Here is a 55044-nt window from a genome sequence, read left to right as displayed (position 1 = left end):
GTCACCGTGCCGCTCGACTACGCCAAGCCGTACGGCAGGCAGATCAAGCTCGCCGTCGACCGCATCGGCAACACGGGCACGAAGGACGAGCGGCAGGGCGCGCTCATCTACAACCCCGGCGGCCCCGGCGGCTCCGGACTCCGCTTCCCGGCCCGGGTCACCAGCAAGAACCCGATTTGGGCCAACGCGGCCAAGGCGTACGACTTCGTGGGCTTCGACCCGCGCGGCGTCGGCAGGTCCACGCCGATCTCCTGCGTCGACCCGCAGGAGTTCGTCAAGGCGCCCAAGATGGACCCGGTGCCCGACTCCGAGGCCGACAAGCTCGCCCAGCGCAAGCTGGCCCGCGAGTACGCCGAGGGGTGCGAGGAGCGCAGCGGCTGGATGCTGCCGCACATGACCACGCCGAACACCGCGCGCGACCTCGACGTCATCCGCGCCGCCCTCGGCGAGAAGAAGCTCAACTACCTAGGCGTCTCCTACGGCACCTACCTCGGCGCCGTCTACGGCACGCTCTTCCCCGGCCACGTGCGCCGCATGGTCGTCGACAGCGTCGTCAACCCCTCCCGCGAGAAAATCTGGTACCAGGCCAACCTGGACCAGGACGTCGCCTTCGAGGGCCGCTGGAAGGACTGGCAGGACTGGGTCGCGAAGAACGACGCGACCTACCACCTCGGTGACACCCGCGCCGAGGTCCAGCAGCAGTGGCTGAAGCTGCGCGCCACCGCCAAGAAGAGCCCCATCGGCGGGGTCGTCGGCCCGGCCGAGCTGATCTCCTTCTTCCAGGGCGCCCCGTACTACGACTCCTCGTGGGCGCCGGTCGCCTCGGTCTTCAGCAAGTACGTCGCCGGGGACACCCAGGCGCTCGTCGACGCCGCAGCCCCCGATCTGTCGGACACCGCGGGCAACGCCGCCTCCGAGAACGGCAACGCCGTGTACACGGCCGTGGAGTGCGCCGACGCCAAGTGGCCCACCAGCTGGCGGAAGTGGGACCGCGACAACACGCGGCTCCACCAGGAATATCCGTTCCTGACCTGGGCCAACGCCTGGATGAACCTCCCGTGCGCCACCTGGCCGGTCAAGCAGCAGACGCCGCTGAACGTGAAGACCGGCAAGGGCCTGCCGCCGGTGCTGATCGTGCAGTCCGAGCGTGACGCGGCCACCCCGTACGAGGGTGCCGTCGAACTGCACCAGCGGTTCAAGGGCTCACGCCTGATCACCGAGAAGGACGCCGGCTCCCACGGCGTCACCGGCCTGACCAACCCGTGCGTGAACACCCGGGTCGACGCGTACCTGCTCACCGGCAAGCTGGACGGCGCGGACGTGACCTGCGCGCCGCACGCCACGCCGAAGCCGTAGCGGCACGGCGGACGGTGACGTGGGGCGGCCGGAGATCCGGCCGCCCCACGCTCATGCCGCGAACCAGGCGTCCTCCGCCGCGTAGTCGAACAGCTCGGGATACGCCCGCGCCAGCACGGGGAAAGCGTCCCGCCAGTCGCGGCCGGACAGGCGCCGGGTCAGCCACTCCACCGTCTCCGGCAGGCTCCGCGCGTAGGACACCACCGGCCGGTAGCCCAGCTCCCGTTCCGCGGCGGACATGTCGCACACCACCGGGTACGGAACGGACCAGGGCGTCCGGCCCACCGACGCCGACGGCTCCGGCCCGTCGAGCGGCACCGTCTCGGCCTCGGCCCCCATCACCGCGTCGACGGCCGCGCCGATCTCGGCCACCGTGGGGGCTTGCGGATCACAGGCGTTGAGCACCCGGGAACCGGGACGGGCCGCGGCCAGCCGCACCAGCTCGGCGACGTTCCGGGCGGCCGCCGGGTGGAACCGGCTGCTACCGCCGTACGCCAGCACCCTCCTGCGCCGGCCGTCGAGGTTCCGCTTCACGAAGTACAGCTCGCGGGGGAGCGGGCTGTGCGGTCCGTGTACCGCGCCCGCGCGCAGCAGGGTCGTCGGCAACCGGTCGCCCGCCGCGAGCAGTTCACGCTCCACCGCCGCCTTGCGCGTGCTGTAGGTGGCGTCCGAGGCGGGCACCGTCGGCTGGTGCTCGGGGATCGGCACCGGATACTCGGGGAACCCGCCGGGCTCGCCCATGGTGTCGAAGCCGCGGCCCATGCCGTCCTCGTACACCGACGCCGTGGACACGACCACCGCCGAGCCGATGCGGCCGGCCAGGGCCGTCAACTGCCGTGCGTGCCGGGCCTCGTAGGCCACGATGTCGACCACCAGGTCGCAGCCGTCGCCGATCAGCGCGTCCAGGGCCGCGTCGTCCTCGCGGTCCAGCCGCTCGGCCCGGACCTCCCCTGGCCAGTCCGGGTCCCGGCCGCCGCCACGCGAGGCGGCCGTCACCGCCCAGCCGTCCCGGGCCAGTGCCGCCACCGCCGGCCGGCCGATCTGCCCGCCGGCCCCGATCACCACCGCACGTCTCATGCCGCGACCGTAGGGCGCCGTGGACCGGCCGGGAAGCGGGTTCTGCCCACGGCAGAGGTCAACCCCGCGGGGCCCGCCGGAGCTTGCGCTGCCTGGCCGCGGTCTCCTCGGCCTTCACGTCGGCCGCGTACCGGTCCACGTACTCCTGCTCGGACAGCGACAGGATCGCGTACATGATCTCGTCGGTGATGGCGCGCAGGACGGCCTTCTCGTTCTCCATGCCCTCGTAGCGGGAGAAGTCGAGGGGCTCGCCGAAGCGGATCGCGACCGGGTGGATGTTGGGGATGACCTTGCCGGGCGGCTGGGCCTCGAACGTGCCGATCATCGCGCAGGGCACGACCGGGACACCGGCCTTGAGGGCCATCACCGCGACACCGACCTTGCCCTTGTAGAGGCGGCCGTCGTGCGAGCGGGTGCCCTCGGGGTAGATGCCGAGCAACTCGTCCTTGCTCAGCACGCCGAGACCCTCGCGGATGGCCGCCTGGCCCGCGTCCTTGCCGGACCGGTCGACCGGGATCTGCCCCGCGCTGCGGAAGAAGAAGGCCGTCAGGCGGCCTTTGACGCCCGGGCCGGTGAAGTACTCGGCCTTCGCGAGGAAGGTGATGCGCCGCTTGAGGATCGCGGGCATCAGGAAGTGGTCCGAGAATGACAGGTGATTGCCGGCGATGATCGCGGCGCCCTCCGCCGGCACGTGCTCCAGGCCCTCGATCCGAGGCCGGAAGACCAGTCTCAGCAGCGGACCCAGCAGCACGTATTTCAGCAGGTAGTAGAACAAAGCGGGCGCTCCTCGACTCTGGCGGTGGGCTCAACCGCCGCGTTCCAGCAGGTCAACCGGCATGTCGTGGGGTGCCAGTGTAGGTGCAGGGGCAGTCACCGGGCACCTCGTCGGCAGGACCGCCCGGATCCTTCACGCTTTGACTGATGGTCAGTCAGGCGGGCTGGGGCCGGTGGTGCACCTGCGGCCGGGAGCATCGCGGGACCAGCGTGCTGCTCCGCACGGGAACCGGCAAGCCGGACGCAGGGCATGGGCGGGGTAGCGGGGGTACCTGTCCGGCCACTGATTCTTGCGGCCCAGCCGAGTAGTCTGCGAACCATGCGGATCTCTGTTTCCTCGGACATGGACGAGCCGGTCGCCCGCTCCCTCGTGGCAGCGCTGCGCGACCGGGGGCACGAGGTGCGCCCGCACGGCGCGCTGCGCCCCGGCGACGACCCGCAGTGGGCGGTGTGCTCCGAGGCCGCGGCCCGCGAGGTCGCCGACGGGACGGCCGACCAGGCCGTGGTGTGCTGCTGGACCGGCACGGGCGCCTCCATCGCCGCCAACAAGGTCCCCGGCGTCCGGGCGGCCCTGTGCACGGACGCCTACACGGCCGACGGGGCCCGCCGCTGGAACGACGCGAACGTGCTCGCGCTCAGTCTGCGGCTGACGTCCGAGCCGCTGCTGAAGGAGATCCTCGACGCCTGGTTCGGGGCAGTGCCCAGCACGGACGCCGAGGACCGGCAGAACGTGGACCGGGTGCGCCTGCTCGACCACGGCAAGACCCGGATGTGACGGTCACAGCCGGACGATGACCAGCGCCGCGTCGTCCGTGGTGCCGCCGGACGGCAGCAGCTCCAGCAGGACGGTGTCGGCGAGCGTCTCGGGGTCCTGGTCGCGGTGGCGGCGCAGGGCGCCGGCGAGCCGGGCCAGCCCCGCGTCGATGTCCTCACGGCGTCGCTCGATCAGCCCGTCGGTGTACAGCACCAGCGTCGTGCCCGGCGTGAACCCGGTCTCCGCCTGGGGCCGCGGGATCGGATCGGGCCGGGCGTCGAGCGGTGTGTCGGTGGCCCGGTCGAGGAAGCGCGTGCGCCCGTCGGGGTGGACCAGCACGGGCGGGGGGTGGCCGGCGCTGCTGTAGGTGATGGTGCGCCGGTCGAAGTCGATGAAGGTCGTCACCGCCGTCGCCGACTCGGCGCCGTCGACCACATGCGCGTAGCGCCCGAGCACGTCCAGCGCCTGGGCCGGGCCCGCGGCGACCCGGGAGGCCGCGCTGAGCGCGCTGCGCAGCTGCCCCATGACGCCGGCCGCCGCCAGCCCGTGCCCGACCACGTCGCCCACGGACACGCCGATCCGGTGCCCGCCGACCAGGTCGACCAGGTCGTACCAGTCCCCGCAGATGTTGAGCGCGCCCACGGCCGGGCGGTAGCGGACGGCGGCCCGGTGGTGGCGGCTGACCTGGCGCCGGGCGGGCAGCATCGCCTCCTGCAGCGCCAGCGCCACCTCCCGCTCCCGGGAGTGCGCCTGCCGCAACCGCTCGTTGAGCTCCTGGAGCTCACGGGCGCGGGTGTACAGCTCCGCCTCCAGCACCCGCGCGCGGCCGTTCCGGCCCCCGGCGCGGCCCCGGGCGCGGATCAGCTCCGTGACCTCCTCGACGCGGTGCACGATCAGCACCACCTTCCCGTCGGGGCCCAGCACCGGCGCGTTCACCGGGCTCCAGTAGCGCTCCTCCCACTCCCCGGGGCGGCCCGGGTCCTCGACGTCGTAGCGCTGCAGCGCCATGGCGTCGCGCTCGCCGGTGGCCAGGACCCGGTACAGCGACGCCTCCAGGTTGCGCATGCCGGTCGCGGCCGGGTCGTTGGGGTTGTCGGGGAAGACGTCGAAGACATGACGGCCGACCAGCTGCTCGCGCAAGCGGCCGGAGCCCCGGACGAACTCCTCGTTGACGTCCGCGTACACCAGCTCGGGCGTCAGGAGCGCCACCATGCCGGGCAGGGACTGGAACACCGCCGCGTAGTCGATCGCCGCATCCGTCATGGCCGCCGCCTCACCGCTGCCTGAATCACACCAGTCTCGCACGGTATGGGAGGACGTCACCCGGGCATCATTCCGGGACGGGCCTCAGCGGCTGCTCGGCCCAGATGATCTTTCCGTCGGGGATGAAGCGCGTGCCCCACCGCTGGGTGAGCTGGGAGACCAGCAGCAGCCCGCGCCCGCCCTCGTCCGTCGTGCGGGGATGGCGCAGATGGGGCGCGGTGGCGCCGCTGTCGAAGACCTCGCACACCAGGGCGCGCTCCCGGACGAGCCGGAGCCTGATGGGCCCGGTGGTGTACCGGATGGCGTTGGTGACCAGCTCGCTGACCACCAGTTCCGTGGTGAAGACCAGCTCGTCCAGGCCCCAGTGCGCCAGTTGCCGGGTGGTCGTGCGGCGGGCCTCGGCGACCACGGCCGGGTCGGGGGGCAGTTCCCAGGCCGCCACCTGCCCGGTGCCGAGACGTTTCGTCCGGGCCATCAGCAGGGCCACGTCGTCGTACGGACGGGCCGGCACCAGGGCGTCGACCACGGTCCGGCAGTACGTGTCGAGCGGTCCCGCCTGTTCCAGCGCCCGGCGCAGCCGCTCCCGGCCGGCGTCGACGGCCCAGGTCTCGCCGCGGGCCAGCAGCCCGTCGGTGTGCAGGGCCAGCGTGCTGCCCTCCGGGAGGGTCAGCTCGACCGCCTCGAAGGGCGGGCCGCCCACGCCGAGCGCCGGGCCCTGCGGGAGATCGACGAACGTGACCGAACCGTCGGGCCGCACGACCGCCGGGGCCGGCTGGCCCGCCGTGGCCATCGCACAGCCGCCGTCGACCGGGTCGTACACGGCGTACAGGCATCCGGCGCCCACCGATCGCCCGCCGCCGGCGCCCGCCGCCCCGGGTTCGGCCCCCTCCTCCCGCGCCGACCGCGCCACCAGGTCGTCCAGGTGCGCCAGCACCTCCTCGGGCGGCAGATCCAGCGCGGCCAGGGTCCGCACGGCGGTCCGCAGCTGCCCCATGGCCGCCGCGGCGTCGATGCCGTGCCCGGGCACCTCGCCCACGACGAGCGCGACCCGCGCCCCGGACAGCGGGATGAGGTCGTACCAGTCGCCGCCCAGCCCGGTCAGCTCGTCCGCCGGCCGGTAGCACGCGGCCACCTCGACGGCGTCCTGCTCGGGCAGCCGGTGGGGGAGCAGACTGCGCTGCAGGACGAGCGCGGCGTCGCGCTCGCGCGTGTAGCGGTGGGCGTTGTCCAGGCAGACGGCCGCGCGGGCGACGAGGTCCTCCGCAAGGCGCAAATCCTCCGCGTCGAAGGGCTCCCGGTGGGTGCGCCGGTAGAAGCCGGTGACGCCCAGGGTGGTGCCGCGCGACCGGATCGGCACGGTCATCACGCTGTGCAGGCCCAGTTCCCGGAAGGAGGCCCGGCGGCCGCCCGGAGCGTTGGTCGTCCAGTCCCGGGCCGAAGGGTCGAGTCGCTCCGCGCGCCAGGACCGGCCCGAGGTCAGGCACCGCACCGGCGGCGAGTCGGCCGGATAGGTCGCCACGTCACCGACCGGGACGACCACCGCCGGCGGGTCGTCGTCCGCAAAGCGGTGGCCCGCGCGGCGCAGCGCCACCGGCTCCGCCGTGTCCGGCAGCGGCCCGGGCGCCAGCTCGCCGCCGCCCAGCACCGTCTCCAGCAGGTCCACGGAGACGAAGTCGGCCAGTCCCGGCACCGCCACGTCGGCCAGCTCCTGCGCGGTGCGCATCAGGTCCAGGCTCCGGCCGATGTTCTCGCCGGCCCGGTCGAGCAGCGCCAGCCGCTGTCGCGCGCGGTGCCGCTCGGTCATGTCCACGACCGTGTAGTAGACGCCTATGGGGTTGCCCCGCTCGTCCTCCAGGCGCGTGAAGGACAGCATGTGCGCCGTCTCGCGCAGCGGCGCCGACCGCACATGCCCCACGTGTTCGTAGCCGACGATCGGCTCGCCCGTCTCCAGTACCTGCCGCATCTGCGCCTCGACCGCCTGCGCGTCCAGGCCCGGCTGCACGTCCGCGAACCGCAGACCGAGCCGGCGCGGGGCCGGTCCGCCGCCGAACTGCTCCAGGGCGGGGTTGGACCACACGAACCGCAGGTCGGTGTCCACGATCGCGATCCCGACCGGCGCGTCGGCGACCATCCGCTCCAGCACCGCACGGCTCATGTCCCAGCCGGGTGCGTCGGCCAGCTCCGACAGCAGCACCAGCCAGCGGGAGCCGCCGTGCGCCTCCTCGGCCGGGACGATCCGGGCCGCGACCCGCACCGGCCGACCCTCCTTGTGGCGGGCCGTCAGCAACCCGCGCCAGCCGCCGTGCCTGCGGCACCGCTCGACCAGGTCCGGCACCCGCTGCGCGTCCTCGGCGACCAGCAGGTCGGCGAGTTTCCGGCCCACCGCCTCGCCGGCCCGGTACGCCAGCAGGCGCCGGGCGTCGTCGGTCCAGCCCGTCACCACGCCCTGCGGATCGAGCAGCAGGGGCGCCGCGTCGGCCACGTCGAACCGCTGCCGGGCAGTGCCGTACTCCTCGTCTGCGCCCACGGCCGACCTCTCTGTCGCTGAGAGTGGTCTACCACCTCTTGCCCCCATCTTCACCCTTCCGGGGAAAGGGGGCGGCTTGTGCAGGGCCGGTCGGGGAGGCGTGGGCCGGGCAGCCGCCCGCCCGGCCCGCGGTCTGCGGCCCGCCTAACCGAGGACCTTCTCCACGGCCCCGAGCGCCCCCTGGAGCTCCTCGCCGGTGATGGTCAGCGGCGGTGCCAGGCGGATCGTCGAGCCGTGGGTGTCCTTCACCAGGACCCCCTCGCCCATGAGGCGCTCACTGATCTCGCGCCCGGTGCCGAGCGCGGGGTCGATGTCGACGCCCGCCCACAGGCCGCGCGCGCGGAAGCCGACCACGCCCCTGCCCACCAGTCGGGCCAGGCCCTCGCGCAGGATCACGCCCAGGTCGGCCGCCCGGCGCTGGAACTCGCCGGTCTCCAGCAGTCCGACCACCGCCGTGCCGACCGCGGCCGCCAGCGGGTTGCCGCCGAAGGTCGAGCCGTGCTCGCCCGGGTGCAGCACCCCGAGCACCTCCCGGCGCCCGACCACCGCCGACACCGGCACGATGCCGCCGCCCAGCGCCTTGCCCAGCAGCACCACGTCCGGCACCACCGACTCGTGCTCGACCGCCAGCGTGCTGCCCGTCCGGCCGAGCCCGGACTGGATCTCGTCCGCCACGAACAGACAGCCCTTGCGGCGGGTCAGCTCGCGCACGCCGGCCAGATAGCCGTCGTCCGGGACGATCACCCCGGCCTCGCCCTGGATCGGCTCGATCAGCACCGCCGCCGTCGTCTCGTCGACCGCCGCCTCCAGCGCGGCCAGGTCGTTGTACGGCACGATCCGGAAGCCCGGGGTGAAGGGCCCGAAGCCGGTCCGCGCGGTCTCGTCCGTGGAGAAGCTGACGATCGTCGTCGTCCGGCCGTGGAAGTTGTCCGCGGCCACCACGATCGTGGCCCGGTCCGCCGGCACGCCCTTGACGTCGTAGGCCCACTTGCGAGCCACCTTCACACCGCTCTCCACCGCCTCCGCGCCGGTGTTCATCGGCAGCACCATGTCCTGCCCGGTGAGCGCGGCCAGCCGCTCGGCGAACTCCGCGAGCCGGTCGTTGTGGAAGGCCCGCGAGGTCAGGGTCAGCCGGTCCAGCTGACGGTGGGCCGCCTCGACCAGCGCCGGGTGCCGGTGGCCGAAGTTGAGGGCGGAGTAGCCGGCCAGCATGTCGAGGTAGCGGCGGCCCTCCACGTCCTCCACCCAGGTGCCCTCGGCGCGGGCGACGACCACGGGCAGCGGGTGGTAGTTGTGCGCGAGGACCGGTTCCTCCGCGCGGATGAGCTCCTCGGAGCCGCGGCCGCCCCGCGGGCCGGGGGTGTCCTGGGGGCCACGGGTGGTGACGGGTGCGGTCATGAGCGGATCTCCCGGATCTCCTGGGTGCAGCACTTGATGCCGCCCCCGGCCTTGTGGAACTCGGACAGGTCGACGGGGACGGGGACGTAGCCGCGGTCGGCCAGCTGCCCGGCCAGGCCCGTCGCCCCGGGTGAGATGAAGACGTGGCGCCCGTCGGAGACGGAGTTGAGCCCGAACGCCATCGCGTCCTCGCGGGTGGCGAGCAGCGCGTCCGGGTACAGCCGGGCCAGCACCTCGCGGCTGCCCGGCGAGAACGCCTCGGGGTAGTAGGCGATGTTCCCGTCGTGCTCGTCGTCGAGGACGAAAAGGGCCGTGTCCAGGTGGTAGAAGTACGGATCCACCAGCGTCAGGCCGATCACCGGCACCCCGAAGTACTCCTGGACCTCGCTGTGCGCCTGCCGGGTCGTGCGGAAGCCCGTCCCGGCGAGGATCCAGCGCCCGGCCGGGACCAGATCGCCCTCGCCCTCGCAGACCGACTCGGGGTGGTAGACCTCGTAGCCCTCCGTCTTGAACCACGCCTCGTAGGGCACGGACTCGGGCCGGCGCTCGGGCGCGTGGAAGAGCGAGCCGAAGACGCGGCCGTCGACCACGACCGCCGCGTTCGCGGCGAAGACCATGTCGGGCAGGCCGGGAACGGGTTTCACGCTGTCCACGGTATGGCCGTGGGCACGGTAGGTGTCGACCAGCGCCTGCCACTGGTCCAGGGCCCGGAGCACGTCGACGGGTTCGTCGGGGCGCATCCAGGGGTTGATCGCGTACTGCACGGCGAAGTGTCTGGGTTCGCAGACGAGGTAGCGCCGCCGGCGCGGCACACGGGAGTCGGGCACGAAGGGGTCCCTCCGCTTCCTCACGGTGTGTGACTGATGGTTGACACAACGGTAGGAAGCGACAGGGGGAGCCGACAAGAAACAAAGCTTGCGCGTCCACGCAGGAACGCTGCGTCTTCCGGTCGGCCGGCGCACGTCCGCTGCGCCACTCGGGCGCTACTGGGGCGCCGGGTGGCTGGCCCCGGCCTCCGGACTATCCGGCAGCAGATGGGACAGCACCATCACGCTGATCGTCTTCCGGATGAACGGTTCCTGCCGGATCCGCTCCAGCACCTCCTCGAAGTGCTCCACGTCCCGCGCCCGCACGTGCAGCAGCGCGTCCGCGCCGCCGGTCACCGTCATCGCCGCGGCGATCTCCGGGTAGTCGCGCACCACCTCGGCCAGCCGCCGCGGCGGAGCGGCGCCCTCGCAGTACACCTCGACGTAGGCCTCCGTGCGCCAGCCCAGCGCCGACGGCTTCACCGTCGCCGTGAACCCGGTGATCACGCCCGTCTCCCGCAGCCGGTCGACCCGCCGCTTGACCGCCGTGGCCGACAGCCCGATCGCCGTGCCGATCTCCGCGAACGACGTCCGGGCGTTCGCCATCAAGGCGGTGACGATCTTCCGGTCGAGCTCGTCGAACGCCGTGGACGGCCTGCTGTTCATGCGGGCACTGTATCCACGTGTCCGGACAGCGGGGATCGCCCCTACACTCCGACTTCATGCTGCGCGCCCTGGCTGTCGACGACGAACGCCCCTCGCTCGAGGAACTGCTCTACCTGCTGCAGGCCGATCCCCGCATCGGCAGCGCGGAGGGCGCCGGCGACGCGACCGAGGCACTGCGCCGCATCAACCGCGCCCTGGAGTCCGGCCCGGGCGGGCCCGAGGCCATCGACGTCGTCTTCCTCGACATCCAGATGCCAGGCCTCGACGGCCTCGACCTGGCCCGGCTGCTCACCGGCTTCGCCCGCCCGCCGCTCGTCGTGTTCGTCACCGCCCACGAGGATTTCGCCGTCCAGGCCTTCGACCTCAAGGCCGTCGACTACGTCCTCAAGCCCGTCCGCAAGGAACGCCTCGCCGAAGCCGTCCGCCGGGCCGCCGAGCTGCGCGGCGCCACGCCCCGCATCCCCGTGAGCGAACCCGACCCGGACCACATACCCGTCGAGCTCGGCGGCGTGACCCGCTTCGTCGCCGTCGAGGACATCACCCACGTCGAGGCCCAGGGCGACTACGCCCGCCTGCACACCGACAAGGGCAGCCACCTGGTCCGCATCCCGCTGTCCACCCTGGAGGAGCGCTGGCGCTCGCGCGGCTTCGTCCGCATCCACCGCCGCCACCTCGTCGCCCTGCGCCACATCGGCGAACTCCGCCTCGACGCCGGCACCGTGAGCGTCCTCGTCGGCTCCGAGGAACTCCAGGTCAGTCGGCGTCACACCCGCGAACTGCGCGAGCTGCTCATGAGGAGGACGTGACGGTGCCCCAGGACCACACCGAACGCCGCGTCGTCGTCACCGGCCCGCCCCGGCGGATCCGCAGGACGTCGAGTTACTACCGCCCGCGCACCGAGATCGACGAGCAGACCACCCTCGGCCACACCTACGTCCGCTCCCTGATGCGCACCCAGCTGCGCGCCGCCCTCATCGTCTTCGCGGTCCTCGGCCTGCTCGTCGGCCCGCTGCCGCTGCTCTTCGCCGCCCTGCCCGACGCCCGCCGCCTGGAGTGGGCCGTCCTCGGCTTCGGCCTCTACCTCCCGCTGGTCCTGCTCGCCCGCTGGTACGTCCGCCGCGCCGAGCGCAACGAGCGCGACTTCGTCCGCCTCGTCGAGGACCGCTGACGCCACGCCCATGAACTCCAGCTACGCCGTCCCCGCCGTCGCCCTGGTCGTCGTCGCCACGGTCCTTGTCGGCGCCTTCGGCCTGCGCATCTCCCGCACCACCTCGGACTTCTACGTCGCCTCCCGCACCGTCGGCCCGCGTCTGAACGCCGCCGCCATCAGCGGCGAGTACCTCTCCGCCGCCTCCTTCCTCGGCATAGCCGGCCTGGTCCTGGTCCAGGGCCCCGACATGCTCTGGTACCCGGTCGGCTACACCGCCGGCTACCTCGTCCTGCTGCTCTTCGTCGCCGCCCCGCTGCGCCGCTCCGGCGCCTACACGCTCCCCGACTTCGCCGAGGCCCGCCTCGCCTCCCAGGCCGTACGGCGGCTTGCGGGCGCCTTCGTCGTCGGCGTCGGCTGGCTCTACCTGCTGCCCCAGCTGCAGGGCGCCGGGCTCACCCTGACCGTGCTGACCGGGGCGCCCGACTGGCTGGGCGGCGTGATCGTCGCCGTCGTCGTCACGGCGACCGTGGCCGCCGGCGGCATGCGCAGCATCACCTTCGTCCAGGCCTTCCAGTACTGGCTGAAGCTCACCGCCCTCCTCGTCCCCGCCCTCTTCCTGGTCCTCGCCTGGCAGGGCGACGGCGCCCCGCGCCACGCCTTCGACGAACCGGCCACCTTCCGCGAGCAGCGGGTCGTCCGCGTCGACGACAGCGTCGACCTGAAACTGGACCGGCCCCTGACCGTCACGGTCTCCGGCACCGTCGACGGCCGCACCCACACCGGCACCCGCCTCGACCTCCCCGCCGGCACCCACCACATCGAACGCGGCACCCGGCTCACCTTCGCCGAGGGCGCCACCGTCCCCGCGGCCGAGCGCACGCAGGGCGGTGACCTCTCCCCGTCGCAGGCCGAGAGCCGCGCCGAACGCCCCCTGTACGCCACCTACGGGCTGATCCTCGCCACGTTCCTCGGCACCATGGGCCTGCCCCACGTCGTGGTCCGCTTCTACACCAGTCCGCACGGCGTGGCCGCCCGCCGCACCACCGTCGCCGTCCTCGGCCTGATCGGCGCCTTCTACCTCCTGCCCCCCGTCTACGGCGCCCTGGGCCGCCTCTACGCTCCCGAACTGACCCTCACCGGGGACCCGGACGCCGCCGTGCTCCTGCTGCCCGACCGGATGATCGGGGGAGTGGGCGGCGATCTCCTGGGAGCCCTGGTCGCGGGCGGCGCCTTCGCCGCGTTCCTGTCCACGGCCTCGGGCCTGACCATGGCCGTCGCGGGCGTCCTCACCCAGGACGTGCTGCCGTCCCGGGGCGTGCGGCACTTCCGGCTCGGGACCGTCCTGGCCATGGCCGTGCCCCTCGCGGCGAGCGTTCTGGTCGGCGGGCTCCCGGTCGCCGACGCCGTCGGCCTCGCCTTCGCGGTGTCCGCGTCCTCGTTCTGCCCGCTCCTGGTCCTCGGCATCTGGTGGCGGCGGCTGACCCCGCCCGGCGCCGCCGCCGGGATGCTGGTCGGGGGCGGCTCCGCCCTGCTCGCGGTCGCCGCGACCATGGCGGGATACCCGGGCCGGGGCGCCGCCCTGCACGCCCTGCTCGCCTGGCCCGCCCTGTGGTCGGTGCCGCTGGGCTTCCTCACCATGATCCTGGTGTCCCTCGCCACCCCCGGCCGTGTCCCGCCGGGCACGGCCGCGGTCCTGGCCCGCTTCCACCTGCCCGAGGAACTGCGGACGGAGGTGACGGCATGAGCGACTTCCTGGCCGGGCTGTGCGTCGCCGTGCTCCCGGTCCTGGCCCTCGGCGTCTGGCTCGGCCGGCGCACCGCCCGGGCCAAGAGCCTCGCCGGCCTCGGCACCCCCGTCGAGCACGCCACCTTCGAGACTCTGCACACCGCCTCCCTCGCCGCGCCCCCGCTGCGGTCCGGCCTCACGGAGGAGACCGCCCGCAAGTCCGCCCGCAAACTGCGCTCCCTGCTCGGCACCGACGCCCTCTGCCTCACCGACCGGGAACAGGTCCTGGTCTGGGACGGCGACGGCGCCCACCACCGCACCGAGATCATGGAACGCCTCGCGGGCCCCCTGGACACCGGCCGAGGCGAGGCCTTCCGGCTCACCTGCGACAGCCTGGACTGCTCGGTGCGCTGGGCGGTCGTCGCCCCGCTCACCGTCGACGACCGGGTGCACGGCGCCCTGGTCGCCTGTGCGCCCCGCGAGTCCGCCGTCCTGGTCCGGGCCGCCGGGGAGGTCGCCCGCTGGGTGTCGGTGCAGCTGGAACTGGCGGACCTCGACCAGTCGCGCACCCGCCTCATCGAGGCCGAGATCAAGGCGCTGCGCGCCCAGATCTCCCCGCACTTCATCTTCAACTCGCTCGCGGTGATCGCGAGCTTCGTGCGCACCGACCCCGAGCGCGCCCGCGAGCTGCTCCTGGAGTTCGCCGACTTCACCCGCTACTCGTTCCGCCGGCACGGCGACTTCACCACCCTCGCCGACGAGCTGCACGCCATCGACCACTACCTGGCCCTGGTGCGCGCCCGCTTCGGCGACCGGCTCTCCGTCACCCTCCAGATAGCGCCGGAGGTGCTGCCGGTCGCCCTGCCCTTCCTGTGCCTGCAGCCGCTCGTCGAGAACGCCGTCAAGCACGGCCTGGAGGGCAAGGCCGTCCCCTCGGGCAAGTGCCACATCCAGATCACCGCGCAGGACGCGGGAGCCGAGGCCCTGGTCGTCATCGAGGACGACGGCGCGGGCATGGACCCCGGACTGCTGCGCCGTATCCTCGCCCGCGAGGCCAGCCCCTCCGGCGGCATCGGCCTGTCCAACGTCGACGACCGGCTACGCCAGGTCTACGGCGACGACCACGGCCTGGTCATCGAGACCGCCGTCGGTGCCGGCATGAAGATCACCGTCCGCCTGCCGAAGTACCAGCCGGGGGTGCACTCGGCGGGCCGGCTGACCCGCGAGTGAGCCGTCAGGTGCTGCGTGTGGTGACCACCATGCCCAGGGTGATCAGGCCCAGGACGACCCAGCCGAACCACAGCCAGCCGTTGCTGCCGAGCGCCACCGTGTAGGCCGTCACCACGACGAGGCCGCCCACGGTGAGCACCCCCATGGTCTTCGTCCCGCTGGAGCCGTTCGTGGAACCGTTCGTGGAACCTGGCATCGCGGCACCCTCCTCGTGGTCCGGTCCCTCCATGGTGCCCGGCGGGCGCCCGGCGCGCACGGGCCGTACACGAGCCGGTTTCAGCGCCCCTGCGTGTTCAGCGAGGCCAGGTAGGCGTTGTACGCCTCCAGTTCCTTGTCGCCGTCCCGCTCGGCGGCCCGGTCCGTGCGCCTGGCCTGACGCTGCTCCGAGGCGTACCACTGGAACAGCAGCGCGATCAGGACCAGCACGGACGGGATCTCGCTGAACGCCCAGGCGATGCCGCCCGCCGCGTTCTGGTCCGACAGCGCCTCGATGCCGAGCGAGGCGGGCGGGTTCTCGAACGTCGCCACCATCGGCTGGGACGCCATCATCAGCGCGATCCCGAAGAAGGCGTGGAAGGGCATGCCCGCGAACAGCTCCAGCATCCGCATCAGGTAGCCCGGCCGGTGCGGGCCCGGGTCCACGCCCATGATCGGCCAGAAGAACACCAGGCCGACGGCGAGGAAGTGCACCATCATCGCGATGTGCCCGGCCTTGGAGCCCATCAGCGTGTCGAACAGCGGGGTGAAGTACAGCCCGTACAGGCTCGCGATGAACAGCGGGATCGTGAACGCCGGGTGCGTGACGATCCGCATGTACCGGCTGTGCAGGAACATCAGCAGCAGCTCGCGCGGTCCCTTGCGGCCCCGCCCCGCCGTCGGCAGCGCCCGCAGCGCCAGGGTGATCGGCGCCCCGAGCAGGATGAGGATGGGCGAGACCATGCTGATCACCATGTGCTGCACCATGTGCACGCTGAACATGACCATGCCGTAGTCGTTCAGCTGGGTGCACATCATGAGCATGATGCTCAGCACCCCCAGGGCGTAGGCGACGGTCCGGCCGACGGGCCACTTGTCCCCGCGCCGCGTCAGCCGCACGACGCCCCAGCCGTACAGCGCCAGCCCCACCAGGCAGGCGAGGAGGAAGAACGGGTCCGCCGACCACTGAAGACCTCGCCCCAGCGTGAACGGCGGCAGATCCATGGTCATGCCGTGCCCGCTGTGATCCATTCCGCCGGCTCCTGTTTCGTGGGGGTGTGCAGCAAGTTGTCCGCCCACAAGAGTAGAACCGCCCCCGGTGACTGTTACGACCGGGGGCGTGCGACACCTCAGGGGCGCGGGGAACTGCGCGACAAGCCACGAACGGCCCGCACCCGCCGACTACGGCAGCCTCAGAGAACGGTCTCCGCCTCCTCGTACCGCTCGTCCGGCACGGTCTTCAGCGTCTGGACGGCGTCGGCGAGCGGCACCATCACGATGTCGGTCCCGCGCAGCGCCGTCATCTGCCCGAACTCGCCCCGGTGCACCGCCTCCACCGCGTGCCACCCGAACCGCGTGGCCAGCACCCGGTCATACGCGGTCGGCGTACCGCCCCGCTGCACATGCCCGAGGATCACCGGCCGCGCTTCCTTGCCCAGCCGCCCCTCCAGCTCCACGGACAGCTGGCGCGCGATGCCCGCGAACCGCTCGTGCCCGTAGATGTCCTTGCCGCCCTCGTCGAACTCCATGGTCCCGGCGCGTGGCTTGGCCCCCTCGGCCGCCACCACGATCGCGAAGCGCTTGCCCGCCTCGAACCGTTCGCCCACCCGCCGGGTCAGCTCCTCTATGTCGAAGGGGCGCTCGGGCACCACGATGGCGTGCGCGCCGGCCGCCATGCCGGAGTGCAGCGCGATCCAGCCGGTGTGCCGGCCCATGACCTCGACCACGAGGACCCGCTGGTGCGACTCGGCCGTGGTCTTCAGGCGGTCCAGCGCCTCGGTCGCCACCCCGACGGCGGTGTCGAAGCCGAAGGTGACGTCGGTGACCGCGATGTCGTTGTCGATCGTCTTCGGCACACCCACGACGGGCAGACCACTGTCCGACATCAGCCGCGCGGCCTTGAGCGTGCCCTCACCGCCGATGGGGATGATCGCGTCGAGGCCGAGCTCCTCGACATGGCCCCTGGCCCGCTCCACACCGTCCCGCAGATGGGAGGGCTGGACCCGGGAGGAGCCGAGAATCGTGCCGCCGCGGGCGAGAATGCCGCCCACCGCGTCGAGGTCGAGCTTGAGGTAGTCGCACTCCAGGAGGCCCTTCCAGCCGTCCCGGAAGCCGATGACCTCGTCGCCGTGGTCGACGACGGCGCGGTGCACGACGGACCGGATGACGGCGTTCAGGCCGGGGCAGTCGCCGCCGGACGTGAGGACACCAATGCGCATAGCCCGAGAAACCTTATCGACGTGGGCCGGGACCGGACCGCGTTGTCCGGCTGGAATCCCCGCCACCCTAGCGGCTTCGAGGGGCCGGACCGAAGCACGCGTCCGCCTGCTGGACGACCCCGCTCACCTGTGCGGACGGGCCGTCATACGGGCTGTCCACCAGCAGGTTGACGCGTGCCCCGGGCGCGCCGCGGCGCTGAGCCTACGCGGGCTGCTGAGCAGCGGCGATGCGCTCGTTGCGCAGCGCCTCGTACCAGCGGTCGTCGGTCGGCGGCAGCGCGTTGACGTCGAGGGCCAGCTTCAGCAGCAGGTCCGCGATCAGCGGGTTGCGCGCGAGCACCGGACCGTGCATGTACGTGCCGAAGACGGTGTCGTTGTACGCGCCCTCGGTGCCGTCGCCCGTGCCGTTGCCGTTGCCGAACCGCACCCGGGCGAGCGGGCGGGCGGTGGGGCCGAGGTGGGTGACGCCCTGGTGGTTCTCGAAGCCGGTCAGCGGCGGCAGCCCGAGGCGCTCGTCGACGTCGCCCAGCACGTCACCGACGCACCGCGCGCCCTCGCCGCGCACCGACACCACGTCCAGCAGCCCGAGGCCGGGCTCGCGCTGGCCGAGGTCGTTGATGAACTCGTGGCCGAGGATCTGGTAGCCGGCGCACACCGAGAACACGATGGCGCCGTTCTCCACGGCCCGGGTCAGTCCGCTGTCCCGGCGCAGCCGCTCGGCCGCGAGGCGCTGCGGCCGGTCCTCGCCGCCGCCGATCAGGTAGATGTCGCCGGAGGTCGGGATCGGCTGGTCGCTGCGCACGTCCAGCCGGGCCACGTCCAGGCCGCGCTGCCGCGCCCGGCGCTCCACCACGAGGACGTTGCCCTGGTCGCCGTAGGTGCTGAGCAGGTCGGGATAGATCCAGACGATGCGCAGTTGGTTGTCGCTCACAAAAGTCCCCTGACGTCTCGTGCTCAGTTGCCGACGCGGCGGCGCAGGTCCTGGAACGCCGTGTAGTTGGCGATGACCTCGATCCGGCCCGGCGGGCACGCGGCCACGGCCTGGTCGAGGTTCTCGTGGACCTGGAAGTGCTGGTCGGCCACCTCCAGGCGCACCGCCAGGTCCAGCCTCCGGTCGCCGATGACGCAGATCGGGTGGCCGGACAGGCGCGTGTAGTCGACGTCCCACAGCCAGGAGGTGTCGGTACCGTCGGCGGAGCGCGCGTTCACCGACAGGATGACCGGCGTGGGCGGGGGGTCGATCAGGGAGAACGTCTCCAGCCAGCCGGCCGGGTTCTTCGCGAGCAGGAGCCTCAAATCCCGGCCCTGGAACTGGACGACGTCGTACCGTCCGGCCACCGCCTGCACCTGGTACATGCGCTCCAGCGCGACCTGCGGAGGAACCCCGAACACGGCGGCCACGGCGGCCGAGGAGGCGGCGTTGGCCTTGTTGGCGCGGCCCGGCAGCTGGAGGTGGATCGGCCAGGCCGAGCCGTGCGGGTCGAGGACGTGGTCGCCGGAGAGCGCCCAGCTGGGCGTCGGACGGCGGAAGCCGCACTCGCCGCAGAACCAGTCGTCGCCCGGGCGCTGCATCACGCCGCCGCAGGACGGGCAGGACCAGGCGTCGTCCTTCCACATCTGCCCGGCGGCGACCCAGATCACGTTGGGGGAGGAGGACGCCGCCCACACCACCAGCGGGTCGTCGCAGTTGGCCACGACGACGGCCTTGGAGCCCGCCAGTCCCTCGCGCCAGTTCTCGGCGAGCATGCGGGTCTCGGCGGCGCGGTCGAGCTGGTCTCGCGAGAGGTTCAGCAGCGCGATGCACTTCGGGGCGGTGTCCCGGGCGACGCCGGCCAGGTACTTCTCGTCGACCTCGATGACGCCGTACCGGGCGTCCGAGCCGCCGGCGAGCGCCGAGGTGATGCCGGCCGGCATGTTGGCGCCGAGCGCGTTGGAGACGACCGGTCCCGCCGCGCGCAGGGCCTCGGCGATGAGCCGGGTGGTGGTGGTCTTGCCGTTGGTCGCCGAGACCAGGATCACGTCCAGGTTCTGGGCCAGCCGGGCCAGGAGGTCGGGATCGAGCTTCAGCGCCACCCGGCCGCCGATGACCGATCCGCTGCCGCGTCCCGCCGCGCGGGACGCCGCTGCGACCGCCTTGCCCGCGGTCACGGCCAGCTTGGCCCGCGGCGAGAGCGGGTCCGAGTTGCCTGCCATCAGTTCTCGATCCTCCTTGCGTACGCGCCGCGCCTTGAAGCCTGACGGCCACGTGGTGTGGACCTCAGCCTATCGAGATCCATTCGCACTCCCGAACCGCGGCACTGTGGCGAACTCGTGTGGGAGGCGCGCACCGACAGGACCTTACTCTTGCGGCCATGCGACAGAGCCCCATCCCCGGCGCCCGCGGCCGCGTGAGACCCCTCACCCTGCACGGCGCCCCCGTCCTGCACGCGCCCTGCGCGGAGGTCACCGACTTCGGCCCCGGACTGGCCCGGCTGGTCGAGGACTTGTTCGCCACGATGTACGCCGCCCGGGGCGTCGGACTGGCCGCCAACCAGATCGGCGAGCCGCTGCGGGTCTTCGTCTACGACTGCCCCGACGACGAGGACGTCCGCCACCTCGGCCACGTGGTCAACCCCCGCCTCGTCGAGGCGGACGGGGTGGTGATCCGCGGCCCGGAGGGCTGCCTGTCCCTGCCGGGCCTGGAGGCGGGCACGCAGCGGTACGACCACGCGGTGGTCGAGGGCTTCACCATGACCGGCGACCCGGTCACGATCCACGGCACGGGCTTCTTCGCCCGCTGTCTTCAGCACGAGTGCGACCACCTGGAGGGCCGCGTCTACGCGGACCACCTGACGGGCTGGCGCCACCGCAGGCTGATGCGTCAGGTGGCCAGGTCTTCCTGGCGCCGGGACGTGTAGTTCAGGGGCGCGGGGAACTGCGCGAGCCGCCCCCACCGACCGTCAGCCGAAACCCGACGGTCAGAACCCCGGGCCCCCCACCCGATCCCCCGCAGCCGCAAGCCGGCCCCACAGCAGATCGGCAAGACTGCGCACCAACTCCGCACGGGAACAGGGCCGTTCCCCCAGCCACCAGTCCCCGGCCGCGTGCATCATGCCGACGATCCCGTGCCCCCACACCCGCGCGAGCTGCTGCCCGCCCGGCCCCAGATCGAGCCGCTCCTCGATGACCTGGGCCAGCTCCTCACCCATCCGCCGCAGCAACGGGGCGCTGTGCTTGCCGACATCGAACCCCGGGTCGCCCGGCTGGCCCCCCTCGGCCGGGTGCATCAGGAACCGGTACACCTGGGGCCGCGCCTCGATGGCCGTCAGGTACGTGTCGAGCGTCGCCTCGACCCGCTCGCGCCGGTCCGCCGGCGCGTCCAGCGCCGCCCGCAGCGAGTCCAGCAGCGCGTCCGTGTGCCGTTTGGCAAGGGCCGCGTAGAGTCCGCCCTTGTCGCCGAAGTGCCGGTAGAGGATCGGCTTGGTGATGCCGGCCTCCGCCGCGATCGCGTTCATCGAGGCCTGCGGGCCGTCGCGCAGCACCACCCGGTCGGCGGCCTCCAGCAGTTCACGCCGTCGGCGGTCGGCGGACCGTTGCTGGTCGGTCCGCTGCGTGGTGTCCATGTGCTCTCCCCACCCGTGCTGTTTCGATGACGCTTGCGCAAACTAACACTGAAGCATGTTCAGGACACCGAAAGGGTGCCGACCGGTCGGTGGGAGTTGACGCGGACTACCCGCCGGTAACAGACTGGTGTTACCGCAAGTAACATGCACGTGTGCCGCTGAAGGGGACCGACATGGCCGAGTTCACCATGGAGCTCAACGACGAACAGAAGGAGGTCCGCGACTGGCTCCACGGCTTCGCCGCCGACGTGATCCGGCCCGCGGCCGCCGAATGGGACGAGCGTGAGGAGACTCCCTGGCCGGTCATCCAGGAAGCGGCCAAGGTCGGCATCTACTCCCTGGACTTCTACGCCCAGCAGTACTTCGACCCCACCGGTCTCGGCATCCCCATGGCGATGGAGGAGCTGTTCTGGGGCGACGCGGGCATCGCCCTGTCCATCGTCGGCACCGGCCTCGCCGCCGTCGGCGTCCTCGCCAACGGCACCGAGGAGCAGATCGGCACCTGGATCCCGCAGATGTACGGCGACGCGAACGACGTCAAGGTCGCCGCCTTCTGCTCCTCCGAACCCGACGCCGGCTCCGACGTCGCCTCCATGCGCACCCGGGCCGTGTACGACGAGGCCAAGGACGAGTGGGTGATCAACGGCACCAAGACCTGGGCGACCAACGGCGGCATAGCCAACGTCCACGTCGTGGTCGCGGTCGTCGACCCCGAGCTCGGCTCCAAGGGCCACGCCTCCTTCATCATCCCGCCGGGCACCGAGGGCCTGTCCCAGGGCCAGAAGTTCAGGAAGCACGGCATCCGGGCCTCGCACACCGCCGAGGTCATCCTCGACGACGTGCGCGTCCCCGGCTCCTGCCTGCTCGGCGGCAAGGAGAAGCTCGACGAGCGGCTCGCCCGGGCCCGCGAGAAGGCGAAGCAGGGCGGGGAGCGCGTGAAGAACGCGGCCATGGCCACCTTCGAGGCCTCGCGCCCGGCCGTCGGCGCCATGGCCGTGGGCACCGCCCGCGCCGCCTACGAGGTCGCCCTGGACTACGCCACCACCCGCGAGCAGTTCGGCCGGCCGATCGTCGACAACCAGGGCGTGGCGTTCCAGCTGGCGGACATGCGCACCTCCATCGACGCGGCCCGGCTCCTGGTCTGGCGCGCCTCCTGGATGGCGGTCAACGGCAAGCCGTTCACGGCGGCCGAGGGCTCGATGTCCAAGCTCTTCGCCAGCGAGACGGCCAAGAAGGTCACCGCCCAGGCGATCCAGATCCTGGGCGGCAACGGCTACACCCGGGAGTACCCGGTCGAGCGCATGCACCGCGACGCGGCGATCTACACGATCTTCGAGGGCACGAGCGAGATCCAGCGCCTGGTCATCGCCCGCACCCTCGCCGGTGTGCCGATCCGCTAGCGGTGCCTGAGCGGCGTCAGCTGCTCGATGTCGTAGCGCGCCCGGAGCTCCTCGATCGCCGCGTGGTCCGGCGGGCCCCCGCTGCCGAGGATCTCCAGCAGCTCCTCGAAGTACCGCTCGTGGTCCGGCGGCGGGCTCGCCTGGAAGAACATCTTGGCGGGCTCGTCCGTCGGGTTGGCGAACGCGTGCGGGCAGCCCGGGGGCACGACGATCACCGTGCCCGGGGTCGCCCGCACCACCCGGTTGCCGGAAGCGGACTCCCACGTCCGCCAGTTGTCGGGGGTGCGCACCCGCGGCTCGAAGGCGAGCACGTCCAGCTCGCCTTCGAGGACGTAGAACAACTCCTCGCTGCGGGTGTGCACATGGGCTCCGACGTCGAAGCCCGGCGGCACCACCACCTCGAAGGTGGAGGCCATGCGGGAGTGGCTGCCGGTCACCTTGAAGGTCACGTGCTGGGCGGGGGCCTGCACGACCCGCCCCTGACCGGGCGGGACGAGCAGGCCTTCCGTCGCGGTCATCGCCGTCTCACCACGTCACGGGCAGGGCCTCGGGCCCGCGGATCAGCGCGCCCTTCTTGAAGGGCACGTCCTCGGCCGGCACGGCGAGCCGCAGACCGGGAACGCCGTCGAGGAGCGCGTCGACCAGGAGCTCCGACTCCAGCCGGGCCAGCATGCCGCCCGGGCAGTAGTGCGGGCCGAAGCCGAAGGAGACGTGCGGGTTCGGGCTGCGGGAGAAATCGATGGTCTCCGGGTCGGGAAAGACGTCCGGGTCGCGGTTAGCGGCCAGGTACGACACGTAGACCGCGTCGCCCTGCCGGATCCGCACCCCCCCGATCTCCACGTCCTCCAGGGCGATCCGCGACAGCCCGACCGCGTTGCGGTGGGGGATCCAGCGCAGCAGTTCGTCGATGGCCCGGGGGCGGATCTCCGGCTCCGCCCGCAGCCGCTCGGCGAGGTCGGGGCGGGTCATCAGCACGTAGAACATCTGGCCGCTGTTGTTGGTGACCGCCTCGCCGCCGATCTGCAGCAGCACGGCCAGTCCGACCGCCTCCTCCAGGGTGACCTCGCCCCGGCCGACCGCGGCGCCGAGCAGCGAGGTCACGTCCTCGTCGGCGCCGCCCTCGCGCAGGCCGATCAGGTCGGCGAAGTAGGCGCTCATCTCCTGCTTGGCCTTCTCGCTGACCTCGGCGCCGTGCGAGGAGGACAGGATCAGCTGCGTCCAGGTGTGCATGTCGTGCCGGTCGGCGGCCGGGACGCCCATCAGCTCGCAGATCACCGCGATGGGGAACGGGGCGAGCACCGCCTCGGTGAGGTCGGCGGGCGGGCCGTCCTGAAGCATCTCGTCGACCAGTTCCGCCAGCATCCGGCGGGACCGCTCGCGCACCCGCTCCACGCCGCGTGCCGTGAAGGCGGCGGCGACGCTGCGCCGCAGCCGGGTGTGGTCCGGCGGGTCGAGGAAGCCGACCGCGCCCCGGGACGGGATGAAGTGCGGGGCCAGCCGCGTGACCTGCCGGTCCATGACGGCCTCGCGGCCGAAACGCGGGTCGTTGGTCACCGTCCGTACGTCGTCGTAGCGGGTCACCAGCCAGGCCCAGCCCTCGCCGTTGGGCAGCTTGATGCGGGTGACCGGACCCTCGTCCATCAGTTCGCGCAGGACCGGGTCGAAGTCCACGCCGGACAGGTCCGGCGCGGGCCACTCCCGGACCGGGGGCGGCGTCTGGGTGATCGTCTCTTCGCTCATCTCACTTCGTCTCGTCGGCGCGGCGCCAGCGGCCCAGGGCCATCTCGGCGGTGATGCCGGGTCCGAACCCGGCCAGCAGCCCGCGCGCCCGGTCCTCGGGGCCGCCCTCGTCGAACAGCCGGCGCAGCGCGTCCAGGACGACGGCGCTGGCGATGTTGCCGTACTCGGTGAGCGTGGCCCGGCTGAAGCGGAAGGCGTGCGGGTCGACGTGCAGGAAGGTGCTGAGGTCGTCGAGGATGCGGGGACCACCCGCGTGGACGATGTAGAAGTCCAGGTCGGAGGCGTCCCAGCGGTGGTTGGCTGCCAGATCCTTCAGCGCCGGCGCGAGCGGCTCCATGGTGGCCGGTACCCGCTTGTCCAGCAGGAAGTGGAAGCCGGTCGCCTTCACGTCGTACATGATCCACTCCTCGGTCTTGGGGATCAGGTACGAACCGTTGCGCTCCAGGCTGACACCCTCGCCGCCCCGGCCGCGGACCGCGGCCGCCGCGATGCCGTCGCCGAACAGGCCGTTGGACAGCAGCGAGCCGACCCCGATGTCGGTGGGCTGGTAGCACAGCGAGCAGAACTCGCAGGCCACGATCAGCGCGTTGGCCTCGGGATAGGCCGTGCAGAAGTCGTGCGCCCGGTTGATCGCCGCGCCGCCCGCCGCGCAGCCCAGTTGGGCTATCGGCAGCTGCCGGGTGGTCGGGTCGAAGCCCATCTCGTTGATCAGCCAGGCCGTGAGCGAGGGCATCATGAAGCCCGTGCACGACACGTAGATGATCAGGTCGACGTCGGTGGGAAGCAGCTCCGCGTCGTCGAGCGCCCGCTGGATGACCGCGGGCACCCGCGCCTTGGCCTCGGCCTCGTAGAGCTTGTTGCGGTCCTCGAACCCCGGGTGCTTGAGGGTTTCCTCGATGGGTTGCACGATGCGCCGCGTGCGCACGCCGGTGTTCTCGATCAGCCGGAGGGCCAGCGGCAGTTGGGGGTGGTCGGCGTGGCGCTCACGCGCCAGCTCAAGCGTCTCCTCCATCGTGATCACGTGCTCTGGAACGGACACCGAAGGTCTGCACAAAGTCGCCATGAACCGTGCCTGCTTTCGCCTCCCGGGAGACCCTTCGGCCCCCGGTCAGAAGATGGTTCACCTCTAGGGGTGGTCCACCCACGATCACCCCTAAGCAGGCCGACTTCGCGCCGGACTACTCCGTCTCGGGTACTCCGTGCCACGCTCGACCCGACACCCACACGACGGAGGACGCGATGACGCACCCGGCCCGGGACCTACTGCGGACGACCACGGCGGCCCTCGCACCGGACCCGGACGCCAACCCCCTGGTCCCCCGGATCGCCGCCGGCACGGCACCCCGCGCAGCCCTCGCCGCCCTCGCCCTGGAGCAGAGCTGGGTGATCCCCGCCGACCACCGGGCGTTCGAGCACCTGGCGGCCCGCTCGGAGGCGGCCGACCCGCAGGCCGCGGCCTTCTTCGCGGCCCTCGCGCACGGCGAGACGCTGGCGGGCGAGCGGCTGGTCGCCTTCGCGCGCGCGTGTGGTGCGCAAGAGGCGTCGTACGAGCCGCTCCCGGGCTGCCAGGCGTACCCCGCGTACGTGGCCTGGCTGGCGCTGAACGCCGCACCGGCGGACGCGGTCCTGGCTCTGACGGCCAACTTCTCGGCCTGGGGCGGCTATTGCGCGACCATCGCCACGGCCCTGCGAGAGCACTACGGCTTCACCGACGAGGCCTGCGCCTTCTTCGACTTCTTCGCCGAGCCGTCACCCGACCTTGACCGGCTGGCGCAGACGGCGGTGGAGGCGGCCCTGGACGCCGGGCGCCTCGACGCGCAGCGGGCGCACACGTACGGCCGTCTCCTGCAGCATTACGAGGCGAGCTTCTGGTCGGCGCTGAGCGGGACGACGTCCTGCTGAACGCTACGTCGCGGTCCCGCTGCTGTGCGCGATGCAGGCCACGTCGATACGGTCGGCCAGCTTGGCCAGCTCGATGGCCAGTTCGGCGACGGTGTCCTCGTCCAGGCCCGACTCCCCGCCCTCCACCAGCCGCACCCACCGGCCCCCCACGGTCCGCAGCAGCTTGCTGACATCCGCGGCAGCCACCTGCAAGGTACCGCGGTCGTCGACGATCAGAGGCAGAGTCACTTCGCGGTTCACAGACGGGATCGTAGCCCCGCAACACTCACGCACCATGCCAAACAGTGGTGATGTTGCAGAACTCGCGGATTCCGTGCCCGGACAGCTCACGCCCGTACCCGGAGCGCTTCACCCCGCCGAACGGGAACGCCGGATGGGAGGCCGTCATCCCGTTGAAGAACACGCCCCCGGCCTCCAGGTCCCGGGTGAACCGGTCCACCTCGGCCTCGTCCCGCGTCCACACGTTGGAACTCAGCCCGAAGGGCGAGTCGTTCGCGAGCAGCACGGCCTCGTCCAGGTCGGCCACCCGGTACAGGGTGGCGACCGGCCCGAACGCCTCCTCCCGGTGGATCCGCATCTCGCGCGTGATGCCGGCGAGGATCGTCGGCGCGTAGTACCAGCCGGGACCCTCCGGCCGTTCACCACCGCACAGCACCTGCGCACCGCCGCGCACGGCGTCGTCGACCAGTTCCTCGAGGTCGCGCAGCCCCTGCTCGCTGGAGAGCGGCCCGACCTCGGTGTCGTCGGACAGCGGGTCGCCGACCTTCAGCGCCCGCATGCCCGCGGCGAACCGCTCGGCGAAGGCGTCATAGGCGTCCGTGTGCACGATGAAGCGCTTGGCGGCGATGCAGGACTGCCCGGTGTTCTGTACCCGCGCGGTCACCGCCACCTTCGCGGCCCGGTCGAGGTCGGCGGAGGGCATTACGACGAACGGGTCGCTGCCGCCCAGCTCCAGCACCGTCTTCTTGATCATCTCTCCGGCGGTGGAGGCGACCGCACGGCCGGCGGGCTCGCTGCCGGTGAGCGTGGCCGCCTTGACCCGCTCGTCGCGCAGGATGTCGTCCACCGCGGCGGAGCCGATCAGCAGGGTCTGGAAGCAGCCCTCGGTGAAGCCCGCCCGGTGGAACAGGTCCTCCAGGTAGAGGGCGGTCTGCGGGACGTTCGAGGCGTGCTTGAGCAGCCCGACGTTCCCCGCCATCAGCGCGGGCGCCGCGAAGCGCACCACCTGCCACAGCGGGAAGTTCCACGGCATGACCGCCAGCACCGGGCCGAGCGGGCGGTAGCGGACCCGCACGCGCGAGGCGCCGGAGTCCTTGACGTCGGCGTCGGCCGGTTCCTCGTCGGCGAGCAGCTCCTCGGCGTGGTCGGCGTACCAGCGCATCGCCTTGGCGCACTTGGCCGCCTCGGCCCGGGCCTGCTGGATCGGCTTGCCCATCTCGGTGGTCATCACACGGGCGATGTCCTGCTGGTCCTCGTCGAGGAGGTCGGCGGCCCGGTGCAGCAGCCGGGCCCGCTCGTCGAAGGTCGTCGTCCGGTACGTGCGGAACGTGGCCTCCGCGAGCCGGAGCCGGCGCTCGATCTCCTCCTCGCCCATGGCCTCGTACGTCTTGAGCGTCTCGCCGTTCGCCGGGTTGACCGTCGCGATGGGCATGGCTGACCTCCCTGGGAGCGGGCTGTGTCTCGACCTTCCCGCGCGGCGGAGGGGACCGCAACGCGGGAGGGTCTCCTCAGGGCGAGTGCTCCGCCAGGCGGTCGAGAAACGCCGCCTGGGCCTTGACGATCACTTCGCGGGCCCGCTCCAGGCCGAACCACGCCACCCGGTCCAGCTCGGGGAACTCCCGCAGCTGCCCGGAGCGCGGCGGCCACTCCATCCGGAACGTGCCGGGCACGATCGTCGCCGGGTCGAGGTCCGCCGCGACCGCCCAGGCCGTGACGATCTTGCCGTTGGTCTGCCGGACCTCGCCGAGGTCGATGGCCTTCCCGTCGGGCGGAGGCAGCCCCAGTTCCTCCCGGAACTCGCGCCGGGCCGCGTCCCAGGCGGACTCGCCGGGCTCGTACTCGCCCTTGGGGACGGTCCACGCCCCGGCGTCGCGCCGGGCGAAGAACGGGCCGCCCATGTGGCCGAGCAGGACTTCGGGGCCGCCGTCCGAGGGCCGGAAGAGCAGCAGTCCCGCGCTGCGCTTCACGGCCTCACCTCCGGATGGGCGGCCAGCAGCGTCTCGACCGTGTCGGCGTCCTCCGGGCGCTTGTCCTCGCGGTAGCGGAGCACGCGGGCGAAGCGGAGGGTGACGCCGGCCGGGTAGCGGGTGGAGCGCTGCAGCCCGTCGTAGGCGATCTCGACGACGAGTTCCGGGCGGACGGTCACGACGTGGCCGTTGTCCTCGACGGCGAGTTCCCGGAGTCGTTCCGTCTGCCAGGTCAGCATCGCGTCGGTCATGCCCTTGAAGGTCTTGCCGAGCATGGCGAGGCCGCCGTCGGCGGTGCGGGCGGCGAGGTGGAGGTTGGACAGCTTGCCGGTGCGCCGGCCGTGGCCCCACTCGGCGGCCAGGACGACCAGGTCGAGGGTGTGGACCGGCTTGACCTTCAGCCAGGACGCGCCGCGCCGGCCCGCGCTGTAGGGGGCGTCGAGGGCCTTGGCGACCACGCCCTCGTGGCCGCGCCGGAGGGTGCCGGCGAGGAACTGCTCCGCCGTGGGCGTGTCGTCCGGCCCGGACACCAGCGTGCGCCGCACCCGCATCGGCTCGGGGACGAGCCGGGCCAGTTCGGCGTGGCGCTCGGTGAACGGCAGGTCGAGCAGGTCGCGGCCGTCGACGGACAGCGCGTCGAAGAAGACGGGGGAGACCGGCACCGCGCGGGCGGCCGTCGCCACGTCCGTGCGGGAGCCGACGCGCCCGGCGGTCTCCTGGAACGAACGGGGGCGCCCGTCCTCGTCGAAGGAGATCACCTCGCCGTCCAGGATGAACCGCTCCCCGCGCAACTCCCGTGCGACCGCCGTCACTTCGGGCAGCCGGTCGGTGATGTCGTCGAGGGTGCGGGTGTACAGGCGCACGGTGTCGCCGTCGCGGTGCACCTGGACCCGGATGCCGTCCAGCTTCTCCTCCACCGCGCAGGCGCCCAGTTTCCGCACGGCCTCGGCGACGGAGGAGGCGCTGTGCGCCAGCATCGGCAGCACCGGGCGGCCGACCGTGAGCCGGAACCGGTCGAGGGAGGCCGGGCCGTCCGCGAGCAGGGCCTCGGCGACCGCCTGGAGGGAACCGGCGAGCATCACGGCCCGCCGCACGTCCGCGCCCGGCGCCCCGGTCGCCTGGGCCAGGCCCTCCACCGCCACCGCGTCCAGCGCGCCCTGGCGGACCTCGCCGGTCAGCAGCCCGAGCAGGAACCGCTGCTCGTCCGCGGTGGCCGCGCCCATCAACTCCCCGACCAGCCGGGCGCGTTCCGCCTGGGAACCCGGGCCTGACACCTTCGCGAGCTCGGACAGCCGGGCGTCGACGTCCCGCACGGTCAGGCTCGGTTCCGCTGCCGGGTCGACCGGGCGGCCCAGCACCTTCCAGCCCACGCCGATCCGGCCCTGCGGCAGCCGCCCGGCCAGATACGGGATGACGATCGGGACGTCCTCCGCCTCGGCGTCCCGGAAGAGCTCCGCGAGCAGAGCCGTCTTCCGGGACCGCGCCGAGGTGGCGGCGACCTCCTGGGACACTCGGGCCAGCCGGTGCAGCAGCATGCAGCCATGGTGCACCGCAGGCGATGCCCTTACACCTGGGCGGCCCGGCGCCGGCGTTCGCGAGGAGCCCTCAGACGGCGTCCAGGTCCGCCATCAGCAGATCCCCGACGATCGCCGACGCGGCCCGGTACCCGCCGCTCGCCGCGTGCACGACCTGCTCGGCGAAGCCGATCGCGTTGCCCGCGGCCCACACGCCCGGCACGGTCGTCAGTCCGGTCGCGTCGACCACCGGGTACGCGCCGAACGGCGTCTCGTGCAGCTCGGCGCCCAGCCGCTCCAGCAGGCCGGTCTGCGGCACGGGCCGCGGGGCGGTGAACACCACCGAGCGGGCGTGCGCCGAACCGTCCGCGAGCCGGACCCCGGTGAGCCGGTCGTCCTCGACCACCAGCTCCGCGACCTCCCCGGGCACCACGTCCACTCCGGCCGCGGCGAGACGGCGCAGGTCCTCGTCGGACAGCTCCGCCTCGGCCACCGTGTGCAGGAAGAGCCGCACGTCCTTCGACCACTGCGACACCATCAGCGCCTGGTGCACGCTCGCCGGGCTCGTCGCGAGCACCCCGAAGGGTCGGTCGCGCACCTCCCAGCCGTGGCAGAACGGGCAGTGCAGCACGTCCCGGCCGAACCGCTCGGCGACCCCGGGCACCGCGGGCAGCTCGTCCTTCAGGCCCGTCGCGACGACCAGCCGCCGGGCCCGCACGGTCCGGCCGCCGGCCAGCACCACGGTGAAGTCCTCGCCCCGCTCGACGTCCACCACCCGGTCCCGCACGAGCTCGACGCCGTAGCGCGCGATCTCCTCCCGGCCGATCGCCAGGAACTCGGCGGGCGGCATGCCGTCCCGCGACAGGTAGCCCTGCATGTGCGCGGCGGGCGCGTTGCGCGGCTCGCCCGCGTCGACCACCAGCGTGTGGTGCCGGGCCCGCCCCAGGACCAGCGCCGCGGACAGGCCCGCCGCGCCGCCGCCGACGACGACCACTGCGTACTTCTCGGTCATGTGACCACCTCCGCTGCCGAGCGTCGCTCCGGCGATACGGGATTGACAAACGCGTTTGCCGAATCTGCAATACGTCCATGACCACGGACGAGGTACTCGCGGGCGTCGGCCCCCGGCTGCGGCAGATGCGCAAGGAACGGGAGGTGACCCTGGCGGAGCTCTCCGAGGCCACCGGCATCTCCGTCAGCACCCTCTCGCGGCTGGAGTCCGGGCTGCGCAAACCCAGTCTGGAACTGCTGCTGCCGATCGCGCGCGCCCACCAGGTGGCGCTCGACGAGCTGGTCGGGGCTCCGTCGACGGGCGATCCGCGCGTGCGGGCCAAGCCCATCGTCATGTCCGGCCGCACCCACTGGCCCCTCACCCGCCAGCCCGGCGGACTGCAGGCCTACAAAGTGCTCGAACCCCAGCGCAGGCTGGAGCCCGAACCGCGGACGCACGAGGGCTACGAGTGGCTGTACGTGCTGTCCGGGAAGCTGCGGCTGGTGCTGGGCGAGCACGACGTGGTGCTCACGGCCGGGGAGGCCGCCGAGTTCGACACCCGCGTGCCGCACTGGTTCGGATCGACGGGGGAGGGGCCCGTGGAGTTCCTCAGCCTGTTCGGGCCGCAGGGCGAGCGGATGCATGTGCGGGCGCGGCCGAAGCGGTCGTGACGCACGCGATACGAGACGGCGGGACTCTTCCCCCGAATACTGTTCCCTGATCGGCAAGCGACCGCTTAGTATGCGAACGACCCCGGTCAGACGAAGCAGTCCCCCGTGGAGGCACCGCATGCAGGCATGGCACGTGCACGAGAACGGCGAGCCGAGCGAGGTGATGCGGCTGGAGGAGGCCGAACCGCCCACGCCCGGCGAGGGCCAGGTCCTGCTGAGGGTGCGCGCCGCGAACATCAACTTCCCCGACGCCCTGCTGTGCCGCGGCCAGTACCAGGTCAGGCCGCCGCTGCCGTTCACGCCGGGCGTGGAGATCTGCGGCGAGACCGAGGACGGCCGCCGGGTGATCGCCAACCCGGTGCTGCCCCACGGCGGCTTCGCCGAGTACGCCGTCGCCGAGGCCGCCGCCCTGCTGCCCGCTCCGGACGCCCTCGACGACGCCGAGGCCGCCGCCCTGCACATCGGCTACCAGACCGGCTGGTTCGGCCTGCACCGCCGGGCCGCCCTCCAGCCCGGGGAGACCCTGCTCGTCCACGCTGCCGCAGGAGGGGTCGGCAGCGCGGCCGTGCAGCTCGGGAAGGCCGCCGGCGCCACCGTCATCGGTGTCGTCGGCGGCTCCGGGAAGGCGGCCGTCGCCAAGGACCTGGGCTGCGACGTGGTCATCGACCGGCGCGCCGAGGAGGTCGTCGCCGCCGTCAAGGAGGCCACCGGCGGCCGGGGCGCCGACGTGATCTACGACCCGGTCGGCGGTGAGGCCTACACCCAGTCCGCCAAGACCGTCGCCTTCGAGGGCCGGATCGTCGTCGTCGGCTTCGCCGGCGGCACCATCCCCAACCCCCATCTGAACCACGCCCTGGTGAAGAACTACTCGATCCTGGGCCTGCACTGGGGCCTGTACAACACCAAGAACCCCAAGCTGGTCCGGCGCTGCCACGAGGAGCTCACCGAACTGGCCGCCCGCGGCGCGATCAAGCCGCTGGTCAGCGAGCGCGTGCCGCTCGGCGAGGCGGCCGCCGCCGTGCAGCGCGTGGCGGACGGCCGCACCACCGGCCGGGTCGCCGTCGTCATCGAGGAGGCAGCGTGAGCAGCACCCGGCAGCACGGCGCGACCGGCGCCGAGGAACTGCGCGGCCGCGCCCGTGCGTTGCTGGCCGCCCACCCGCCTGCCTCCACCGACCGGCTGGACTTCCTGCGGGCCCGCTTCGACGCCGGACTCGCCTGGGTGCACTACCCGGAGGGCCTCGGCGGCCTCGGCGCGCCCCGTTCGCTGCAGGCCGTCGTGGACGCCGAGCTGGAGGCCGCCGGAGCGCCCGACAACGACCCGCGGCGCATCGGCATCGGCCTCGGCATGGCCGCGCCGACCATCCTCCAGTACGGCACCGAGGAGCAGAAGCGGCGCTACCTGCGGCCGCTGTGGACCGGGGAGGAGGTCTGGTGCCAGCTGTTCAGCGAGCCCGGCGCCGGCTCCGACCTGGCCGCGCTCGGCACCCGGGCCGTGCGGGAGGGTGGGGGCACCTCCCGCTCGAGCGAAGCCGAGAGTGGGGGAGACTGGGTGGTCAACGGGCAGAAGGTCTGGACGTCCAGCGCCCATGTCGCCCGCTGGGCCATCCTCATCGCCCGCACCGACCCGGACGTGCCCAAGCACCGCGGCATCACGTACTTCGTCTGCGACATGACCGACCCGGGCGTCGAGGTGCGCCCGCTGCGGCAGATCACCGGCGAGGCCGAGTTCAACGAGGTGTTCCTCACCGACGTCCGCATCCCGGACTCCCGGCGCCTCGGCGAGGTCGGCGACGGCTGGAAGGTCGCCCAGACCACGCTGAACAACGAGCGTGTGGCCATCGGCGGCATGCGGCTGCCCCGCGAGGGCGGCATGATCGGCCCCGTCTCGAAGACCTGGCGCGAGCGGCCCGAGTTGCGCACCCACGACCTGCACCAGCGGCTGCTGAAGCTCTGGGTGGAGTCCGAGGTCTCCCGCCTCACCGCCGAGCGGCTGCGCCAGCAGCTCGTCGCGGGCCAGCCCGGCCCCGAGGGCGCCGGCATGAAGCTGGCCTTCGCCCGCCTCAACCAGGAGATCAGTGGCCTGGAGGTGGAACTCCTCGGCGAGGAGGGCCTGTTGTACGACGACTGGACCATGCGGCGCCCGGAACTGGTCGACTTCACCGGCCGCGAGGCCGGCTACCGCTATCTGCGCTCCAAGGGCAACAGCATCGAGGGCGGGACCACCGAGGTCCTGCTCAACATCGTCGCCGAGCGCGTCCTCGGCCTGCCCCCCGAGCCGCGCACCGACAAGGACGTCGCCTGGAAGGACCTCGCCCGATGAGCGACCTGCTGTACGCGGAAGAGGAACAGGCGCTGCGCGCCGCCGTCCGCGACCTGCTCACCGACCACTGCGACGCGCCCGGCGTCATCGCCCGCACCGAGTCGGACACCCCGCACCACCGGGCCCTGTGGAAGGCCCTCACCGACGGCATGGGCCTCGCCGGACTGCTGGTGCCCGAGGAACTCGACGGCCAGGGCGCCACCCACCGTGAAGCCGCCGTGGTGCTGGAGGAACTGGGCCGCGCGGTCGCGCCCGTGCCGTATCTGACGAGCGCGGTCGTCGCCACCGAGGCGCTGCTGGCCTGCGGCGCCGACGACCTGCTCCGCGAACTCGCCGCCGGGACGACGATCGGCGCTCTCGCCGTCGCCCTCAACGTCGCGCCCGGCGCCGCTCACCGGACCGTCCGGCACGAGGACGGCCTGCTGCACGGCGAACTGACCGGCATCGCCGACGCCGCCGTCGCCGACGTCCTGCTCGTGCCCGCCGGCGACGGCGGTCTGTACGCGGTCGACGCCGCCGCCGCGACCGTCACCCCGCAGACCTCGCTGGACCTGACCCGGCCCCTGGCCACCGTCACCCTCGACGGGGTGCAGGGCCGGCTGCTGGGCGACGCCGGACCCGCCGTCCACCGCGCCCTGCGCGCCGGAGCCGGTCTGCTCGCCTCCGAGCAACTCGGCCTGGCCGACTGGGCGCTGACCGAGACCGTCCGCTACCTGAAGGAACGCAAGCAGTTCAACCGGCCCGTCGGCGGCTTCCAGGCGCTCAAGCACCGCCTCGCCCAGCTCTGGCTGGAGGTCGTCAACCTCCGCGCCGCCGCCCGCAACGCCGCCGACGCCCTGACGACCGGCGAGGACATCGACGTGGCGGTCACCGTCGCCCAGGCCTACGCGGCACCGGTCGCGGTCCACGCCGCCGAGGAGGCCCTGCAACTGCACGGCGGCCTCGGCATGACCTGGGAGCACCCGGTCCACCTGTACCTGAAGCGGGCGAAGGCCGATTCGATCGCCTACGGCACCGCGGGCGCCCACCGGGAGGCACTGGCCCACCTGGTGGACCTCCACGCCCCCTGACGTACACCCGGCGGACACCGGGACACATCCGGTCGACCTGCGCGGAAAGCCCGCCCCACCCGGGGCGGGCTTTTCCGTGCGCCGTGCCCGGGTGAAGTGAACGCACGGCGGCGGCCCGGCCAACTCCGCTCCCGGGCCTGCCTCTTGGCGCCGTCTCGACCCCATACTCGCAGGGTTCCCGTACGGCACCTCTAGGGAGGCAGAGCATGGCCCTCACCACCCGACGCAGAGCCCTCACCACCCTCGGCGCGGCCCTCGCGGGCTCGATCGCCCTGTCCGCGGCCCCCGCCTCGGCCGGTGAACGAGGCCACCGGCCCCGCCCGTTGTGGCGCGCCCACGCCCACAACGACTACGAGCACCCGCGCCCGCTGTCCGACGCCCTCGACCACCGCTTCGGCAGCGTAGAGGCCGACATCCACCTCGTGGGCGACCAGCTCCTCGTCGCCCACGACCCGGAGGACCTCCACCCGTCCCGCACACTGGAGTCCCTCTACCTCGACCCGCTCGCCGCCCGTGTCCGGGCCAACCACGGCCGCGTGTACCGAGGGCACCGCGGATCGCTGCAACTGCTGATCGACATCAAGACCGAGGGCGCGTCGACCTACCTGGAACTCGACCGCCACCTCCGGCGCTACCGGCACCTGTTCACCACCTACGCCCACGGCCGAGTCCACCACGGCCCGGTCACCGCCGTCGTCTCCGGCGACCGCGCCGCCCGCGCCCCCATGGAGGCGCAGACCGTCCGGCGCGCCTTCTACGACGGCCGTCTCGCCGACCTCGGCGGCCAGGCCCCGGCCTCCTTCATCCCGCTGATCAGCGACAACTGGACGCTCAACTTCACCTGGCGGGGCGTGGGCACCTTCCCCGACGCCGAGCGGCTCAAGCTGCGGGGCATCGTCGACGCCGCCCACCGGCGGGGCCAGAGGGTGCGCTTCTGGGCGACCCCCGATCTGCCCGGACCCGCCCGTGACGCCCTGTGGGGCGAGCTGCTCGCCGCCGACGTCGACCACCTCAACACCGACGACCTCGCCGGCCTGGAGGCGTTCCTCGACACCCACCGGGCGGCCTAGACGCGCGCCGAACACCACACGTTCGGCGGACAGGTCAGCCGCCCGGACGAACCCTCCGCTACGCCACACTTGCGGCCGAACGCTGTGAACCGGACAAGGCGGCGTGGCGGAGGAATCGACGATGGCCATTTCCATCTCTGTGGTGCTACTGCTCGTGATCCTGGCGGTGATCTTCCTGCGCAACGGCGGCCTGAAGGTCTCCCATGCGCTGGTCTGCCTGCTGCTCGGCTTCTATCTGGCGAGCACCAGCATCGCCCCGACCATCCACAGCGGCCTCACGGCGACGGCGGACATCGTCAGCAGTCTGCGGCCCTGACGCCACGGCCTCACAGCCTCACGGCACTCACAGCCTCACGGCACTCATGACGCCGAGAACACGCCGATGCCGTTCGGAACCGCCCGTTCGGCGCCGCCGCTGGGGTGGTTGCGCACCGTGACCGCGCTCGCGCCGGGCTTCCGGGCGACCAGTGTCGACGAGCCGCCGCCGTCGAGGCTGAAGGCGTCGGTCGCGCCCAGCTTCCGCATGGTGTCGGCCACTTCGGCGATCGTCAGGCCGCTGCGGTAGGCGGCTGCCCCGTCCAGCGCGAACAGCAGCACCCGCCGCCCACCGTCGGCGATCCCCACGGCCGTGCGGACGGCCGACGCCGTGTCGTCCAGCCCCGCCAGCGGCCGCCCGCCCGTGAGGACCGGGTAGCCGCCGAGCGCGAGGCGGTACGCGGCGCCGTCCGTGGCCGCCACGAGACGGTGCTCGACCTCGACCGCCGCACCGGTGGAGAGCTTGCGCAGCTGCTGGGCGCCCGCCTCCCGGCCGACCAGCACCGTGGTCCCCGCGGCGATGGCACCGCTGCCCGGTGTGTCGGCCGCAGAGACGACCCTGCCGTCGCGGACCGTCACCTCGTACGTGTCCGTGCTGCAGGGCGCGGCCCGGTCCGTGTCCGTACCGCAGGTGGCGCGCACCCGGGAGACGCTGCCCCACTCGGACGTGAACGCGCCGACCGAACCCAGCGGCAGCGCGTACTGGTTGAGCCCGCCCAGCGGCAGCTGCCCCTCGGCGGTGCGGACCGAGCCGTCCAGGGCCAGCCTGTCCAGCCGTGCCACCCCGTCGGTGCCGACGCCGAACACGTCCTCGGTGGTCGTGCCGGGCGGCAGCGCCGGCCCGAAGCGCTGGCCCTTCGGCACGGCCGCCTTGAGCGTCCGCCCGGCCGCGACGGCCGGGCCCACGCCCGCCCCCGTCACCTCGACGCCCGGGTGCTGTGCCTCGCTGATGTTGAAGAAGTCGCCGTTGACACCGGCGACCGCCCCCTGGGCATCGGCCATCCGCGAGACCTGCGCCCGGGAGGCCACCGCCCCGGGATACAGCAGGTCCACCTTCACCTGCGGGTTGCCCAGGTCGACCCGCACCAGGTGCGCGTGCGTCACCCCCTTCGCCGCCTTGATGTCGAACTGCTCGTAGGTGACGCCCGGCGCGATCCGCGCGGCCTTCTGGACGGCGCCGGCCGGTGCCGCCCCCGCCAGGGCCGCACCGGCCAGCGCGCCGAACGCCGTGAGAAGCGCCAGCACCGCTCGTCCCGCTCCGCGTCTGTGACGACCTGTCACCGTGCCCCCTGATGTCTCGTCAGATGTCCCGACACTCAGGGGCAGTGCACCAGACCACGCGGGCCGTGGGGGTTGCTGGGCGCCGACAACGCGGGAACGGCTGAAAAACGCACTCCTCCGGGTGCTTCAGCGGTCGTCCGTTCCGGTGCCGTACGGCGTGAAGCGCGCCGGCGCGTGGTCGACCGGCAGACCGGGGCGCCAGGCCGTGAGGGCCTGGGCGCTGCACACGAAGAGCTGCTCCGGCAGCCGGTCGAGCGCGAACCAGCGCCAGCGGCCCACGCTCTCCCCGGGCTGGTCCGAGGGCTCGCCCCGCCAGGCGGTGACCCGGGCGGCCACGGTCACCCGGACGACACCGCCCGCGTCGTCCAGGAGCGTCCCGAGCAGCCGGACGTCCGCCGGCCGGGCCACGAGACCGGTCTCCTCGCCGAGCTCGCGCACGACCGCCTCCTGCAGCGACTCCCCGGGCTCCACCGTGCCGCCGGGCAGCTCCCACGTCCCGTGCCGGTGCCGCCCGAGCAGCAGGCCGCGCGGCCCGTGCAGGATGGCACCCACTCCGAGCGCCGCGTGTGCCACCGGCGGTTTGCCGGTACGCGGCCGGGAGGAGACCCGGACGGGCCGTGTCACCCGGAAGAGCCGGTAGGACGCCCGGTTGCCCGGCTCGGGCGCGTCCAGCACGTCGACGTGCTCCACGCGCAGCCCGTACTCGGTGAGCAGGGCCGTCCACAACCCGGTCGTGAGGACCCACATGTGCACCGTGACGTCCGTGCCGCCGGCCAGCCGCAGGGTCTCGGGCCGGGCGGTGACCCGGTCCGACGGTCCGTCACCCCGGGAGTTGGTGTGCAGCACCGTGAAGCAGAGCCTGCCGCCCGGCCTGAGCGCCCCGGCCAGGGCGGGCAGCAGCCGGTACGGGTCGATGTAGGGGACGGCGTTGACGGAGTAGACGACGTCGTACGGCTCCGCCGTGCGCAGGTGCTCCACCGCGTCGGCCAGGATCAGCCGCAGCCCGGGCAGGGAGCCGTACCGGGCACGGGCCCGTTCGTACTGGCCGGCCGAGGCGTCGACCGCGTCGACCAGCGCACCGTGAGCTCTGGCCAGATGGGCGGCGTGCCGGGCCGTACCGCACCCGAGGTCCAGCACCCGCCGGCCCGCCAGCTGCCCGAGGACCTCGACGCCCGGCCCTCCGCCCTCGAAGCCCCAGTCGACACGGGCCGCTTCGGGCAGCGCCGTGCCGCGCTCCAGGTGGTGGGTGCCGTACGTGTGCCACGCCTCGGCGTTGACGGCTTCGGGTCGTCCGGTCGTCAAGTCTCAGCCACCCGCCACCGCGTCGCGCGGCAGCACGGTGACCCGGTGGAAGTTGCACCCGGGCTGCCTGGGCTCGGCGGCCGTCGGCCGGGTCTGGTGGGCCTTGAGGGCGCTGCTCACCAGCGTGAGCAGCAGGTCGACGTCCGCCTCGCAGTCGAGGTGGACCGTCACCCATCCCGAGCCCGGGACCAGGTGGATGGCGCTCGACCCGGACAGGTCGTAGTGGAGGCGCTGGATGGCCCTTCGGGTGAGGTGGAGGTCCACGTCCCGGTCCGAGTGGAAGTGGACGATCTCGTCGCGGACGGAACGGAGCGCCCGTCCGGTGCCGCAACTCGCCGGGCCCGCCGCCAGGTCGGGCCAGGCCTGCAGACGCTCCAGGGCGCGCTGGGCCAGAGTCATGCTCCCATCGTCGCCTGATTACCGCGCCGCAACCAGTGGTTGAGTGATTTGTAACCGGGACGTGAGCCGGCCCGATGATTCCACCGACCGCGTTGTCAGGCCGATTTGACCAGTCTGAGGTAGCGCTTCCAGTCCCAGTGGCGGCCGGGATCCGTGTGGTCGCTGCCCGGTACCTCGTGGTGGCCGATGATGTGCGCGCGGTTCCGGGGGATGCCGTACCGCGCGCAGATCGCCGCCGTGAGCCGGGCCGACCGCTCGTACATGGCGTCGGTGAAGTACCGCGGCCGGTCCACCCAGCCCTCGTGCTCGATGCCGATGCTGCGGGTGTTGTAGTCCCAGTTCCCCGCGTGCCAGGCGATGTCGGCCTCGCGCACGCACTGCGCCACGTGCCCGTCGGAGGAGCGCACCACGTAGTGCGCGGACACCTTCTGCGCGGGGTTGCGGAAGACGGACAGGGTGCCGGAGTACGTCGTCTGCGCGACGTGGATGACCACGTAGTGCAGCGGGTGGGCGCGGGGGCGGTTCGACGGCGTGTAGTTGGCGCGGCTCGCCGGGTGCCATGCCGCTCCGGGATGGTCGACGGCCTGGGGCCGGGCCGCGGCACGCGTGTCGTGGAGCAGGGCGGAGGGGACGGCGGTGAGGGCGGCTCCGACGAGGAGTCCGCGCCTGCTGGGGAGGGAGGTTGTCCGGTCCATGAGGGTGCCTTCCGGGTCCGACGGGCGGGGTCGCTTGCTCGACTGCGGGGAGCGGCGGCCGGTGTGGCCGCGGCCCGCCTGGATCAAGTTACGGCGCCCGCGGGACGGTCCGAAGAACGCGAGGCGTTTCAGTGGACGGGCAGGGACTTGTGGACAACTCGCTCACCCGACAGGGTGATTGCGGTGGCCGGACGCGGGACTGCGGCCCTGGTCACGCCGGTTTGGCTGGGCGGTGGGTCCTGTGCGTGGGCCGGTTGGCTGGGCGGTGGGTCCTGTGCGTGGGCCGGTTGGCTGGGCGGTGGGTCCTGTGCGTGGGCCGGTTGGCCGGGCGGTGGGTCCTGTGCGTGGGCCGGTTGGCCGGGCGGTGGGTCCTGTGCGTGGGCCGGTTGGCCCGGCGGTGGGTCCTGTGCGCGGGCCGGTTGGCCCGGCGGTGGGTCCTGTGCGCGGGCCGGTTGGCCCGGCGGTGGGTCCTGTGCGCGGCTCGCGGCGGCCCGTCGGCGTGGACCGGCGCCTCGGCATCGCCTGTGGGGCGGGTCGTCAGGCCCGCTCGGCGACGGCCGCCGGATCGTCCAGCACCGCTCGCACGACCGAGTGCGCCGCTCCGAGCAGCGGCCCCTCCGGGCCCAGCCGGGACACGGAGACGGGACAGGCCGGGCCGGCGGTGCGCCGGGCCAGCTCGTCCTGGAGGGCGGGCAGCAGCCAGGGCGCCAGCCCGGACAGCTCCCCGCCCAGCACCACGCTCTCGGGATCGAGGAGATTGACCGCGCCGGTCAGGGCGATGCCGAGTGCGGTGCCAGCCTCGCGCAGGGCCCGGCGGACCTCCGTGTCGCCGTCCGCCGCGCGTCCCGCGAGCAGCCCGACCCGGTCCTCGTCCGGCTCCAGACCCGCCGCGCGCAGCACCGCCTCCTCACCGGCGTACTGCTCCAGACACCCGCGGCCCCCGCACACGCACCGAGGGCCGTCGGGCCGGACCGGCACATGCCCCAGCTCGCCCGCGAAACCGCGCGTTCCGCGCAGCAGCCCGCCGTCCACCACGACCGCCGCGCCGATGCCGATCTCCGCCGAGACGTGCAGGAAATCGCGCGGGGTGCCCTCGCCGAGCCAGAGCTCCGCCAAGGCGCCGAAGTTCGCCTCGTTGTCCACCGTCAGCGGGAGGTCCGCCGGCAGCAGCGCACCGAGGTCCGTGTCGTGCCAGTCGAGGTTCGGGGCGCGGACCACGGTCCGGGCGTCGCGCGCCACCAGGCCCGGTACGGCCACGGCGAGCCCGGCGGGCCACAGCCCCTCGCCCTCCGCCTCGGCGACGACCCGGCGGATCAGTTCGGTGAGTTCGGCGAGCACCGGCTCGGGGGAGCGGCCGCGGTTCGCGCCCTGACGTATCGCCCGTGCCCGGGTCGTGCCGCGCAGGTCGACGGCGCAGACCGCGAGGTGGTCGACGCCCACCTCCGCGCCGATCCCGGCCGGACCGCGTCCGCTGACCGCGAGCGCGGAGCCGGGGCGGCCCACCCGGCCGGGGCGCTCGGGCCCGAGCTCCTCCAGCAGGCCCGAGCGGATCAGTTCGTCGACGAGCGTGGAAACCGCCGCCCGGGTCAGCCCGATCCGCGAGGCGACGGCGGCCCGGGACAACGGCCCCTCGGCGCGCACGGCATGCAGGACGCGGGCGAGATTGCGGCGGCGCATGCCCTGCTGGGTGTCGGGCAGCGCACGTCCCGGTCCGGCGGGGTGGGGCTCGGGCAGGGCGCGTCCCGGCCCGGCCGGACGGGTCTCGTGCAGCGGTGCGGTCATGCCTGACGCCAGTCCTCAGTGGGTGTCGGTGGGCCGCTCCAGCAGCGGAGCCGCGTCGGAGAGTACCCCGGTGATCCGGGCCAGCGTCTCCTCGTCCCGCTCCACGGCGTCGAGCACCGGCCCGGCCGCCGTGTCCCACCGCCGTGCGACCGCCGCAGGGTCCTCCCCGGTCAGCACCCCGGCCGCCTGCGCGGCGGCCCCCAGGGCCACCAGTTCCTTCGCCTCGGGCACCTGCACGGGACGCCCCGACAGCCGCCGTACGGTGTCCTGCCAGGCCGTGCCCCGGGCACCGCCGCCGATCAGCAGCAGGGGCGCCGAGGGGTCGGCGTCCTCGTCGAGGACCAGGTCGAGCGCGCCCAGCAGGGAGTGGACGGCGCCGTCGTAGGCGGCCTGGAGGAGCTGGCCGGCCGTCGTGTCGTGGCGCAGGCCGTGCAGCACGCCGGAGGCGTTCGGCAGGTTCGGGGTGCGTTCGCCGTCCAGGAAGGGCAGCAGCGTGACGGCCGTGCCGGGCTCGACGGCCTCCCGGTCCAGGCCCAGCAGCATGGCGACGCGGTCGACGGCAAGCGTGCAGTTCAGGGTGCAGGCCAGCGGCAGCCAGTCGCCGCGGGCGTCGGCGAAGCCCGCCACCGTGCCGCTCGGGTCGGCGGGCCTGCGCCGCGACACGGCGTACACCGTGCCCGAGGTGCCGAGGCTCATCACCGGCGTGCCCGGACGCACGCCCAGACCCAGCGCCGCTGCGGCGTTGTCGCCGGTACCAGGCGCGACCAGGGTCCCCTTGGAGAACGGCAGATCATGACTGTCGCGCACCGTGCCCGCCACCTCGCCGGGCCGGACCACCCTCGGCAGCAGGGCCGGGTCGAGTCCTACGTGCGCCAGGATCTCCTCGTCGTACGCCTCCGTCCCGGACGCCCACCAGCCCGTGCCCGAGACGTCGCCGCGGTCGGTCGTGCCCTGGCCCGTGAGTCGCTCGGTCAGGTAGTCGTGGGGGAGGCGCACGGCCCTCGTGGCGCGGACCGCCTCCGGCTCGTGCTCGGCCAGCCACGCCCACTTGGTGACGGTGAACGAGGCGGCCGGGACGCTTCCGGTCCGCTCCGCCCAGAACTTCGCCCCGCCGAGTTCCTCCGTGAGCCGGCGGGCCTGCGGCGCGGAGCGCACGTCGTTCCACAGCAGGGCCGGGCGCACCGGCTCGCCCCGCTCGTCCAGGGTGACCAGGCCGTGCTGCTGGCCGCCCACCGACACGGCGGCGGCCTCGTGCGCCGCGTCACCGCACTGGCGCAGCGCCTCGCGCAGCGCGTCCCACCACTGGCGCGGGTCGCTCTCACGGCCGGCCCCCGAGGAGACCGTGTGCGGCGCCTGGCCGCTCGCGACGACCCGGCCGGTGGCCACGTCGACGACCAGCGCCTTGGTGGACTGGGTGGACGAGTCCACGCCGACGACGAGCGGACCCTCGGCTGCTGACATCGGGCTTCTCCCTACTGCGCGCGGCACGTGTCTCCGTTCTGAAGGCACGTCTTCTCTTCCCAGAGAGGTGTTCGCATACTAATTTGTAAATCGGCATGACGAAATAGCCCCAGCGAGCAAGGAGCCGCGGCATGAGCTACCAGCCCACCCCCGAGGACAGGTTCACCTTCGGCTTGTGGACCGTCGGCTGGCAGGGACGGGACCCGTTCGGCGACGCCACGCGGCGTGCCCTGGACCCGGTCGAGACGGTGCAGCGCCTGGCCGAGCTAGGCGCCCACGGCGTCACCTTCCACGACGACGACCTGATCCCCTTCGGCTCGACCGACACCGAGCGCGAGGCCCACGTCAAGCGCTTCCGGCAGGCGCTGGACGCCACGGGCATGAAGGTCCCGATGGCCACCACCAACCTCTTCACACACCCGGTCTTCAAGGACGGCGCGTTCACCGCCAACGACCGCGACGTGCGCCGCTACGCGCTGCGCAAGACCATCCGCAACATCGACCTCGCCGTCGAGCTCGGCGCCGAGGTGTACGTGGCCTGGGGCGGCCGCGAGGGTGCCGAGTCGGGCGCCGCGAAGGACGTCCGCGCGGCCCTGGACCGGATGAAGGAGGCCTTCGACCTGCTCGGCGAATACGTCACCTCCCAGGGCTACGACCTGCGCTTCGCGATCGAGCCCAAGCCGAACGAGCCGCGCGGCGACATCCTGCTGCCGACGGTCGGCCACGCCCTGGCGTTCATCGAGCGCCTGGAGCGTCCGGAGCTGTACGGCGTGAACCCCGAGGTCGGGCACGAGCAGATGGCCGGGCTGAACTTCCCGCACGGCATCGCGCAGGCGCTGTGGGCGGGCAAGCTGTTCCACATCGACCTCAACGGCCAGTCCGGCATCAAGTACGACCAGGACCTGCGCTTCGGGGCCGGTGACCTGCGGGCCGCGTTCTGGCTGGTCGACCTGCTGGAGTCGGCCGGCTACACCGGCCCGCGCCACTTCGACTTCAAGCCGCCGCGGACCGAGGACCTCGACGGCGTGTGGGCCTCGGCGGCCGGCTGCATGCGCAACTACCTCATCCTCAAGGAGCGCGCGGCCGCGTTCCGTGCCGACCCGGAGGTCCAGGAGGCCCTGCGGGCGGCCCGTCTGGACGAATTGGCCCAGCCGACCGCGGCGGACGGACTGCAGGCCCTGCTCGCCGACCGTTCGGCCTTCGAGACGTTCGACGCCGAGGCGGCCGCGGCCCGCGGCATGGCCTTCGAGCGTCTGGACCAGCTGGCCATGGACCACCTGCTGGGGGCGCGCGGCTGATTCGTGCCTGTACGGGGGGCGGGGGTGGGTGCTGGGGCGCGGTGGGCTGCGCGCGCGTGGGGTCCCGGCGGCGGCACGGGTGTGTGGGCCCCGGCGGTTGCATGCGCGTGTGGTCTACGGCCAACTGCACGCGCGCGTGGTCCCGGCGGTCACACAGGCGTGTGGTTCCCGGTTGTCGCACGCGCGCGTGTTACCGGCTTCCGCACATGCGCGTGCGGGCCTGTCGGCCGGTCAGGGTGACCGGCCGACGGGCCCGTCATGCTCCGGAACCATGCGGTCCGTGCCATGAGTCCGTATCAGCTTCCGCGCGCCCCTCCCGCGCCGAGCGGTACGCCGCGACTCTGGTCCGTATGGCCATGCCGCCCGTACCGCCCCGTCCGCCCGGTCCTCCCCGGCGCCGCAATCCGCTGTTCCTGCTGCTGGCCGTACTCGTGGCCGTCGCGGCCGTGTCCGTCGTGGTGCTGATGGCCTGGGGACGCGACGACTCGCCGCACGAGGACGAGCCGCCCGGATCGGGTTCGAGCAGCACGTCCACGCCCTCGTTCGGCATTCCCACCCGGCTGCCGAGCGACCTGCCGACCGCGCTGCCCTCGGGCTTCCCGACCCGGCTGCCCAGCGATCTGCCCAGTGACCTGCCGACCCGGCTGCCGAGTCATCTGCCCAGTGGGTTGGAATCGCTTCTTCCGTCCCTGGACCTCGGTGAGTGAGCTACTGCCCTGAGCCCGGCGCGGCTGCGTCGGCGGCGAGCTCCGCCGACGCGAGAGCCGTGGCAGGGTCCCGGGCCGCGGCTCCGACGGGCAGCCAGCGTCCGCGTACCTGGCGGTAGGGCCACCACCGGCCGTCCCGGCCCAGGCGCAGCTGTACCGGTGCGGCGACGGCCGTCCACCGGTTGGCCCGGGCCCGCAGCTCGGGTTGTTCGTCCGCGTCCCAGGCCGAGTCCAGGGCGGCACGCGCGCGTGCGAGCGCTTCGCCCTCCACACGCCACTCCTCGTCGAGGACGGACAACGCCTCCGCGCCACCGTGGCGCCACGCGCGTACGGCGGCCGCCAGCCCCTCCCGGCCGCGTCCAGAGCCGTCGGCGAGACGGTCCGCCACCTCCCGGTGGGGAGCGGTCTCCTGCCTGGCGGCAGCCTCCTGCCCGGCTTCGCCCGCGGCCAGCCGCACCGCGTCCTGCGCGGGCGTCAGCTCCGCCTCGAAGGCGCCTCGGAGCGCCTGCCCGAGCAGTCGGTGGGCCCGTCCGGCCGTGCGCGCGGCCAGGAACTCCAGCGCGGCCGGGTCGACGCCGGGCGCGGGCACCGTCTCGGCGTCCAGGGACGGCGGCACACCGGGCCCGTCGGGCAGAGCCGGAAGTTCCGGGAGCGGCGGCAGGATGTCACCCGCGGCGTAGGCCTCGGCGGCGTCCACGCCCTCCGGTCCGGCGGACTCCCCGGTGGACGCGGCGCTGCGCCGCTGCAGGTCGCCCAGCAGGCCGTCCTCGGCACGCCCCCGCATCAGCAGCAGGACGAAGGGGTCCTGGTCCAGCAGCCGCGCCACCTGGTAGCACAGCGCCGCCGTGTGCCCGCAGTGGTCCCACGCTCCGCAGTCGCACTCCGGCTCCAGGTCGCCCAGGCCGGGCAGCAGGTCGACGCCCTCCGCCGCCGCGTCCTCGACCAGGTGCGGCGGCATCTCCCGGTCCAGCAGCGCCGCCACGTGCCCGGCCCGCTCCACCGTCATGTCCAGCAGGCGGTCCCACTGCCCGGGCGACAGCTGCTCCAGCAGGACGTCGGCCCGGTGCGCCGTGCGGTCGCGGTCCTGGACGACGGCCGTGAGCCGGCCCGGACGGACCGACACCGCACCGACCGCTCCCGCGCGGGCGAGCCGGCGGCCCGCCTTGAGCTGCGCGTTGTCCAGCGCCGTGTCCTCCAGCGCCTTCAGCCACGCCTGTCCCCACCAGGTCTGTGCGAAGCCCCGCCCAGGCGCGGGCGGCAGCGCCGCGAACGTGCGTTCCGTGTCACCGTCGTACCCCGTCATCGCAGGCCCCCTCGCAGTGCGACCAGATCGGCCAGTTCCGCGTCCGTCAGTTCGGTGAGCGCCGCCTCGCCGGAACCGAGGACCGCGTCCGCCAGCGCCCGCTTGCGGGTCAGCAGTTCGGCGATGCGGTCCTCGATCGTTCCCTCCGCGATGATCCGGTGCACCTGCACGGGCCGGGTCTGCCCGATGCGGTAGGCACGGTCCGTCGCCTGGGCCTCGACGGCCGGGTTCCACCAGCGGTCGTAGTGCACCACATGCTCGGCCCGGGTGAGGTTCAGGCCGGTGCCGGCCGCCTTCAACGACAGGAGGAACACCGGTACTTCACCGTCCTGGAAGCGCTGCACCATGGCCTCGCGCTCGGCGACGGGCGTGCCCCCGTGCAGGAACTGCGAGGGCGTGCCGCGGGCGGCCAGGTGCCGTTCCAGGAGGCGGGCCATGCGCACGTACTGCGTGAAGACCAGCACGCCCGCACCCTCGGCGAGGATCGTGTCGAGCAGTTCGTCCAGCAGTTCGAGCTTCCCGGAGCGCCCGGAGATCACCGGCCGCTCCTCCTTGAGGTACTGCGCCGGGTGGTTGCAGATCTGCTTCAGGCCGGTCAGCAGCTTCACGATCAGCCCGCGTCGCGCGATGCTGCCGGCGCCGGAGATGTCCGCGAGCGCCTCCCGCACCACGGCCTCGTACAGCGCCGTCTGCTCCGGGGTGAGCGACACGGCGTGGTCGGTCTCCGTCTTCGGCGGCAGCTCGGGCGCGATGCCCGGGTCGGACTTGCGGCGGCGCAGCAGGAACGGCCGTACGAGCCGGGCCAGACGGTCCGCGGCGGCCGGATCCCGGCCGCCCTCGACGGCCTCCGCGTAGCGCCTGCGGAAGGTGCCGAGCCGGCCCAGCAGCCCCGGGATCACCCAGTCGAGGATCGCCCACAGCTCCGACAGGTTGTTCTCCACCGGGGTGCCGGTGAGCGCCACGCGCGCGCGTGCTCCGATGGAACGCAGCTGCCGCGCGGTGGAGGAGTACGGGTTCTTCACGTGCTGGGCCTCGTCCGCCACGAGCATGCCCCAGGGCACCTCCGCCAGCCGGGCCGCGTCCAGGCGCATCGTGCCGTACGTGGTGAGCACGAACTCGCCGTCGGCGAGGCCCGCCAGATCCCGGCGTGGGCCGTGGAAGCGCCGCACCGGCGTACCGGGCGCGAACCGCTCGATCTCCCGCTGCCAGTTGCCCATCAGGGAGGTCGGGCAGACCACCAGGGTGGGACCGGCGGACTGCGCGTCGGCCTGCCGGTGCAGGTGCAGCGCGATCAGCGTGATCGTCTTGCCGAGCCCCATGTCGTCGGCGAGACAGCAGCCCAGCCCCAGCGACGTCATGCTCGCGAGCCAGTTCAGGCCCCGCCGCTGGTAGTCCCGCAGGGTGGCCGCGAGGGCGGCCGGCTGCGCCACGGGCCGCTGTGCCTCGGGGTCGGCCAGCCGCTCCCGCAGAGCCGCCAGCCAGCCGGTGGGCCGTACCTCGACGCGCCGGCCGTCCACCTCGGTCCAGCCCGTCAGGGCGGCTCCCAGGGCGTCGACCGGGGTGACCTTACGGTCCTGCCGGGAGCGGGCGAGTGCCACTTCCCGAGGGTCGATCAGGACCCACTGGTCGCGCAGCCGAACGACCGGGCGCTTGGCCTCGGCGAGCCGGTCCAGCTCCGCGCGGCTCAGATTCCGGTCGCCGAGTGCGAAGGACCAGTCGAAGGCGAGCAGCGCGTCGGCGGACAGGAACGACGGCACGGCGGCGGAGGAGCGGCCGCCGTCCCGCTCGTCGTCGGAAGGCCCCACCTCCGCGCGCGTGGTGAGCCCGCGGGCCAGTTCCCGCGGCCAGTGCACGTCCACGCCGGCCGTCGCCAGGGCGTGGGCCCCCGCGCCGAGGAGCTCGGTGACCTCGTCGTCGGTGAGTTCCACCGCGTCCGGCACGGTCGCCGACAGCAGGGGGGTGAGCGGGGCCCAGGCTCGGGCGGCCCGGCGCAGGGCGAGCAGGGCGTCCATCCGCGCGCGGGGGCCGAGAGCCTCGCCCGCGGTGCCCGCCCAGATGTCGGCGGCGTCCGCGACGAGCGCCGGGTCGCTCACGCCGTGCACCTGGAGCACGGCGCGGAACGTCACGTCGGCGTCGGCGGCGTCGGCGGCGTCGTCATCGGCCGTCCCGGTCAGGCCGTGGGCCTCGACGCGCAGCGACAGCCGCACGCCCGCGTCGAGACCGGCGGCGATGCCGGCGGCCCAGGGGCGCTGCTCGGGCAGGTGCACCGGTGCCGGTGACGCGTAGGCGGGTCCGCCGGTCACCAGAGGCGCGGCGGGGGAGCGGGGCAGGCTGTCGGCCACGGCGTCGAGGAAGGCGCGCAGGAGCTGCTCCGGGTCGGGCAGTCGCAGGGGCCCGGCGCCCGGCAGTGGCACGGCGTGTGCCTCGGGTGGCATCGCGGCGGCGAGCCGGCGCAGGGCTTCGACGTCCTGGGCGCCCAGCGGGCCCGTGCGCCAGGCGTCGTGGTCGCTCGGCGACAGCCCCGGCAGCAGCAGTCCGCGCGCCACGAGGTGCAGCGCCTGGAAGGCGGCCGCGCCCCAGAAGACGGTGGCACGGTGACCCTGTCCGGTCACCCGCGCGCGGGTGAGGAGCGGCAGGGTCGCGTCCACCGGCATCAGCACGGCGGGCACGTCCACCGCCTCGACCCCGTCACGGCCGGGCACGGCGACGGTCAGCTCCGAGACGGATCCCGGCGGGACGGCCGGAGGCGGGTCGCCGTCAGGCCGCCAGAAGGCGACGGTGCCGGTGCGGGCCGGGTCGCCGGGCAGGAACACGGCGGCGCACCGGGCCAGTTCGGGAAGATCGGAGAGGGCGGAGGAGAGAGGGCAGGAGGGTGCCGGGGGACTCGACTGCTCGGTTATGGCTGATTCCTCAAATTTGACTAGTGGAGTCGGAGTCGCCGAGGGTACAGCACTTTGCGAGCGGGCGGGTTTGGGGCGGGTATGGCCTGGCTGTGAGGTGGGTCACTATGGATGGGCGGTGAGGTGCGTCGCGGTGTTCTGCCGCGGCGGTTCGTTTTCTCAGGGTCGCCTCGGGGTCGCGCTTCAGGGACGTCTCAGGGGCGGCGTTGGAACCGCCGGAAACGCGGCGCCGTTTTTCAGGACAGAGAGCGGCAGTGGCCGCGAAGGAGGCGACAGTCATGTCGAAGAACGCCAAGATCGCCGCGGGTGGTGCGGCGGCCGGACTCATCATGCTGATCTGGCTGCCCTGGTGGGCCGCGCTTCTGATCATCCTGGGAGTCCCGGCCGCCGCCTACCTCACGCTCGATCCCGCACAGCGGCGCAGGCTGCGCCGCGTCACCCGCAAGGAACTGGGCCGCTGATCGCCCGGGCCGTTGATCGTCCGGATCGCCCCTCCCGTGCGCACCGCTGATGCGTCCGGAGCGTCCACCCCGTTCGAACCGCTGATCGCCGGACCGCTCAGGCCGGCCGTACCGCCATCTTGTCGAGCGCCGCGAGGAGACCCGGCAGCTCCGGCCCCCGGCCCACCGGCAGTACCTCGCCGGGTTCCTCGTCCAGCAGCACGAAAGCGATGTCGTCGGTCCTGGCCACCAGCGACCAGCCGGGGCCGTCGGCTCGCAGGGTCCGCGCGTCGCCCGGCGCGAACGACGAGCGGACCCGCCCCAGCGGCGGCGGCGTGTCGATGTAGGTGCGCGCCTCCGCCAGGACGCGCCGGATGCCGCTGTGGCCGGCCGGCCCGTTCTCCCCTCCGCCGTCCGGGCCGTCGGCGGCCTCGTCGCCGTCATCCGGCGTCGCCGCCGTCCCGGGCTGCGGGAAGGCCGCGTCGTCGACCTGCTCCCGCCACGTCGCCCACTGCAGCGCGATCTCGTCCGCGCCCAGGCGTCGTTGGGCCGGACCCCACACGCTGGTGTCCGGCGGGGCCAGCGGCGGCCGGTCGTCGGCCTCCGGCCCGGGATCGTGCGGCGCGGGCACGCCGGGCGCCGCTACGGCCACCGCGAGGGGCCAGCCGGGCAGGGCCGCGACCACCGTGCGCTCGTCGGGCGACAGCTCGTACTCCATGCCGCAGTCCCATGACGCGATCGCGACCGCCACCAGGGAGACGTCGTCGATGACCACCGTCCACCGGGCGCCGTCGCCGTCCTGGCCGAGCACCAGCCCGTAGCCGTCGGCGAGCGGCGCGAGGCCGAGCGCCGCGCACGCCTCCGGGTAGTCGTCGCCCAGCACGCTCGGGAACTTCGCCGGCGTCAGCAGCACCGCCGTGAGCACATAGAGCGCATCGTCCGCGGCGGCGACGGCGTCCTCGTCCGTCCCGGCCATCCCAGCACCCCCATCCATTCGTCCGACGGCGCGCACCCTAGTGCGAGCGGAAGCCGCTTGTCACGACCTCGCAAGCGCATCCGGAGCTGCAGCTTTCCGGCGGACAGGGGCGAATCGGCCGTCCGGCGCCCGGTCCCTCACGCCGCCGGCAGCCCCAGCAGCTCACGGGCCACGGTCCCGGGTGACTCGCCGCGCTCGCGCGCCAACGCGACCACGGCCCGGCAGGCCAGCTCGTTCACCCCGAACGACAGCGCCTCCGGCGACACCCAGCCGGCCGCCTCGTCGGCCCGTTCCTGGTCGTCCTGCGCGCTCGCCGTGACATAGGCGGCCGCGGCCTCGAAGAGGTTGTGCGGGCGCTCACCGCCGCCCGTCCTCGGCTCCGGGCGCAGGGCGTGAGCGACTCTCCCCCCGGCCTTGCGGACCCTGTCCCACATGCTGACCACCTTCCCCCGGTGCGCTGCCCCGTTCGCGGTTCATCTCCCGGCCACCAACGTAGAGTTGGAGCTTCGCAGGCAGAAGGGGGACGGCACGGTGAAGCGGTTCGAACAGCTCGGACGAATCCGCGGTATGGACCCGTACCGCGAGGCCACGGAGATCTACCGGCTCAGTGTGGCCTACGAGTTTCCCTGGGACTTCGCCCGCTCCCTGGAACTGGCCCTGTACCGCACGTACGCCGTCCCGAGCATCGGCCGGCTGCTCGCACGGACCGCGGAGCTCACGGACCGCACGCAGAAGCGCTACGACGACACCTCGCTGCTCCTGGACACCGTCGTCGAGCACGGCTTCGGCAGTGAGCAGGGCCGGACCGCGATCCGCCGCATCAACGGGATGCACCGCAGCTACGACATCAGCGACGAGGACATGCGCTACGTGCTCTGCACGTTCGTCGTGATGCCGAAACGGTGGATCGACGCCTACGGCTGGCGCAGGATGTCGCGCCACGAGACCGTCGCCAGTGTCGTCCACTACCGCACGCTCGGCCGCCACATGGGCATCAAGGACATCCCCCGGACGTACGAGGAGTTCGAGACCTGCCTCGACGACTACGAGGCGGCCCATTTCGCCTGGGACGAGGACGCCCGCCGCGTCTCGGACGCCACGCTCGACCTGATGGCCTCCTGGTACCCGCGCCCGCTCGCGCCGCTGCTGCGCACCGCGACCCTCTCGCTGCTCGACGACTCGCTCCTGGAGGCGTTCCGCTACACCCCGCCGAGTGCCGTCACGCGCGCGTGGGTACGCCGCGCGGTACGGCTGCGGGGGCGTGCCGTCCGGCTGCTGCCGCCCCGGCGCGCCCCGCACTTCGCCCGCCAGAACCGGGAGGTCAAGGGCTACCCGAACGGCTACGAGATCGCCGAACTGGGGACGTGGCCGGTGCCGGGCGTACGGGGCTGCCCGGTGCGGCATACGGGACTGCCGGGCGCTGCGGCCGGGTGAGGGAGCCCTCTTTTCGCTGCGGTCGGCGCGAGGGGGCGCAGTCCTCGCGGCTGTCGGCGCGAGGGGGCACTCAGTCCTCGGAACGTCGGGTGAGAGGGCGCGTGGTCCTCGCGGACGTCGGGTGAGGGAACCTCAGTCCTCGCGGACGGCCAGGGCCAGGAAGCGGGTGTCCTCGTCGACGTACGACGTCAGCCGCCACCCCGAACCGGCCAGGAGAGGACGAAGGTTGGGCTCCGCGCGCAGGTCGTCCGGGGTGAGCGGACGACCGTGGCGGGCCGCGAGGGCCGCCCTGCCGATCGGGTGGAACAGCGCCAGAACACCACCGGGGCGCACCACACGCGCCAGCTCCCGCAGGTCCTCGGCCGGGTTCGGCAGATGCGAGATGAGCCCCGCCCCGAACACGGCGTCCAGGGACCCCGCGCGCAGGGGCAGCGCGGCGACGTCAGTGTGCAGCAGCGTCCCGTCACGGTCCCGTCCGGCCCGCACGGCCTCCCGCAGCATGGCCGGGGTCAGATCGGCCCCCAGCACCACCCCCGAGGGCCCCACGGCGGCACGCAGGGGCGGCAGGGCACGTCCGGTGCCGCATCCGGCGTCGAGGACACGGTCTCCCGCGCGCAGCCCGAGTTCCGCGACCGCGGCGGCGTAGGCCGGGCCGTCGTCGGGGAACCGGGTGTCCCAGCCGGCGGCGCGGGCGGTGAAGAACTCCTGGACACGCGTCTGGTCGTCGCTCATGCACCGCATGATTCCTCACCGGCAGGGATGACGCCTCAGCGCACACGTTCGAGCGTGACCCGATCGTTCCGGCGCATCGCTGCGTCATATTGCAAGAGCTCTCGAAATGCGCCCCCTTTGTGTGCCTGCTCCGGGTCTAGGGCCCCGGGGCCATGGGACATCTGGACCACGCCGCCCTGGGGTGGCTGACCCCCGCGCTGTCGTACGTGATGGCGTGCACAGGCGCCGCCCTCGGGCTGCGCTGCACCGTCCGCGCGCTCGCCGCCACCGAGCGCTCGCGCCGCAACTGGCTCGTCACCGCCGCCTCGGCGATCGGTACGGGCATCTGGTGATCGAAGGGCTGAGGGCGCTGTAGCCGAACCCGCGCGGATGACTGCACATCCGGCGTGGACGAACCCGCATCCCACCCGCAGGCACGTCACCATTGCCGGCACTCCCGAGAGTGAACAATGGTCTCCGAGCACTGCGACGCCGCGGACGGCGGGAGCGCCGCGCTGGCGTTGCAGCTTCTGGTCGCCGGCGGATTCGGGGTGGGCAAGACCACCCTGGGCGGCGCCGTCAGCGAGATCCGGCCGCTGCGCACCGAGGAACTCCTCAGGGAGACGGGCCAGTCGGTGGACGACACCGACGGCGTGGACCACAAGACCACCACGACCGTCGCCATGGACGCCGGACGCATCACCATCCACTCCGGCCTGTCCCTTTACCTGTTCGGCACGCCCGGCCAGGACCGCTTCTGGTTCCTGTGGGACGAGCTGCCGCAGGGGGTGCTCGGTGCGGTGGTGCTCGCCGACACCCGGCGCCTGGAGGACTGCTTCCCCGCCGTCGACTACTTCGAGCACCGGCGCGTCCCGTTCGTCGTTGCCGTCAACTGCTTCGCGGGCGCCCGGCGGCACGGCGCCCCGGACGTCTCGCGCGCCCTCGACCTCGGCCGGTGGGGCACGCCCGTCGTGCTGTGCGACGCGCGTGACCGCGCCTCGGGGAAGGAGGTGCTGATCCGGCTCGTCGAGTACGCCGGGCGGATGCACACCGCCCGGCTCCTCGACTCCGTCGGCTGACCCGGTGACCGCGTGGTCAGTCCGCGACGTTCCGCTCCGCCAGGACCCGGTCGATCGTGACGCGTACGAGGAGTTCGCCCGGCACGCCGTTGCGGGCGCCGAACTCCTCGGCGCGCTCCTCACCCATGTACCGGCCGCCGATCCGGGTGGCCCAGTGGCGAACCTCGTCGAGCTCCTCCGAGACCCGGGCGCGGCCCGTGAGCACGACGAAGGAGAAGGGCGGCCGGTCGTCGTCCACGCACACGGCGACGCGGCCGTCCCGGACGATGTTGCGCCCCTTCACACTGCTCTTGCCGGTGCTGAACACCAGCTCGTCCCCGTCCAGCACGAACCAGATCGGGGTCACGTGCGGGCTGCCGTCGGCGCGGACCGTCGACAGCTTTCCGGTGCGGGTGCCGTGGGAGACGAACTCCCGCCATTGCGCGTCGGTCATCTTCTCTGCCATGGCTCCCATCCTCCTTGCCCCGCCCGCGGTCCTGGGGAAGGCTGGCGTGGAGATCCTCCGGCCAGGAGGAGAATCGCACGGGGAGAAAACGGGGAGATCGGGACATGGCGCAGAACCAGGGACTGGACTGGCTGCTGGACGACCTGACCGAGCGCGTCCATGACGTCCGGCACGCACTGGTCCTGTCCAACGACGGCCTGGTGACGGGCGCGAGCACCGGACTGCGCCGCGAGGACGCCGAGCACCTCGCGGCCGTGTCGTCCGGCCTGCACAGCCTGGCCAAGGGCTCGGGACGGCACTTCGGCGCGGGCAGCGTCCGCCAGACGATGATCGAGTTCGACGACGCGGTGCTCTTCGTCACCGCGGCCGGCACGGGCAGCTGTCTGTGCGTCCTCAGTGGCGCGGAGGCCGACATCGGTCAGATCGCGTACGAGATGACACTGCTGGTCAACCGGGTCGGAGAGCACCTCGACGTGGACGCCCGCCAGCCCGAACGGAAGCTGACCACAGACACCTGACCTACCCGTTCTCCATCTGCCGCGGAGTTATCCACAGGCTCGCCACGAGGCGCGCGGAAACGGCTACGGTTTTCTCACGGCGACCGCGTGCGACAACAGCACGCGACGACGAGCGCCGCGACCGCACGCTGCGGCCGGCACGCTGCGACCACACACCGCCGTGCCGCTGACTCCACGGGGGAGACCAACCATGTCAGGCACCATCACGACAACCGACCATCCCACCTTCGCCCCGAGCCGGGCCGCCCGCGAACTGGACCTCAAGCGCGGCGAATTCGATCTCGCGGTGCACCTGGGACTTAGACGGTGTCCTATGTGGTGATCGCTCGTTGGTCCGTTCATGGGGCGGGGTACGTGGAGTTGGATTGTTCCGGACGGCTTGTGGGAGCT

General features: G+C 73.1%; 53 protein-coding genes and 3 pseudogenes (1 of these 56 only partly in view). 23 read left to right on the top strand and 33 right to left on the bottom strand.

The features are described from left to right. Positions 1-1356 carry the 3' portion of an alpha/beta hydrolase gene (locus ABTZ58_RS21125; protein WP_351358681.1) on the top strand. It extends 246 nt beyond the left edge of the window, so the window shows 1356 of its 1602 coding nt (coding positions 247-1602); its start codon lies beyond the left edge, outside the window; its stop codon occupies positions 1354-1356. A gap of 51 nt (positions 1357-1407) precedes the next feature. On the opposite strand, the gene ABTZ58_RS21120 is transcribed toward ABTZ58_RS21125, so the two are convergent. Both ABTZ58_RS21120 and ABTZ58_RS21115 read right to left on the bottom strand, forming a co-directional pair. Next, complete coding sequence (locus ABTZ58_RS21120; protein ID WP_351358678.1) at positions 1408-2433, bottom strand: NAD-dependent epimerase/dehydratase family protein; 1026 nt, start codon at positions 2431-2433, stop codon at positions 1408-1410. 58 nt (positions 2434-2491) lie between these two features. Next, positions 2492-3208 carry a lysophospholipid acyltransferase family protein gene (locus tag ABTZ58_RS21115; protein WP_351358675.1) on the bottom strand — a complete coding sequence of 239 codons (717 nt, stop codon included), beginning with the start codon at positions 3206-3208 and terminating at the stop codon, positions 2492-2494. Between the two features lie 318 nt (positions 3209-3526). Between ABTZ58_RS21115 and ABTZ58_RS21110 the strand changes: the two genes are divergently transcribed. Continuing rightward, complete coding sequence (locus tag ABTZ58_RS21110; protein WP_351358672.1) at positions 3527-3982, top strand: RpiB/LacA/LacB family sugar-phosphate isomerase; 456 nt, start codon at positions 3527-3529, stop codon at positions 3980-3982. Positions 3983-3985: 3 nt separating this feature from the next. Here ABTZ58_RS21110 and ABTZ58_RS21105 read toward each other — a convergent pair whose 3' ends face one another. The 5 genes from ABTZ58_RS21105 to ABTZ58_RS21085 all read right to left on the bottom strand — a co-directional run bounded on the left by ABTZ58_RS21105 (position 3986) and on the right by ABTZ58_RS21085 (position 10621). After that, complete coding sequence (locus ABTZ58_RS21105; RefSeq protein ID WP_351358669.1) at positions 3986-5224, bottom strand: PP2C family protein-serine/threonine phosphatase; 1239 nt, start codon at positions 5222-5224, stop codon at positions 3986-3988. Between the two features lie 67 nt (positions 5225-5291). After that, positions 5292-7751 carry a SpoIIE family protein phosphatase gene (locus tag ABTZ58_RS21100; RefSeq protein ID WP_351358667.1) on the bottom strand — a complete coding sequence of 820 codons (2460 nt, stop codon included), beginning with the start codon at positions 7749-7751 and terminating at the stop codon, positions 5292-5294. A 144-nt stretch (positions 7752-7895) separates the two neighbouring features. Further along, positions 7896-9149: an ornithine--oxo-acid transaminase gene (gene rocD, locus ABTZ58_RS21095; protein WP_351358664.1), complete on the bottom strand. Its 1254-nt coding sequence runs from the start codon at positions 9147-9149 to the stop codon at positions 7896-7898. Continuing rightward, the gene (gene ddaH, locus ABTZ58_RS21090) at positions 9146-9976 is read right to left on the bottom strand and encodes a dimethylargininase (protein ID WP_351358661.1); all 831 of its coding nucleotides are present in this window, start codon (positions 9974-9976) and stop codon (positions 9146-9148) included. Before ddaH ends, rocD begins: the two co-directional genes overlap by 4 nt. A 156-nt stretch (positions 9977-10132) precedes the next feature. Continuing rightward, on the bottom strand, positions 10133-10621 hold the full coding sequence (locus tag ABTZ58_RS21085) for an Lrp/AsnC family transcriptional regulator (RefSeq protein WP_351358658.1): 489 nt from the start codon (positions 10619-10621) through the stop codon (positions 10133-10135). Positions 10622-10677: 56 nt separating this feature from the next. On the opposite strand from ABTZ58_RS21085, the gene ABTZ58_RS21080 reads away from it, so the two are divergent. Genes ABTZ58_RS21080 through ABTZ58_RS21065 form a run of 4 tightly spaced genes read left to right on the top strand, consistent with a single transcriptional unit; the run spans position 10678 to position 14726 of the window. Continuing rightward, the gene (locus ABTZ58_RS21080) at positions 10678-11427 is read left to right on the top strand and encodes a LytR/AlgR family response regulator transcription factor (RefSeq protein ID WP_351358655.1); all 750 of its coding nucleotides are present in this window, start codon (positions 10678-10680) and stop codon (positions 11425-11427) included. Between the two features lie 2 nt (positions 11428-11429). Further along, positions 11430-11789: a hypothetical protein gene (locus ABTZ58_RS21075; protein ID WP_351359022.1), complete on the top strand. Its 360-nt coding sequence runs from the start codon at positions 11430-11432 to the stop codon at positions 11787-11789. Positions 11790-11799: 10 nt separating this feature from the next. Next, the gene (locus ABTZ58_RS21070; protein ID WP_351358652.1) at positions 11800-13515 is read left to right on the top strand and encodes a sodium/solute symporter; all 1716 of its coding nucleotides are present in this window, start codon (positions 11800-11802) and stop codon (positions 13513-13515) included. Next, positions 13512-14726 carry a sensor histidine kinase gene (locus ABTZ58_RS21065; RefSeq protein WP_351358649.1) on the top strand — a complete coding sequence of 405 codons (1215 nt, stop codon included), beginning with the start codon at positions 13512-13514 and terminating at the stop codon, positions 14724-14726. Before ABTZ58_RS21070 ends, ABTZ58_RS21065 begins: the two co-directional genes overlap by 4 nt. Before the next feature lie 4 nt (positions 14727-14730). Here the strand turns inward: ABTZ58_RS21065 and ABTZ58_RS21060 are convergent, their stop codons facing one another. The 5 genes from ABTZ58_RS21060 to ABTZ58_RS21040 form a co-directional block, all read right to left on the bottom strand. Next, positions 14731-14922: a hypothetical protein gene (locus tag ABTZ58_RS21060; RefSeq protein WP_309096777.1), complete on the bottom strand. Its 192-nt coding sequence runs from the start codon at positions 14920-14922 to the stop codon at positions 14731-14733. 80 nt (positions 14923-15002) lie between these two features. Further along, positions 15003-15953 carry a cytochrome c oxidase assembly protein gene (locus tag ABTZ58_RS21055; RefSeq protein WP_351358646.1) on the bottom strand — a complete coding sequence of 317 codons (951 nt, stop codon included), beginning with the start codon at positions 15951-15953 and terminating at the stop codon, positions 15003-15005. A 161-nt stretch (positions 15954-16114) separates the two neighbouring features. Beyond that, positions 16115-17140, bottom strand: a complete 1026-nt coding sequence (locus ABTZ58_RS21050) for a 6-phosphofructokinase (protein WP_351358643.1) — start codon at positions 17138-17140, stop codon at positions 16115-16117. Positions 17141-17342: 202 nt separating this feature from the next. Beyond that, positions 17343-18071 (bottom strand): type 1 glutamine amidotransferase, encoded by a 729-nt coding sequence (locus ABTZ58_RS21045; protein WP_351358640.1) that lies wholly within the window; start codon positions 18069-18071, stop codon positions 17343-17345. 23 nt (positions 18072-18094) lie between these two features. Next, the gene (locus ABTZ58_RS21040) at positions 18095-19333 is read right to left on the bottom strand and encodes a MurT ligase domain-containing protein (protein WP_351358637.1); all 1239 of its coding nucleotides are present in this window, start codon (positions 19331-19333) and stop codon (positions 18095-18097) included. A 158-nt stretch (positions 19334-19491) separates the two neighbouring features. On the opposite strand from ABTZ58_RS21040, the gene def reads away from it, so the two are divergent. Continuing rightward, positions 19492-20037 (top strand): peptide deformylase, encoded by a 546-nt coding sequence (gene def, locus ABTZ58_RS21035; RefSeq protein ID WP_351358634.1) that lies wholly within the window; start codon positions 19492-19494, stop codon positions 20035-20037. Between the two features lie 60 nt (positions 20038-20097). On the opposite strand, the gene ABTZ58_RS21030 is transcribed toward def, so the two are convergent. Then, a complete protein-coding gene (locus tag ABTZ58_RS21030; RefSeq protein WP_351358631.1) occupies positions 20098-20742 on the bottom strand; it encodes a TetR/AcrR family transcriptional regulator in 645 nt (214 codons plus the stop codon). Positions 20743-20915: 173 nt separating this feature from the next. Here ABTZ58_RS21030 and ABTZ58_RS21025 point away from each other — a divergent pair, with 173 nt between their 5' ends. Further along, positions 20916-22142: an acyl-CoA dehydrogenase family protein gene (locus ABTZ58_RS21025; RefSeq protein ID WP_351359019.1), complete on the top strand. Its 1227-nt coding sequence runs from the start codon at positions 20916-20918 to the stop codon at positions 22140-22142. Here ABTZ58_RS21025 and ABTZ58_RS21020 read toward each other — a convergent pair. From ABTZ58_RS21020 to ABTZ58_RS21010, 3 genes and pseudogenes are all read right to left on the bottom strand, one after another. Then, on the bottom strand, positions 22139-22660 hold the full coding sequence (locus ABTZ58_RS21020; protein ID WP_351358629.1) for a cupin domain-containing protein: 522 nt from the start codon (positions 22658-22660) through the stop codon (positions 22139-22141). The genes ABTZ58_RS21025 and ABTZ58_RS21020 overlap by 4 nt on opposite strands. A 7-nt stretch (positions 22661-22667) precedes the next feature. Beyond that, positions 22668-23882 (bottom strand): cytochrome P450, encoded by a 1215-nt coding sequence (locus tag ABTZ58_RS21015; RefSeq protein WP_351358626.1) that lies wholly within the window; start codon positions 23880-23882, stop codon positions 22668-22670. A gap of 1 nt (position 23883) precedes the next feature. Continuing rightward, a pseudogene (locus ABTZ58_RS21010) lies at positions 23884-24951 on the bottom strand (type III polyketide synthase); the annotation flags it as partial. A gap of 170 nt (positions 24952-25121) precedes the next feature. On the opposite strand from ABTZ58_RS21010, the gene ABTZ58_RS21005 reads away from it, so the two are divergent. Continuing rightward, a complete protein-coding gene (locus ABTZ58_RS21005; protein WP_351358623.1) occupies positions 25122-25784 on the top strand; it encodes a TenA family protein in 663 nt (220 codons plus the stop codon). A gap of 3 nt (positions 25785-25787) precedes the next feature. Here ABTZ58_RS21005 and ABTZ58_RS21000 read toward each other — a convergent pair whose 3' ends face one another. From ABTZ58_RS21000 to ABTZ58_RS20980, 5 genes are all read right to left on the bottom strand, one after another. Further along, positions 25788-26024: a DUF6213 family protein gene (locus tag ABTZ58_RS21000; protein WP_033307522.1), complete on the bottom strand. Its 237-nt coding sequence runs from the start codon at positions 26022-26024 to the stop codon at positions 25788-25790. A 25-nt stretch (positions 26025-26049) separates the two neighbouring features. Beyond that, positions 26050-27435 (bottom strand): NADP-dependent succinic semialdehyde dehydrogenase, encoded by a 1386-nt coding sequence (locus ABTZ58_RS20995; protein ID WP_351358619.1) that lies wholly within the window; start codon positions 27433-27435, stop codon positions 26050-26052. Between the two features lie 76 nt (positions 27436-27511). After that, the gene (locus tag ABTZ58_RS20990; RefSeq protein ID WP_351358616.1) at positions 27512-27970 is read right to left on the bottom strand and encodes an NUDIX hydrolase; all 459 of its coding nucleotides are present in this window, start codon (positions 27968-27970) and stop codon (positions 27512-27514) included. Next, positions 27967-29505, bottom strand: coding sequence for an ATP-dependent DNA ligase (locus ABTZ58_RS20985; protein ID WP_351358613.1), 1539 nt, complete (start codon positions 29503-29505; stop codon positions 27967-27969). Before ABTZ58_RS20985 ends, ABTZ58_RS20990 begins: the two co-directional genes overlap by 4 nt. Positions 29506-29575: 70 nt before the next feature. Next, on the bottom strand, positions 29576-30496 hold the full coding sequence (locus tag ABTZ58_RS20980; RefSeq protein ID WP_351358610.1) for an NAD(P)/FAD-dependent oxidoreductase: 921 nt from the start codon (positions 30494-30496) through the stop codon (positions 29576-29578). Between the two features lie 77 nt (positions 30497-30573). Between ABTZ58_RS20980 and ABTZ58_RS20975 the strand changes: the two genes are divergently transcribed. From ABTZ58_RS20975 to ABTZ58_RS20950, 6 genes are all read left to right on the top strand, one after another. Further along, positions 30574-31146 carry a helix-turn-helix domain-containing protein gene (locus ABTZ58_RS20975; protein ID WP_351358607.1) on the top strand — a complete coding sequence of 191 codons (573 nt, stop codon included), beginning with the start codon at positions 30574-30576 and terminating at the stop codon, positions 31144-31146. 118 nt (positions 31147-31264) lie between these two features. Beyond that, positions 31265-32230: an NADPH:quinone oxidoreductase family protein gene (locus tag ABTZ58_RS20970; protein ID WP_351358604.1), complete on the top strand. Its 966-nt coding sequence runs from the start codon at positions 31265-31267 to the stop codon at positions 32228-32230. Further along, positions 32227-33468 (top strand): acyl-CoA dehydrogenase family protein, encoded by a 1242-nt coding sequence (locus ABTZ58_RS20965; RefSeq protein WP_502996110.1) that lies wholly within the window; start codon positions 32227-32229, stop codon positions 33466-33468. The genes ABTZ58_RS20970 and ABTZ58_RS20965 overlap by 4 nt, the downstream gene beginning before the upstream one ends. Next, a complete protein-coding gene (locus ABTZ58_RS20960) occupies positions 33465-34538 on the top strand; it encodes an acyl-CoA dehydrogenase family protein (protein ID WP_351358601.1) in 1074 nt (357 codons plus the stop codon). Before ABTZ58_RS20965 ends, ABTZ58_RS20960 begins: the two co-directional genes overlap by 4 nt. Before the next feature lie 206 nt (positions 34539-34744). Then, positions 34745-35608, top strand: coding sequence for a phosphatidylinositol-specific phospholipase C/glycerophosphodiester phosphodiesterase family protein (locus tag ABTZ58_RS20955; protein ID WP_351358598.1), 864 nt, complete (start codon positions 34745-34747; stop codon positions 35606-35608). Positions 35609-35729: 121 nt separating this feature from the next. Beyond that, the gene (locus ABTZ58_RS20950) at positions 35730-35924 is read left to right on the top strand and encodes a hypothetical protein (RefSeq protein WP_031114944.1); all 195 of its coding nucleotides are present in this window, start codon (positions 35730-35732) and stop codon (positions 35922-35924) included. Between the two features lie 44 nt (positions 35925-35968). Here ABTZ58_RS20950 and ABTZ58_RS20945 read toward each other — a convergent pair whose 3' ends face one another. From ABTZ58_RS20945 to xylB, 6 genes are all read right to left on the bottom strand, one after another. Further along, positions 35969-37168 carry a phosphodiester glycosidase family protein gene (locus tag ABTZ58_RS20945; protein ID WP_351358595.1) on the bottom strand — a complete coding sequence of 400 codons (1200 nt, stop codon included), beginning with the start codon at positions 37166-37168 and terminating at the stop codon, positions 35969-35971. A 162-nt stretch (positions 37169-37330) separates the two neighbouring features. Beyond that, positions 37331-38506: a bifunctional class I SAM-dependent methyltransferase/NUDIX hydrolase gene (locus ABTZ58_RS20940; protein WP_351358592.1), complete on the bottom strand. Its 1176-nt coding sequence runs from the start codon at positions 38504-38506 to the stop codon at positions 37331-37333. Between the two features lie 3 nt (positions 38507-38509). Then, complete coding sequence (locus ABTZ58_RS20935; RefSeq protein WP_351358589.1) at positions 38510-38905, bottom strand: luciferase domain-containing protein; 396 nt, start codon at positions 38903-38905, stop codon at positions 38510-38512. 95 nt (positions 38906-39000) lie between these two features. Next, entirely contained in the window at positions 39001-39600 is a 600-nt protein-coding gene (locus ABTZ58_RS20930; protein WP_351358586.1) for an N-acetylmuramoyl-L-alanine amidase, read from the bottom strand. 537 nt (positions 39601-40137) lie between these two features. Then, positions 40138-41382, bottom strand: coding sequence for an ROK family protein (locus ABTZ58_RS20925; RefSeq protein ID WP_351358583.1), 1245 nt, complete (start codon positions 41380-41382; stop codon positions 40138-40140). 15 nt (positions 41383-41397) lie between these two features. Beyond that, complete coding sequence (xylB, locus tag ABTZ58_RS20920; protein WP_351358580.1) at positions 41398-42843, bottom strand: xylulokinase; 1446 nt, start codon at positions 42841-42843, stop codon at positions 41398-41400. 131 nt (positions 42844-42974) lie between these two features. Between xylB and xylA the strand changes: the two genes are divergently transcribed. Then, a complete protein-coding gene (xylA, locus tag ABTZ58_RS20915) occupies positions 42975-44141 on the top strand; it encodes a xylose isomerase (RefSeq protein WP_351358577.1) in 1167 nt (388 codons plus the stop codon). A 350-nt stretch (positions 44142-44491) separates the two neighbouring features. Next, positions 44492-44848, top strand: a complete 357-nt coding sequence (locus ABTZ58_RS20910) for a hypothetical protein (RefSeq protein WP_351358574.1) — start codon at positions 44492-44494, stop codon at positions 44846-44848. 1 nt (position 44849) lies between these two features. On the opposite strand, the gene ABTZ58_RS20905 is transcribed toward ABTZ58_RS20910, so the two are convergent. Together ABTZ58_RS20905 and ABTZ58_RS20900 are read right to left on the bottom strand one after the other, a co-directional pair. Next, positions 44850-46151, bottom strand: coding sequence for an SWIM zinc finger family protein (locus ABTZ58_RS20905; RefSeq protein WP_351358572.1), 1302 nt, complete (start codon positions 46149-46151; stop codon positions 44850-44852). Beyond that, positions 46148-48964 (bottom strand): SCO1167/SCO6262 family helicase, encoded by a 2817-nt coding sequence (locus ABTZ58_RS20900; RefSeq protein WP_351358569.1) that lies wholly within the window; start codon positions 48962-48964, stop codon positions 46148-46150. Before ABTZ58_RS20900 ends, ABTZ58_RS20905 begins: the two co-directional genes overlap by 4 nt. 365 nt (positions 48965-49329) lie before the next feature. Between ABTZ58_RS20900 and ABTZ58_RS20895 the strand changes: the two genes are divergently transcribed. Further along, on the top strand, positions 49330-49512 hold the full coding sequence (locus tag ABTZ58_RS20895; protein ID WP_351358566.1) for a tail-anchor membrane protein: 183 nt from the start codon (positions 49330-49332) through the stop codon (positions 49510-49512). Between the two features lie 97 nt (positions 49513-49609). On the opposite strand, the gene ABTZ58_RS20890 is transcribed toward ABTZ58_RS20895, so the two are convergent. Both ABTZ58_RS20890 and ABTZ58_RS20885 read right to left on the bottom strand, forming a co-directional pair. After that, the gene (locus ABTZ58_RS20890; protein WP_351358563.1) at positions 49610-50467 is read right to left on the bottom strand and encodes a hypothetical protein; all 858 of its coding nucleotides are present in this window, start codon (positions 50465-50467) and stop codon (positions 49610-49612) included. Positions 50468-50604: 137 nt separating this feature from the next. After that, positions 50605-50901 carry a hypothetical protein gene (locus ABTZ58_RS20885; RefSeq protein ID WP_351358561.1) on the bottom strand — a complete coding sequence of 99 codons (297 nt, stop codon included), beginning with the start codon at positions 50899-50901 and terminating at the stop codon, positions 50605-50607. A gap of 97 nt (positions 50902-50998) precedes the next feature. On the opposite strand from ABTZ58_RS20885, the gene ABTZ58_RS20880 reads away from it, so the two are divergent. Continuing rightward, positions 50999-51901 carry an oxygenase MpaB family protein gene (locus ABTZ58_RS20880; protein WP_351359013.1) on the top strand — a complete coding sequence of 301 codons (903 nt, stop codon included), beginning with the start codon at positions 50999-51001 and terminating at the stop codon, positions 51899-51901. Between the two features lie 132 nt (positions 51902-52033). On the opposite strand, the gene ABTZ58_RS20875 is transcribed toward ABTZ58_RS20880, so the two are convergent. Then, positions 52034-52633, bottom strand: coding sequence for a class I SAM-dependent methyltransferase (locus ABTZ58_RS20875; RefSeq protein ID WP_351358558.1), 600 nt, complete (start codon positions 52631-52633; stop codon positions 52034-52036). A gap of 152 nt (positions 52634-52785) precedes the next feature. On the opposite strand from ABTZ58_RS20875, the pseudogene ABTZ58_RS20870 reads away from it, so the two are divergent. Then, positions 52786-52962: pseudogene (locus ABTZ58_RS20870) on the top strand (MHYT domain-containing protein); the annotation flags it as partial. A gap of 120 nt (positions 52963-53082) precedes the next feature. Then, positions 53083-53691 carry a GTP-binding protein gene (locus ABTZ58_RS20865; RefSeq protein ID WP_351358555.1) on the top strand — a complete coding sequence of 203 codons (609 nt, stop codon included), beginning with the start codon at positions 53083-53085 and terminating at the stop codon, positions 53689-53691. A 16-nt stretch (positions 53692-53707) separates the two neighbouring features. Here the strand turns inward: ABTZ58_RS20865 and ABTZ58_RS20860 are convergent, their stop codons facing one another. Further along, complete coding sequence (locus ABTZ58_RS20860) at positions 53708-54136, bottom strand: PPOX class F420-dependent oxidoreductase (protein WP_351358553.1); 429 nt, start codon at positions 54134-54136, stop codon at positions 53708-53710. 104 nt (positions 54137-54240) lie between these two features. On the opposite strand from ABTZ58_RS20860, the gene ABTZ58_RS20855 reads away from it, so the two are divergent. Beyond that, a complete protein-coding gene (locus tag ABTZ58_RS20855; protein WP_351358550.1) occupies positions 54241-54654 on the top strand; it encodes a roadblock/LC7 domain-containing protein in 414 nt (137 codons plus the stop codon). Between the two features lie 190 nt (positions 54655-54844). Beyond that, positions 54845-54961 (top strand): annotated as a pseudogene (locus tag ABTZ58_RS40235) (DUF6397 family protein); the annotation flags it as partial. Positions 54962-55044 lie beyond the last annotated feature (83 nt).

Origin of the sequence: Streptomyces sp. NPDC094143 (genome assembly GCF_040303825.1) — a bacterium.
Classification (GTDB): domain Bacteria; phylum Actinomycetota; class Actinomycetes; order Streptomycetales; family Streptomycetaceae; genus Streptomyces.
Note: the sequence above shows the minus strand (reverse complement) of the source record. Positions and strands in the feature narration are given on the sequence as shown.

Bases quoted from the DNA above. Each gene is read 5' to 3' on its own strand.
- ABTZ58_RS21120 (WP_351358678.1), bottom strand. From the start codon at position 2,433: ATGAGACGTGCGGTGGTGATCGGGGCCGGCGGGCAGATCGGCCGGCCG.
- ABTZ58_RS21110 (WP_351358672.1), top strand. From the start codon at position 3,527: ATGCGGATCTCTGTTTCCTCGGACATGGACGAGCCGGTCGCCCGCTCC.
- ABTZ58_RS21105 (WP_351358669.1), bottom strand. From the start codon at position 5,224: ATGACGGATGCGGCGATCGACTACGCGGCGGTGTTCCAGTCCCTGCCC.
- rocD (WP_351358664.1), bottom strand. From the start codon at position 9,149: ATGACCGCACCCGTCACCACCCGTGGCCCCCAGGACACCCCCGGCCCG.
- ABTZ58_RS21085 (WP_351358658.1), bottom strand. From the start codon at position 10,621: ATGAACAGCAGGCCGTCCACGGCGTTCGACGAGCTCGACCGGAAGATC.
- ABTZ58_RS21080 (WP_351358655.1), top strand. From the start codon at position 10,678: ATGCTGCGCGCCCTGGCTGTCGACGACGAACGCCCCTCGCTCGAGGAA.
- ABTZ58_RS21070 (WP_351358652.1), top strand. From the start codon at position 11,800: ATGAACTCCAGCTACGCCGTCCCCGCCGTCGCCCTGGTCGTCGTCGCC.
- ABTZ58_RS21065 (WP_351358649.1), top strand. From the start codon at position 13,512: ATGAGCGACTTCCTGGCCGGGCTGTGCGTCGCCGTGCTCCCGGTCCTG.
- ABTZ58_RS21060 (WP_309096777.1), bottom strand. From the start codon at position 14,922: ATGCCAGGTTCCACGAACGGTTCCACGAACGGCTCCAGCGGGACGAAG.
- ABTZ58_RS21055 (WP_351358646.1), bottom strand. From the start codon at position 15,953: ATGGATCACAGCGGGCACGGCATGACCATGGATCTGCCGCCGTTCACG.
- ABTZ58_RS21050 (WP_351358643.1), bottom strand. From the start codon at position 17,140: ATGCGCATTGGTGTCCTCACGTCCGGCGGCGACTGCCCCGGCCTGAAC.
- ABTZ58_RS21040 (WP_351358637.1), bottom strand. From the start codon at position 19,333: ATGGCAGGCAACTCGGACCCGCTCTCGCCGCGGGCCAAGCTGGCCGTG.
- def (WP_351358634.1), top strand. From the start codon at position 19,492: ATGCGACAGAGCCCCATCCCCGGCGCCCGCGGCCGCGTGAGACCCCTC.
- ABTZ58_RS21030 (WP_351358631.1), bottom strand. From the start codon at position 20,742: ATGGACACCACGCAGCGGACCGACCAGCAACGGTCCGCCGACCGCCGA.
- ABTZ58_RS21025 (WP_351359019.1), top strand. From the start codon at position 20,916: ATGGCCGAGTTCACCATGGAGCTCAACGACGAACAGAAGGAGGTCCGC.
- ABTZ58_RS21020 (WP_351358629.1), bottom strand. From the start codon at position 22,660: ATGACCGCGACGGAAGGCCTGCTCGTCCCGCCCGGTCAGGGGCGGGTC.
- ABTZ58_RS21015 (WP_351358626.1), bottom strand. From the start codon at position 23,882: ATGAGCGAAGAGACGATCACCCAGACGCCGCCCCCGGTCCGGGAGTGG.
- ABTZ58_RS21005 (WP_351358623.1), top strand. From the start codon at position 25,122: ATGACGCACCCGGCCCGGGACCTACTGCGGACGACCACGGCGGCCCTC.
- ABTZ58_RS20995 (WP_351358619.1), bottom strand. From the start codon at position 27,435: ATGCCCATCGCGACGGTCAACCCGGCGAACGGCGAGACGCTCAAGACG.
- ABTZ58_RS20985 (WP_351358613.1), bottom strand. From the start codon at position 29,505: ATGCTGCTGCACCGGCTGGCCCGAGTGTCCCAGGAGGTCGCCGCCACC.
- ABTZ58_RS20980 (WP_351358610.1), bottom strand. From the start codon at position 30,496: ATGACCGAGAAGTACGCAGTGGTCGTCGTCGGCGGCGGCGCGGCGGGC.
- ABTZ58_RS20975 (WP_351358607.1), top strand. From the start codon at position 30,574: ATGACCACGGACGAGGTACTCGCGGGCGTCGGCCCCCGGCTGCGGCAG.
- ABTZ58_RS20970 (WP_351358604.1), top strand. From the start codon at position 31,265: ATGCAGGCATGGCACGTGCACGAGAACGGCGAGCCGAGCGAGGTGATG.
- ABTZ58_RS20960 (WP_351358601.1), top strand. From the start codon at position 33,465: ATGAGCGACCTGCTGTACGCGGAAGAGGAACAGGCGCTGCGCGCCGCC.
- ABTZ58_RS20955 (WP_351358598.1), top strand. From the start codon at position 34,745: ATGGCCCTCACCACCCGACGCAGAGCCCTCACCACCCTCGGCGCGGCC.
- ABTZ58_RS20950 (WP_031114944.1), top strand. From the start codon at position 35,730: ATGGCCATTTCCATCTCTGTGGTGCTACTGCTCGTGATCCTGGCGGTG.
- ABTZ58_RS20935 (WP_351358589.1), bottom strand. From the start codon at position 38,905: ATGACTCTGGCCCAGCGCGCCCTGGAGCGTCTGCAGGCCTGGCCCGAC.
- ABTZ58_RS20930 (WP_351358586.1), bottom strand. From the start codon at position 39,600: ATGGACCGGACAACCTCCCTCCCCAGCAGGCGCGGACTCCTCGTCGGA.
- ABTZ58_RS20925 (WP_351358583.1), bottom strand. From the start codon at position 41,382: ATGACCGCACCGCTGCACGAGACCCGTCCGGCCGGGCCGGGACGCGCC.
- xylB (WP_351358580.1), bottom strand. From the start codon at position 42,843: ATGTCAGCAGCCGAGGGTCCGCTCGTCGTCGGCGTGGACTCGTCCACC.
- xylA (WP_351358577.1), top strand. From the start codon at position 42,975: ATGAGCTACCAGCCCACCCCCGAGGACAGGTTCACCTTCGGCTTGTGG.
- ABTZ58_RS20910 (WP_351358574.1), top strand. From the start codon at position 44,492: ATGGCCATGCCGCCCGTACCGCCCCGTCCGCCCGGTCCTCCCCGGCGC.
- ABTZ58_RS20905 (WP_351358572.1), bottom strand. From the start codon at position 46,151: ATGACGGGGTACGACGGTGACACGGAACGCACGTTCGCGGCGCTGCCG.
- ABTZ58_RS20895 (WP_351358566.1), top strand. From the start codon at position 49,330: ATGTCGAAGAACGCCAAGATCGCCGCGGGTGGTGCGGCGGCCGGACTC.
- ABTZ58_RS20890 (WP_351358563.1), bottom strand. From the start codon at position 50,467: ATGGCCGGGACGGACGAGGACGCCGTCGCCGCCGCGGACGATGCGCTC.
- ABTZ58_RS20885 (WP_351358561.1), bottom strand. From the start codon at position 50,901: ATGTGGGACAGGGTCCGCAAGGCCGGGGGGAGAGTCGCTCACGCCCTG.
- ABTZ58_RS20875 (WP_351358558.1), bottom strand. From the start codon at position 52,633: ATGAGCGACGACCAGACGCGTGTCCAGGAGTTCTTCACCGCCCGCGCC.
- ABTZ58_RS20865 (WP_351358555.1), top strand. From the start codon at position 53,083: ATGGTCTCCGAGCACTGCGACGCCGCGGACGGCGGGAGCGCCGCGCTG.
- ABTZ58_RS20860 (WP_351358553.1), bottom strand. From the start codon at position 54,136: ATGGCAGAGAAGATGACCGACGCGCAATGGCGGGAGTTCGTCTCCCAC.
- ABTZ58_RS20855 (WP_351358550.1), top strand. From the start codon at position 54,241: ATGGCGCAGAACCAGGGACTGGACTGGCTGCTGGACGACCTGACCGAG.